Below are 57,253 nucleotides of genomic sequence, written 5' to 3' on the forward strand. Positions count from 1 at the left end.
GCGCAGGACGAGAAGGAGCGGCAGCGCCGGGAGGAGTTCATCACCCGGGTGAACGCCGCGTACGGCCGAGGGGACGAGGCCCTGCTGCGGGAGCTGTCGCAGGAGTGGGATGCCGGACCGGTGCCGCAGGCGCCCCGGCTCAGCGAGAGCGAGGAGCTCTACGCCCGCCTTGAGTGGCTGGCGCAGCGCAAGGAGCTGCTGACCGTGGTCGCCCGGGAGCTGGAGGAGAGTGCGATCGGCGCGATGCTGCGGATGGCGCCCGACGACCCGGACCGGCTGCTGGAGGAGATCGCCGAGCAGCTGCTGGCGCAGGTCGCGGAGCGTGAGGCCGAGCTCGCCGGACTGGTGCAGTAGGTTTCCAGGGAGGTTCGTCTCGCGCCTCGCGCGTGCGGGCGGGCACGAGACAGCCACGACAGGTACGAGAGAAGGCCAGACCCATGAATTTCGCCCCACTGCCCTCGGTGGACGTCGCCTCCGTGCCGGCCGACGGTCTGGTGCTCGACGTCCGGGAGGACGACGAGTGGGCGGCCGGTCATGTCGAGGGTGCGCTGCACGTCCCGATCAGCGACTTCGTCGCCCGCTTCGGTGAGGTCACGGAGGCCGTGGCCGAGGGTCGGCGCGCCTATGTGATGTGCCGGGTCGGCGGCCGGTCCGCCCAGGTCACCCAGTATCTGGTCCAGCAGGGCATCGACGCTGTGAACATCGACGGCGGGATGCAGGCCTGGGACGCAGCCGGACGCCCGATGATCACGGAGGACGGCAGCCCGGCGTTCGTCCTGTAGCTCCGGCCTCCTGAGCGAGGGCTCTGGGGCGGCCGGGGCCGTCAGCCCAGGGGATGGGCGGCGAGCAGGTCGCCCAAGGCCTCCTCGTGGGCCGCGGCGGGACCGAGTGAGAGCTCCAGCTGCTTGGCCCAGGCGTGGTACCGGTGCAGGGGGTAGTCGGTGTCCGCGCCGAATCCGCCGTGCAGATGCTGCGCGGTCTGGACGACCCGGCGTACGCCTTCGGACGCCCAGATCTTGGCCACCGCCACATCGCCGGCGACGGGCAGCCCGCTCCCCGTCGCCGTGCCCTGCTCCTGGGAGACGCTCAGCCGCCAGGCGGCCTGCCAGAGGGTGGCCTCCATGGCGCGCAGATCGATATAGCGGTCGGCGGCCTGTACGGCGACGGCCTGGAAGGTCGCGACGGGGAAGCCGAACTGCTCGCGCTTGCCGGTGTATTCACTCGTCATCGCCAGCACGCGTTCACCAAGGCCGAGGGCGAGAGCACAGGTGCCGGTGGCGAGCAGCTCCCGCAGCCACTCCCAGGCTCCCTCGGCGTCGATCAGCTCGGTGCCGTCGATGCGTACGGCGTCGAGCCGGACTTCCGCGAACAGTTCGCCGTTGGTGGAGATCTGCTCGGCGAGACTGACCCCGTCCAGGCCGCGGGGGACCAGGGCGAGCACGGCGCGGCCGTCCTCGGCGTGGGCGGGCACCGCGATACGGTCCGCGCTCTGTGCCCAGGGCACCCCGGTCTGGACTCCGTCGAGGGTCCAGGCGGTGCCGTCGCCGGGCTCGCGGCGGGCGGTGACGGCACGCTCGGCGGGGTCGTGGCCGGTGCGGCCGTTGGCGCCGACGGTCAGCACCAGTTCGCCGCGGCCGACCCGGGGGAGAATGTCGGCGCTCAGCTCCGCGCTGCCGTAGCGCTCCACGGCCATCGCGACCGCGCTGGTCTCCAGAAGCGGCACTCGGGCCAGCACCTTCGCCGATTCGCGCAGCACCAGGCAGAGCGCGATGGGGTCCAGGCCCGCCCCGCCGTGCTCCGGCGCGAGCACCAGGCTCAGCAGGTCGGCGTCCGTGAGCCTGGCCCACAGCGGCCGGTCGAAGTCCTCGGCCACCGCGCCCTGGGTGAGCGCGGGGCTCGGCACTCCGTCGGGCGCGACGCCCGAGAAGACCGCCTGAGCCGCCTCGACGGCCGCCTGCTGCTCCTCGGTGAAGGTGAAGTCCACAGCCCTGTCCTCCCACGCACCGACATCTGACGGGTCGTCAAGATAGAACAGGTTCTATCGGAAGGGAATGGTGCCGACGGCGCGGAGCGGAACAGTGCTGTCAGCGGTCGAAGTCCAGCTCCACCTCGGACGTCACCGGATGCGACTGGCAGGCCAGCACATAGCCCGCCTCCGTCTCCTCCTGCTCCAGGGCGAAGTTGCGGTCCATTCGCACGTCTCCCGAGACCAGGAATGCCCGGCAGGTCCCGCACACCCCTCCCTTGCAGGCGTACGGCGCGTCGGAGCGGGCCCGGAGGACCGTCTCCAGCAGCGACTCCCCTTCCTGCACCGGCCATTTGCCCGAGCGGCCGTCCAGCGTCGCCGTCAGTGTGCTGTGCGCGGGCGCGGCGACGGGGGCCGGAGCCGGTGCGCTGTCCACATGGAAGATCTCCTCGTGGATACGGCTCCGGTCGACGTCCAGCCCGCGCAGCGCCCGCTCGGCGCCCTGGACCAGACCGAACGGCCCGCAGAGGAACCAGCCGTCCACCTCCGGTACCGGAAGCAGTGCGGGCAGCAGACCCGTCAGCCGCTCCTGGTCTAGCCGGCCGGACGGCAGACCCGCCTGCTGCTCTTCCCGGGAGAGCACCGTGACCAGCTGAAAACGGTCCGGGTAGCGGTCCTTGAGGTCGGCCACATCGTCCAGGAACATCGTCGAGGCCGCGGTGCGGTCGCTGCGGATCAGACAGAACCTGGCCTCCGGCTCCCGCGCCAGCAGCGTGGCCGCGATCGACAGTACCGGCGTGATTCCGCTGCCGCCGACGATCGCCGCGAAGTGCCCGGCGCGCGGCTCCAGGACGAACCGGCCCATCGGCTGCATGACCTCGACCGTGTCCCCGACCGAGAGCTCCTTGAGCGCGTACGTCGAGAACTCGCCGCCGTCGACCAGCCGGATACCCACGCGCAGCACGGGATCCTCGCCGGCAGGGGCGGCCGGCGCGCAGATCGAGTACGTGCGCCGGATCTCCTCGCCGTTCGCCCCCGTCCGGCGGATGGCGATGTGCTGGCCGGGAGTATGGCGGAAGGCGTCGCACAGATCGGCGGGGACCGCGAGGGTGACGGCCACCGAATCGTCCGTCAGTCGCTCGACCTCGCTGACCCGGAGCGGATGGAACATCTACAACTCCTTGAAGTGGTCGAACGGCTCGCGGCAGGCCGTACAGCGGCGCAGTGCCTTGCACGCGGTGGAGGAGAACCGGCTCAGCAGCTCCGTGTCGGTGGAGCCGCAGTGCGGGCAGCGCACGGTGAGCGTGAGTGGGACCGGCCCGTCCGTGCCGCCCGGGCGGGGCGGGGCTATCCCGAACTCCGCGAGCTTGCGCCGTCCCTCCGCGCTGATGTCGTCCGTCGACCAGGCGGGGGAGAGTACTTTGACCACCGACACTTCCGGTATGCCGTGGTCGTGCAGCACCCGCTCGATGTCCGAGGACATGGCCTCGATGGCGGGGCAGCCGGTGTACGTAGGGGTGAGCTCGACCTCGACCCTGCCGGGTCCGAGTACCTGCACTCCGCGGAGCACGCCGAGCTCCTCCAGAGTCAGCACGGGCAGCTCCGGGTCGGGCACGGACCCGGCCAGCCTGCGCAGCTCGGCCTCCAGCAGTGTGTCGGTCACCATGACGCCCCCGGGTGGCTGCGGTGCAGATGCTGCATCTCGGCCAGCATCCGCCCGAACGGCTCCGTGTGCAGTCCCTGCCGGCCGGCGCCCGCCGACCAGGCTCCGGTGTCCGCCGTGTCCGGCACGGTCAGCGTGGCGCGCTCCAGCACGGCGGTGACCGATTCCAGCCAGCCTGTCCGCAGCGCCTGCCAGTCCACCTCCAGGCCCTCCACCGGCTGGAACATCTCGCCGGTGAACCGCCACAGTGCGTCACAGGCCCGCTGCATCCGCTCATGGCTCTCGGCCGTGCCGTCGCCCAGCCGCAGGGTCCACTGCTCGGCGTGGTCCTGGTGGTAGGCGACTTCCTTGACCGCCTTCGCCGCCAGACCCGCGAATTCGCTGTCGCCCGTCGCGAGCGAGCCGAACAGCAGCCGCTGGAAGGTGGAGAAGTAGAGCTGGCGGGCGATCGTGTGGGCGAAGTCGCCGTTCGGCTGCTCGACCAGCTGGAGGTTGCGGAAGGCCCGCTCCTCGCGGAGGTAGGCCAGCTCGTCCTCGTCACCGACGAGCGAGAGCAGCGTCCGTGCCTGTCCCAGCAGGTCAAGGGCGATGTTGGCGAGGGCGACCTCTTCCTCCAGGACCGGGGCGTGCCCGGCCCACTCCCCCAGCCGGTGCGAGAGCACCAGCGCGTCGTCGCCCAGCGCGAGTGCGGCGGTCACAGGTGCTTCACTCCTTCCGGGATGTCGTAGAAGGTGGGGTGCCGGTACGGCTTGTCGGCGGACGGCTCGAAGAACGGGTCCTTCTCGTCCGGGGACGAAGCGGTGATCGCCGCGGAGGGCACCACCCAGATGGAGATGCCTTCATTGCGCCGGGTGTAGAGGTCGCGGGCATTGCGCAGGGCCATCTCGGCGTCCGGCGCGTGCAGGCTGCCCGCGTGGGTGTGGGACAGTCCGCGGCGGGAGCGCACGAACACCTCCCACAGGGGCCAGTCGGTCGAGCTGCTCATGCCGTCGCCTCCACCTGCGCCTCGTCGCGCTTCTCGTTCGACACGGTCTTCGCGGCATAGGCCGCGGCCGCTTCACGCACCCAGGCGCCTTCCTCGTGGGCCCGGCGCCGCTGGGTGATCCGCTGTTCGTTGCACGGGCCGTTGCCCTTCAGGACCTGCCAGAACTCGTCCCAGTCGATCGCGCCGAAGTCGTAGTGACCGCGCTCCTCGTTCCACCGCAGATCCGGGTCCGGCAGGGTCAGTCCCAGGGCCTCCGCCTGCGGGACGCAGATGTCGACGAAGCGCTGGCGCAGCTCGTCGTTCGAATGCCGCTTGATCTTCCAGGCCATGGACTGCGCCGAGTGGGCCGATGCGTCGTCCGGTGGGCCGAACATCATCAGGGATGGCCACCACCACCGGTCCACCGCGTCCTGTGCCATCTCGTGCTGCGCGGGAGTGCCCTGCGAGAGGGCGAGCAGCAGCTCGTACCCCTGGCGCTGGTGGAAGGACTCCTCCTTGCAGATCCGGACCATCGCGCGGGCGTACGGACCGTAGGAGCAGCGGCAGAGCGGCACCTGGTTGGTGATCGCGGCGCCGTCGACCAGCCAGCCGATGGCGCCGACGTCGGCCCAGGTCAGCGTCGGGTAGTTGAAGATCGACGAGTACTTCTGGCGGCCGGAGTGGAGCTTGTCCAGCAGCTCGTCGCGGCCGGCTCCCAGCGTCTCCGTGGCGCTGTACAGATACAGGCCGTGGCCCGCCTCGTCCTGCACCTTGGCCATGAGGATGGCCTTACGGCGCAAGGAGGGCGCGCGCGTGATCCAGTTCGCCTCGGGCTGCATGCCGATGATCTCGGAATGCGCGTGCTGCGCCATCTGGCGGATCAGCGATGCGCGGTACTCGTCGGGCATCCAGTCGCGCGGCTCGATGCGCTCGTCGGCGGCCACGGCGGCATCGAACCGCGCCTGGTGCGTCATAGCCGCAGTCGTCTCTGCAGTCACTGCCGTCATCGGGCCCCCTACCGACCGATCGTTCGGTTGAATGACTTCAATGGTGAGTCGACGGCCCGTAAGGTGTCAACCCTGTGGATAACCGCGGTGGACCAATGGGGATCGGGGCGGGATGGACTCGTACGACGACGAGGGCGCCAAGCGCGTCGAGGCGGCTTCGGCTGCCGGGTCCGGAGAGATACCCGAAACGGGCGGGACCGGCGGGACCACCGGGGCGGACGAGGCACGCGCCAGAGCCGGAATAGAGAGCCTCTCCCTCCCCTACCAGGTGGTGGCCGCGGTCGCCCTCGCGCTCGTCGGAGTCCTCGCGTGCATCCACCTGGCCATGGTCTTTCTGCACGTCGCGCCCTCGAACACCGTGACCAAGCAGCACGGTAAATTCGTCGACGGCTGGATCTACCCCGAGTTCGAACAGAACTGGAAGCTCTTCGCCCCCAACCCGCTGCAGCAGAACATCGCCGTGCAGGTGCGCGCCGAGGTCGCCGGCGATGACGGCAGCCACAGGACCACCAGATGGATCGACCTCTCGGCCGAGGACGGCGAGGCGATCCGCGGCAATCTCCTCCCCAGCCATGTCAACCAGAACGAGCTGCGCCGCGGCTGGGACTTCTACGCCAACTCCCACACCGACGACAACAAGCCCAACGGTCTGCGTGGTCAGCTCTCCGAGCGATACATCCGCCGCATCGTGATGCTGCGCCTGGAGAACCATCGCCTCGGCGGCCGCGTCGAGCGCATCCAGCTCCGCTCCGCCACGCGCTCCGTGCACGCACCGGTGTGGAGCGAGGAGAAGACGGACACCCGGCCGTTCTACCGGGTGCTCCCCTGGTGGACGGTGACCTCCGCGGACCTGCCACTCGGCGCGCGGAACAGCACGGCGGCAGGCACCGGCAGTACGGAGGCGGGCAAGTGACCCAGACCCTCGACCGCAGGCTGGCAGGTGCCATCCAGCGCGTGACATCGACGGCCCTCGGCCCGTACCAGAGCGCCGTCGTACGCATCGGCTTCTCCGCCACCTGGGTGTTCTTCCTGCTGCGCGAGTTCCCCCACCGCCGGGAGCTCTACGGACCCGACGGCCCGTGGGGCTGGGACATGGCCCAGCAGCTGATCGCCGGCAACCACGCCTTCACCGCGCTGATGTGGTCCGACAGCGTGGTCTGGTTCGAGGCCGTGTACGCCCTCGCCGTGCTCTCCAGCGCGCTGCTGATGCTCGGCTGGCGCACCCGCGCCATGTCGGTCCTGTTCATGGTCGGTGTGCTTTCGCTGCAGAACCGGTCCATCTTCATGGGCGACGGCGGCGACAACGTGATCCATCTGATGGCGATCTACCTGGTCTTCACCCGCTGTGGTCAGGTGTGGTCCCTGGACTCCCGGCGCTCGGCGCGGGGTGCGGCACGGGACTGGGCCGGGCCGGTGCTGTGGTCGGGCCTCGGTGTACTTCTCGCCGTGGGGACGGTCCTGGACCGGATCGGCGGCGAGTGCTGGATTCCCCTCCTGCTCTGGGGGGTGTGGGTCTTCCACGGTGTCTGGTGGGCGGTCAGTCGTCACGCGCCGCAGAGCGAGCCGCGAAGGCTGCTCGACGTCCTCGCCAACCTCATCCACAATGCAGCGCTCGTGGTGATCATGGCCGAGGTCTGTCTGATCTACGCCACGGCTGGCTGGTACAAGATCCAGGGCTCGCGCTGGCAGGACGGCAGCGCCCTGTACTACCCGCTCAAGCTCGACTACTTCACGCCGTGGCCCGCACTCTCCGACATCCTGGGTGCCAGCGGTCTGATCGTCATGGTGCTGACGTACGGCACGGTCATCGTGCAGGTCGCCTTCCCGTTCACGCTGTTCAACCGGAAGGTCAAGAACGTCCTGCTGGTGGCGATGATGCTGGAGCACGCCGGAATCGCCCTGCTGCTCGGTCTGCCGTTCTTCTCGCTCGCCATGATCGCCGCCGACTCGGTCTTCCTGCCGACCTCCTTCCTGCGCCGGCTCGGGGGCTGGGTGGCACGGGGCCGGGACCGCGTGCTCTCCCGTCCGGTACACGTCCCCGGGCAGCGCGGCGCGCCGGAAGACCAGGACACCCGTACCCTCGTCGGGTGAGCAGCGTGACCCAGGAACCCGTTCAGTACGACGACGGCTACGGCCCCGAGATCGGCGTCGGCCCCCATCCGCGCCCCTGGCCGGAAGACGGCCACTACGACCCCGAGCTGCTCGCCGACGGGGACCGGCGCAATGTCGTCGACCGGTACCGGTACTGGACGCGGGAGGCGATCGTCGCCGATCTGGACACCCGGCGGCATGACTTCCATGTGGCCGTGGAGAACTGGGGCCACGACTTCAACATCGGCTCCGTCGTCCGGACGGCCAACGCCTTCCTGGCGAAGGAGATCCACATCGTGGGGCGGCGGCGCTGGAACCGGCGCGGTGCGATGGTCACCGACCGGTACCAGCACGTACGTCACCACCCGGACACGGAGTCGCTGACCGCCTGGGCGGAAGCCGAGCGGCTGCCGATCATCGGGATCGACAATCTGCCGGGTGCCGTACCGCTGGAGCGGACCGTGCTGCCCAGGCGGTGTCTGCTCCTCTTCGGACAGGAGGGCCCCGGTCTGACCGAAGAGGCGCGCGAGCACGCCTCGATGGTGTGCTCGATCGCCCAGTTCGGCTCGACCCGCTCGATCAACGCGGGGGCGGCCGCCGCGATCGCGATGCACGCATGGGTGCAGCGTTACGCGGACGTGCCGCCGGCGCTGTAGATCCTGCGGTACATCCTGCGGCGTCCGGGGCGGGGATTCTCTCCTTTGCCCCGAGCGCCCTCATGTCTGGGGACTTCGCCCCGGAACCCCGCGCTCCGGCGTCCCCTGTGCCCTGCGGGGTGCAGGGGACGCCCAGCGCAGCGGGCGCTCCCAGGCGCCGGCCGCGGTTCGCGGGGTCATGCCTGGCGGCGGACCTCCACCACACGGAAGCGGTTGGAGACGAAGGCGCCGTCGCACAGCGCCGCGTTCGACGCCGGGTTGCCGCCGGAACCGTGGAAGTCGGAGAAGGCCGCCGTCTGGTTCACATAGACCCCGCCCGTCAGGTTCAGCGAGAGCTGCGCGGACTCCTCCAGGCAGACCTCCTCGACCGCCCGCTCGGTCTCCGACGAGGTCGTGTAGGCGCCGACGGTCATCGCGCCCTTGTCGCGCACCGTGCGGCGCAGCAGCTCCACCGCGTCGGCCGTCGAGTCGACCGCGACCGCGAAGGACACCGGGCCGAAGCACTCCGACATGTACGACGCCTCGTCGTCGGGCTTGGCGCCGTCCAGCTTCACGATCACCGGCGTGCGCACCACGGCGTCCGGGAACTCGGGGTTGACGACCTCGCGTGAGGGCAGGGCCACCTCGCCCAGACCGGCCGCCTCTTCCAGCCGGGCCTTCACATCGGGGTTGACCAGGGCGCCCAGCAGCGCGTTCGCCCTGGCGTCGTCGCCGAGCAGGCCGCCCACCGAGGCGGCGAGGTCGGCGACCACCTCGTCGTACGACTTCCGGCCGTCGTCCGTGGCGATGCCGTCGCGCGGGATCAGCAGATTCTGCGGGGTGGTGCACATCTGGCCGCTGTACAAGGAGAGGGAGAAGGCCAGGTTGGCCAGCATTCCCTTGTAGTTGTCGGTGGAGTCGACCACCACCGTGTTGACACCGGCCTTCTCGGTGTAGACCTGCGCCTGGCGGGCGTTGGTCTCCAGCCAGTCTCCGAAGGCGGTGGAGCCCGTGTAGTCGATGATCTTGATCTCGGGGCGGACGGCGAGGGTCTTCGCGATGCCTTCACCCGGGCGCTCGGCGGCCAGTGCCACCAGGTTGGGATCGAAGCCCGCCTCGCCGAGCACGTCGCGCGCGACCCGCACGGTCAGTGCCAGGGGCAGGACCGCGCGAGGGTGCGGCTTGACCAGGACCGGGTTGCCGGTGGCCAGAGAGGCGAACAGGCCCGGATATCCGTTCCACGTCGGGAACGTGTTGCAGCCGATCAGGAGCGAGATGCCGCGCGGCGCGGCGGTGAAGACCTTCCGCAGCTCCAGGGGGTCGCGCTTGCCCTGGGGCTTGGACCAGTCGGCCGCCTGCGGGGTGCGCGTCTGCTCCTCGTAGGCGTACGCCACAGCCTCCAGACCACGGTCCTGGGCGTGCGGGCCGCCCGCCTGGAACGCCATCATGAAGGCCTGGCCGCTCGTGTGCATGACAGCATGCGCGAACTCGTGCGTGCGCGCGCTGATCCGCGACAGGATCTCCAGGCAGACCAGGGCGCGGGTCTCGGGGCCCGCCTCGCGCCAGGCCGCCATGCCCGCGCGCATCGCGGGCAGCAGGACGTCGATGTCCGGGTGCGGATACTCGATGCCGAGCTCCGGGCCGTACGGCGACACTTCGCCGCCGGTCCAGCCGTCGGTGCCGGGCTGGTCGAGCTCGAAACGGGTGCCGAGCAGGGCCTGGTACGCCGCGAGGCCGTCTGAGGCGCTCTGGGAGCCCGCCTCGCCGTACGCCTTCGGATGCTCAGGATGCGGCGACCAGTACGCCCGCGAGCGGATCGCTTCGAGGGCCTGGTCGAGCGTCGGCCGGTGGGTCTCGGTCAGCTGCATGGAAGACCAACTCCTCGGTGAGCTGGGCAGGGGAACGCGGACAGAGTTAGAGTAACCGAACGATCGGTCGGGACAAGGGGGGTCCGCGGAACCTGTGGACAAGTCGTAGGGGAGGATCACAGCCATGACCGTCACCGATGCCACCACTGGCACCAGCGGCACCAACGCCATCGCGCCGAGTCGTACCGTCGCCGTCGTCGGCGCCGGGACCATGGGCCAGGGCATCGCGCAGGTCGCGCTGCTGGCCGGCCATCGTGTGCGCCTCTACGACGTCGTCCCCGACCAGGTGGAAGCGGCCGCCGGCGCGATCCTCGCCCGACTGGAGCGGCTGGTCGCAAAGGGGCGCCTGGCCGATGACGCGCGCGGCGCGGCGGCGCTCCGGCTGGAGCGGACGACCGACCTCGCGCAGCTCGCCGACAGTGCGCTCGTCATCGAGGCGATCGTCGAGCAGCTCCCCGTCAAGCAGGAGCTCTTCGGCGCACTGGAGAACATCGTCGCCGACGACTGCATCCTCGCCACCAACACCTCCTCCCTCTCCGTCACGGCCATCGCGGGCGCCCTGCGCCGCCCCGGCCGATTCGTCGGACTGCACTTCTTCAATCCCGCCCCGCTGCTCCCCCTGGTCGAGGTCGTCAGTGGCTTCGCCACCGACGCGGACGTGGGCACGCGCGCGTACGCGACGGCGAAGGCCTGGGGGAAGACCCCGGTGCGCTGCACCGACACCCCGGGATTCATCGTCAACCGCATAGCCAGGCCCTTCTACGCGGAGGCCTTCGCCGTCTACGAGGAGCGCGGCGCGGATCCCGCCACCATCGATGCGGTCCTGCGCGAGTGCGGCGGCTTCAAGATGGGCGCGTTCGAGCTGACCGACCTGATCGGCCAGGACGTCAACGAGGCGGTCACCCGCTCCGTGTGGGAGTCGTTCTTCCAGAGCGCGAAGTTCACGCCCTCCCTGGCCCAGCGCCGCCTGGTGGAGTCGGGCCGCCTCGGCCGCAAGTCGGGCCGGGGCTGGTTCTCGTACGAGGACGGGGCCGAGCGTCCCGAGCCGCACACCGCTCCGGCGACCGAGCCGCCCTCGCACATCACCGTCGAGGGCGACCTGGGCCCGGCCGGGGAGCTGATCGCGATGTGCCGCGAGGCCGGCATCGCCGTGCGCGAGGAGGAGGAAGACCGGGGGACCCGCATCCTGCTGCCGAGCGGCGGGCAGCTGGCGCTCGCCGACGGTCAGACGTCCGCCGAGTTCCGCGATGTCGTCTACTTCGACCTGGCGCTCGACTACCGGGCGGCGACCCGGATCGCGCTGTCCGCGTCCGAGGTCACCGAGTGGGAGACGCTCCGGCAGTCGATCGGCCTGTTCCAGGCTCTCGGCAAGAGCGTCAGTGTCATCGGCGACGTACCGGGCATGATCGTCGCGCGTACGGTCGCGATGCTGGTGGACGTGGCGGCCGACGCCGTCGCCAAGGGTGTCGCGTCCGCCGAGGACATCGACACGGCGATGCGGCTCGGCGTCAACTACCCGATCGGCCCGGTCGAATGGGGCCGCAGGCTCGGCCGCGCCTGGGCGCACGAGCTGCTCGACGAACTCCACGCGCGCGTGCCCACCGGCCGCTATGCGCCGTCCCTGGGGCTCTACCGCCAGACGTACGTCGAGATGAAGGGCGAGTAGGTCCCATGACGACCGCCAAGCGCGACACGTACACCCCCGAGACGCTGCTGTCCGTCGCCGTCCAGGTCTTCAACGACCGCGGCTACGACGGCACCTCCATGGAGCACCTCTCCAAGGCCGCAGGGATCTCCAAGTCGTCGATATACCACCATGTGGCGGGCAAGGAGGAGCTGCTGCGGCGCGCGGTGAGCCGGGCGCTCGACGGGCTCTTCGGGATTCTCGACGAGCCGGGCGCGGTGCGTGGGCGGGCCATGGAGCGGGTCGAGTACGTGACCCGTCGCACCGTCGAGGTGCTGATGGCAGAGCTGCCCTACGTGACGCTGCTGCTGCGGGTACGGGGCAACACCCGGACCGAGCGCTGGGCCATGGAGCGGCGCCGCGAGTTCGACCACCGCGTCGCCGATCTGCTCAAGGCCGCCGCCGCGGAAGGCGATCTTCGCGCCGACATGGACATGCGGCTCGCGACCCGGCTGCTCTTCGGCATGGTCAACTCCCTGGTGGAGTGGTACCGGCCGCAGGCCGGCAGCGGATACGACCGGGACCAGGTCGCCGACGCGGTCGTACGGCTCGCCTTCGACGGGCTCCGCACCGCCCACTGAGACGGGCTCCGCGCCAGCCACTGAGACGGGCTGCGCACCGGCTCCTGACCCTGTGCCCTGTATCCGTACCCGGATCCGACCCGGACCCGGACCCGGATCCAACCCGCTCAGCGGGCCGGATCCGGGTCCAGGTCCGTCTCCTCGAAGACCAGCAGCGTGCGTGTGGAGAGCACCTCGGGGATCGACTGGAGCTTGGTCAGGACGAGTTCGCGCAGTGTGCGGTTGTCCGGCGTGTGGACCAGCAGCAGGACATCGAAATCGCCGCTGACCAGGGCGATGTGGGCGGCCCCAGGCAACGCCTGAAGCTGTTCGCGCACCGTCCGCCAGGAGTTCTGCACGATCTTGAGCGTGATGTACGCCGAGGCGCCGTGCCCGGCGCGCTCGTGATTCACGCGGGCGCTGAAGCCGCGGATCACTCTGTCCTCGATGAGCCGGTTGATCCGGGCGTACGCGTTGGCGCGCGAGACATGCACCCGTTCGGCCACGGAGCGTATCGAGGCGCGACCGTCGGTCTGAAGGATGCGGAGGATGTCGCGGTCGATCGCGTCCAGTGCCCGTGGCGGCGGGCCGTGCCCGGCCCCGGGCACGGCTTCGTACACGGTGCGGTCCCCGTCATCGGCCATTTGTTCAGCTGTCACGTCCCCCCGCCTCTCTGAGATGGACGACCTGTTCCTATCCCAGGCTGTGGAGAACCGTTTGTCCACAGGCTGAAGGTGCCTGTAGCCAAAATGCGCCCACGACCGAACAATCGGTAGGTGAGGCGCCTCACACTCCGCGCCCTTCATGGGTCCTTATGCCCGCTCCCACGAGGAGGTGCTCGCGTTGAAGAAGAGCAGCATGACGGTCCAGGAGCGGCCGGGTGCGGCCTACAGGCCCACCCCGCCCCCTGCCTGGAAGCCGCGCACCGACCCTGCGCCGCTGCTTCCCGACCCGGAGCCGTACCGGGTCCTCGGCACCGACGCCGCGGCCGGGGCCGACCCCGAGCTGCTTCTGCGGCTGTACGCGGAGCTGGTCCGCGGCCGCAGGTACAACGCGCAGGCGACCGCACTGACCAAGCAGGGCAGGCTCGCCGTCTACCCGTCGAGCACCGGCCAGGAGGCGTGCGAGGTCGCTGCCGCGCTCGCCCTGGAGGAGCGCGACTGGCTCTTCCCCAGCTACCGGGACACCCTCGCGGCCGTGGCCCGCGGCCTCGACCCCGTCCAGGCACTGACGCTGCTGCGCGGCGACTGGCACACCGGCTACGACCCGCGCGAGCACCGCATAGCGCCGCTCTGCACGCCGCTCGCCACCCAGCTGCCGCACGCCGTGGGCCTGGCGCACGCCGCGCGCCTCAAGGGCGACGACGTCGTCGCGCTCGCCATGGTCGGCGACGGCGGCACCAGCGAGGGCGACTTCCACGAGGCGCTCAATTTCGCCGCCGTATGGCAGGCCCCGGTCGTCTTCCTCGTACAGAACAACGGCTTCGCGATCTCTGTCCCGCTCGCCAAGCAGACCGCGGCGCCCTCGCTCGCGCACAAGGCGGTCGGCTACGGAATGCCCGGACGTCTCGTCGACGGGAACGACGCGGTGGCGGTGCACGAGGTGCTGACCGAGGCGGTCGCGCGGGCGCGGCAAGGCGGCGGCCCGACCCTCGTCGAGGCCATCACCTACCGCATCGACGCGCACACCAACGCCGATGACGCCACCCGGTACCGGGGCGACAGCGAGGTCGAGGCCTGGCGCGAGCACGACCCGATCCGGCTGCTGGAGCAGGACCTGACCGGGCGCGGGCTGCTCGACGAGGACACCGTACGGGCGGCCGGCGAGGCCGCCGAGACGATGGCCGCACAGCTGAGGGAGCGGATGAACGCGGATCCGGTGCTCGACCCGATGGACCTGTTCGCGCATGTCTACGCAGAGCAGACCACCCAACTGCGTGAGCAGGCGGCACAGTTGCGCGCCGAGCTGGACGCCGAGGGTGCCCACGGCGGCCACGGCGCGGAGGGTGACGCACGATGAGCACGGCAACCGTCAGGCCGTCCAAGCCCGCCACGATGGCGCAGGCCCTGCAGCGCGCGATGCGCGACGCGATGGCCGAGGACCCGTCCGTCCACGTCATGGGCGAGGACGTCGGCACGCTCGGCGGCGTTTTCCGGGTCACGGACGGTCTCGCCAAGGAGTTCGGCGAGGACCGCTGTACGGACACACCGCTGGCCGAGGCGGGGATCCTCGGGACGGCCATCGGTATGGCGATGTACGGGTTGCGCCCCGTCGTCGAGATGCAGTTCGACGCCTTCGCCTACCCCGCCTTCGAGCAGCTGATCAGCCATGTCGCCCGGATGCGGAACCGCACGCGCGGCGCGATGCCGCTGCCGATCACCGTGCGCGTGCCGTACGGCGGCGGGATCGGCGGAGTCGAGCACCACAGTGACTCGTCCGAGGCGTACTACATCGCGACTCCGGGGCTCCATGTCGTCGCGCCGGCCACGGTCGAGGACGCGTACGGGCTGCTGCGGGCCGCGATCGCCTCCGACGACCCCGTCATTTTCCTGGAGCCGAAGCGGCTGTACTGGTCGAAGGCCGACTGGTCGCCGGAAGCTCCGGCCGCCGTGGAGCCGATAGGGCGCGCGGTGGTGCGGCGCCCGGGGCACAGTGCCACGCTCATTACGTACGGGCCGTCCGTGCCGGTCTGTCTGGAGGCCGCCGAGGCCGCGCAGGCCGAGGGCTGGGATCTTGAAGTCGTCGATCTGCGCTCCCTCGTGCCCTTCGACGACGAGACGGTGTGCGCGTCGGTGCGGCGCACCGGCCGGGCGGTCGTCGTCCATGAGTCGACCGGGTTCGGCGGGCCGGGCGGGGAGATAGCTGCCCGGGTCACCGAGCGCTGCTTCCACCACCTGGAGGCGCCGGTGCTGAGAGTTGCCGGCTTCGACATCCCGTATCCGCCGCCGATGCTGGAACGTCACCATCTGCCGGGTGTGGACCGGGTACTGGACGCCGTGGCGCGGCTGCAGTGGGAGGCGGAGAGCTGATGGCCCAGGTGCTCGAATTCAAGCTGCCGGACCTCGGTGAAGGCCTCACCGAGGCGGAGATCGTGCGGTGGCTGGTCGCCGTGGGCGATGTCGTCGCGATCGACCAGCCGGTCGTCGAGGTCGAGACGGCCAAGGCGATGGTGGAGGTGCCCTGTCCCTACGCGGGCGTGGTGACCGCGCGCTTCGGTGAAGAGGGCACCGAGCTGCCCGTCGGGGCTCCCCTGCTCACCGTCGCGGTGGGTCCGGCGGACCCGGTGCCCGGGTCCTCCGGGACGACGCCGTCGGCGTCCGGGGCGACCGGGGCGGCCGGGGAAGAGTCGTCCGGCAATGTGCTCGTCGGGTACGGCACGGGTGCGCCGGCGGCGCGCCGCCGTCGGATCCGGCCGTCCGCCCTGTCGGGCGCCGCGCCCGGCGCCGCCGGCCCTGTGGGCGCGGCGAACGGGGCGACCGCACCGTCACCCGGCGCGGCCGGCGCGGACCCGCGGCCCGGGGCGACGTCGTCGGACACGGCAGCCTTCGCGGGCCATGAGCCCGCCTGGGACAGCGCTGTGGAGAGCCCGGCGCCGGATGCGCCGCGCGGTGGTGCGGTGTGGAGCGCTTCCGTCGCTCAGCCGACCGGGCGTGCCGCGGAAGGGCCCGTTGCGGTGATTTCGCCATTGGTGCGGCGGCTGGCCAGGGAGAACGGCGTCGATCTTCGAGAGCTGAAGGGGTCGGGCCCCGACGGACTGATCCTGCGCGCCGATGTGGAGCACGCGGTCCGGGCCCTTGCCTCCGCCGCCGGGCCGCAGCCGGTCGCGCCGCAGCCGGTCGCGCCGCGGCCGGTCGTGTCCGCCTCGGCGCCCGCCGCAGTGCCCGTGACGGCAGGCGCCGAGCGGATCCCGCTGCGCGGGGTGCGCGGGGCCGTCGCCGAGAAGCTGTCCCGCAGCCGGCGCGAGATACCGGACGCGACCTGCTGGGTGGACGCCGACGCGACCGAGCTCATGGCCGCGCGCCGGGCGATGAACGCCGCGGGCGGGCCGAAGATCTCGCTCCTCGCACTGCTGGCCCGGATCTGCACGGCCGCGCTCGCCCGCTATCCCGAGCTCAACTCCACGGTGGACCTGGACGCCAGGGAGATCGTGCGCCTGCCAGAGGTGCATCTCGGCTTCGCGGCCCAGACCGACCGCGGCCTGGTCGTTCCCGTGGTCCGGGACGCCCACGGCCGCACGGCCGAGTCGCTCACCGAGGAGTTCGCGCGGCTGACCGACAAGGCCCGGCAGGGCAGCCTCACACCCGCGGACCTCACCGGCGGCACGTTCACCCTGAACAACTACGGGGTGTTCGGCGTCGACGGGTCCACGCCGATCATCAACCACCCGGAGGCGGCGATGCTCGGGGTCGGCCGAATCGTGCCGAAGCCCTGGGTGCATGAGGGCGAGCTGGCGGTCCGGCAGGTCGTGCAGCTCTCGCTCACCTTCGACCACCGGGTGTGCGACGGCGGCACGGCGGGCGGTTTCCTCCGGTACGTGGCCGACTGCGTCGAGAGTCCCGCTGTGCTGTTGCGCACGCTGTAGCTCCTGCCGGTTCCCCACCGGTTCCGTACGGGTGATCGCGGCCCATACTTCTGGAGTGACTGCGGATGCGGAGTACGACGCGATCGTGCTCGCCGGAGGCGCTGCCAAGCGCCTCGGCGGGGCGGACAAGCCTGGGGTGAGCGTCGGCGGCCGGGCGCTGCTCGACCGGGTGCTCACGGTGTGCCGCGGCGCCGGCCGCACCGTTGTGGTCGGCGGTCGGCGGGCGACCGCGCGCCCGGTTCTCTGGGCGCGGGAGACCCCGTCCGGCGGTGGGCCGCTCGCCGCGCTCGACGCCGGGCTGCGGCAGACGTCGGCGCCCACCGTTCTCGTACTCTCCGCCGACCTTCCCTTCCTCGGGGAGGGGACGGTGCGGCAGCTGCTCGACGCGCTGGGCGCGGGCGGGCAGGAGGCGGCGCTGCTCACCGATGCCGAGGGCCGCGACCAGCCGCTCGTCGCGGCCTACCGGGCCGAGCCGCTGCGCCGGGAGATGGCCCTGATCGCCGCCGAGTACGGCAGCCTCGCGGGGCTGCCGCTGCGGCTGCTCACGCAGGAGCTCGACCTCGACCGGATCCCCGCGGAGCCGCCGGCCGTCTTCGACTGCGACACCTGGGAGGACATCGCCGCAGCCCGGGCGCGTATCAGGGAGCATGGAAACGTGCTGGACGAATGGATCACCGCAGTCAAGGACGAACTCGGCATCGAGCTCGACGTCGACACCGGCGTGCTGCTCGACCTGGCCCGGGACGCCGCCCATGGTGTCGCCCGGCCCGCCGCGCCGCTCACCACCTTCCTGGTCGGCTATGCGGCGGCCAAGGCGGGCGGCGACGCTGTCCAGGCCGTGGCCGAGGCGGCCCGCAAGGCCACGGCGCTCGCCGCGCGGTGGGCCGCAGAGGCCGCAGAGACCGACGAGACCGCAGGCGGCGGGCAGGGGAAGGCCGAAGGGCCCGCCGACCCGGGCCCGAACGACGAGGCCGACACCTGATGTCGACGTGGGACCGTGGACTCGACGCTCCGGGTGCTGCCGTGCGGGGCCACGGACCGGACGCTTCGGGTGCTGCCGGGCACGGCGACACACTCGACCGTTCGGGCGCTGCCGGGCACAGCGGCGGACTCGACGTGCCGGGCGGTGCCGCAGTGGCCGGTACGGGTCCGGCAGACAACGGTCGCGCAGTGGCCGGTACGGGTCCGGCAGACAACGGTCGCGCAGAGGCCGCGACGACGCCCTCAGCTGCCGCTGACGCTGACGACGGCGTCGAGGACGCGCTCGCCCTGGTGGGGCGGCAGCCGGGCCGGTCGTCGGGCCGCAGGGACGGCAGCCCGTCGACAGCCGGTCAGGGCCGCCCGCCCGCCGAAGGGCACCGTGCCGCGCCCTGGGGCGAGGCCCGTGCGCTCGCCGCGCGTGCCGGCCGCGCCACCGCGCTCCGTACCCGCCGCGATCCCCTCGACGGGGCACTCGGACGAGTGCTCGCCGCGCCGCTCGCCGCGCTCACCGATCTGCCGTCCTTCGACACCTCCGCCATGGACGGCTGGGCGGTCGCCGGACCCGGCCCCTGGACCGTGGAGAGCAGCGACAGCGGCATCCTCGCCGGACACGGCGAGCCGGAGCCGCTCGCCGACGGCACGGCCGTACGGATTGCCACCGGCGCCCGGATCCCGCCCGGCGCCACCGCCGTGATCCGCAGTGAGCACTCCCACACCGACAACAGCGGCCACCTCCACGCACAGCGCCAGGTGACCCACGGTCAGGACATCAGACCGCGCGGCCAGGAGTGCCGCTCCGGCGACCAACTCCTCCCCGCCGGAACGCTGGTGACCCCCGCCGTGCTCGGACTCGCCGCGGCCGCCGGCTACGACGCGTTGGACACGGTCGTGCGACCGAGCGTCGAAGTGCTCGTACTGGGCGATGAACTGCTCACGGAGGGACTGCCTCAAGACGGTCTGATCCGCGATGCCCTCGGGCCGATGATCGGTCCCTGGCTGAGGGCGCTCGGCGCCGACGTTGTCGCCACCCGACGGATCGGTGACGACGCCGACGCGCTGCACCGGGCCGTCACGAACTCCGAGGCCGACCTCGTCGTCACCACGGGCGGCACGGCCTCCGGGCCCGTCGACCATGTCCATCCGGTGCTCCGCAAGGCAGGCGCCGAGCTACTGGTCGACGGTGTCGCCGTGCGCCCCGGGCACCCGATGCTGCTGGCCAGGCTCGCGCCCGGCCGGCATCTGGTGGGACTGCCAGGGAATCCGCTCGCTGCCGTCTCGGGGTTGCTCACACTCGCCGAGCCGCTGCTGCGCGAGAGGTCCGGGCGGGCAACCCCGGCCCCGTACCGCGCGTCCCTACGGGACGAGGTGCATGGTCATCCGTATGACACCCGGCTGGTGCCCGTGGTGCGTCGTGGCGACAGGCTCGTACCGCTGCACTACAACGGTCCGGCCATGCTTCGGGGCATCGCGGCCGCGCACGCTCTCGCCGTCGTTCCACCTGGCGGAGCGCGCACCGGAGACGAGCTGGAGGTCCTCGATCTGCCCTGGTCGCCGACCATCGAAGGGTGTTTCACGTGAAACTTCCCGGTCATGACGTCATGGCCCGGAATGCCGACGAACAGTTGGCCGCTGCGCGCGTCAACATGCCGCGCCGCGTCGTCGGGCGTCCCCTGCGTCAGGTTGGCAAGCGCCTGCTGCTGGCGCTGTTCGTGCTGGTGCTCACGGTGTTCGTCGTCTGGCTCGACCGTGGCGGCTACCACGACAACGCCGATGGGCGAGTCGACTTCCTCGACTCCGTCTACTACGCGACCGTCACCCTCTCCACCACGGGTTACGGCGACATCGTCCCGCACAGCGACAGCGCCCGGCTGGCGAATGTGCTGCTGGTGACGCCGCTGCGCGTGCTGTTCCTGATCATCCTGGTCGGCACCACTCTTGAGGTCCTCACCGAGCGGACCCGGGAGGAGTGGCGGCTGAGCCGCTGGAGGGCCACTGTGCGTGACCACACCGTAGTCATCGGCTTCGGTACGAAGGGACGTTCCGCGCTTCAGACCCTGTGCGCGACGGGTCTGAAGAAGGAGCAGGTCGTCGTAGTGGATCCGAGTTCAAAGGTCATCGAGGCGGCCAACGCGGATGGGTTCGCGGGGGTCGTCGGCGATGCGACCCGCAGTGATGTGCTGATCCGTGCCGAGCTGCAGAAGGCGCGCCAGATCGTCATCGCCACTCAGCGCGATGACACGGCGGTCCTGGTCGCGCTGACCGCGCGGCAGCTCAACCGGGGAGCGAAGATCGTCGCAGCCGTGCGCGAGGAGGAGAACGCGCCTCTGCTGCGCCAGTCCGGTGCCGACGCCGTGATCACCAGCGCCAGCGCGGCGGGCCGGCTGCTCGGGCTGTCCGTGCTGAGCCCGTACGCGGGCACCGTGATGGAGGACCTGATCCAGCAGGGCAGCGGGCTCGATCTGGTCGAGCGGCCAGTGATAAAGAGCGAGGTCGGCAAGAGCGTCCGGGAGACGGACGACCTGGTGGTGAGCGTGCTACGGGGGCACCGGCTGCTGGGTTACGACGACCCCAAGGCCAGCCCGTTGCAGCTCACGGACCGCCTGATCACCATCGTGCGGGCGGAGAACAGCCATCCGGTGCCCGGCACGGACTGACAACGCGCCCTGCGCGGACCGAGTCGCGCCCTGCGCGGACCGAGTCGCGCCCTGCGCGGACCGAGTCGCGCCCCGAGCGGTCTTCGCGGGCGCGGCAAGATCACCCGGCGCGTGCAGGGCGGCCGGAGTAGCCTCGCGGCCATGTATGCGATCACGATTCCCGAACCAGGTGGTCCCGAGGCGCTGGTCTGGGCGGAGGTGCCCGACGCTGTGCCCGGCGAGGGGGAAGTCCTCGTCGACGTTGTCGCGAGCGCGGTCAACCGCGCGGATCTGTTGCAGCGACAAGGCTTCTACGAACCGCCGCCCGGCGCGTCCCCCTACCCCGGGCTGGAGTGCTCGGGCCGGATCGCGGCGCTCGGCCCCGGAGTCTCCGGGTGGCGTGTCGGCGACGAGGTGTGTGCGCTGCTGGCCGGCGGCGGGTACGCGGAGAAGGTGGCCGTTCCGGTGGGACAGCTGCTGCCGGTGCCGCAGGGCGTCGACCTGGTCACGGCGGCTGCGCTGCCGGAGGTGACCTGCACGGTCTGGTCCAACGTGTTCATGGTGGCGCATCTGCGGCCCGGTGAGACGCTGCTGGTGCACGGCGGAGCGAGCGGGATCGGCACGATGGCGATCCAGCTGGCGAAGGCGGTCGGGGCGCGGGTCGCGGTCACGGCGGGTGGCGCGGAGAAGCTGGCGCGGTGCGCGGAACTGGGCGCGGACATTCTGATCGACTACCGCGAGCAGGACTTCGTCGAGGAGCTGCGGAAGGCGACGGACGGGGCCGGGGCGGACGTCATTCTCGACATCATCGGCGCGAAGTATCTGGACCGGAACGTGCGGGCGCTGGCCGTCAACGGCCGTCTCGCCGTGATCGGGCTGCAGGGTGGCGTGAAGGCCGAGCTGAACCTCGGGGCGCTGCTGGGGAAGCGGGCGGCGGTGACGGCGACGTCGTTGCGAGGGCGGCCGCTGACCGAGAAGGCGGCGATCGTGGCGGCGGTGCGCGAGCATGTGTGGCCCCTGGTCGAGGCCGGGACGGTTCGGGCAGTGGTTGATCGCACCGTGCCGATGCCGGAGGCGTCCGAGGGGCACCGGGCGCTGGACTCGGGTGCCCACGTGGGCAAGGTGGTCCTGGTCGCGCCCACAGCTGAGGCGTGACCCCACAGCTGAGGGGTGACCCACGGCTGGGGATGTCCCATCGCTGAGCGCTGAGCGCTGGGCAGAGGGGGAACAGCCCCCTACAACGTCGCGGGCCCCGTTCCCCCTGAGGGGAGCGGGGCCCGGCCGTTTGCGTCGCTGGGGCGTCGCTGGAGGTACGTGCGTCGCTAGAGGTAGGGGCCCGAGCGGATCGCGCCGTGGGGGCTGTCGTCGTCGTGAGGGGCGCCCGGGGGGAGAGCACGGCGCATCTGTTCGAGCTGGGCGCGGGCCGCCATCTGCTGGGCGAACAGCGCCGTCTGGATACCGTGGAACAGGCCCTCCAGCCAGCCGACCAGCTGGGCCTGGGCGATGCGCAGTTCCGCCTCCGAGGGCACCGCCTCGTCGGTGAACGGGAGCGACAGGCGCTCCAGCTCCTCGACGAGCTCCGGAGCGAGGCCGTCCTCGAGCTCCTTCACCGAGCTCGCGTGGATCTCCTTGAGCCTGACGCGGCTCGCCTCGTCCAGAGGTGCCGCCCGCACTTCCTCCAGCAGCTGCTTGATCATGCTGCCGATGCGCATGACCTTCGCAGGCTGTTCGACCATCTCCGTCACCGGGACCTCGCGCGACTCGTCGTCACCGTCACTGCCGCCGAGTGCCATCCCGTCCTGTCCCACGATGAGGACATGGGGGCTCTCCTGCGACCGTTCATTCCTCGGCATCTCCATGCCGCCCATTCTCTCGCACAAGTGGTTCACCACACGGTGTGCCCCCGTACCGGGGTGATCCACCCTGGTACGGGGGCACAGGTCCGTCACGGATGGGCTCAGGTCGCGGCGCGGCGGGCCAGGGCCCCGCGCGAGCGGGTGACCAGGGCCGCAAGGACGGCCGCGCCGAGCGGGACGACGATCAGCAGGGCGGCGAGGGTCTCCCAGGGGAGGATGATCGGGACGTTCGGCGGGCCGTTGATCCCGCCGAAGCCCGAGTCGAGGGCCTCCTCGTACCACTTCATCTCCTGGCGGTGCTCGGTCAGTCGCAGTCCGACCGCCGGCAGCACACCCGCCGCCGAGCCGAGCACCACACCCATCGCCGCGACCACACCGCACTGGAAACCGCTCAGCGTGCGACGGACTCGCGGCGGGGCGCCGACGGCAGCCAGCGTCTTCAGGTCCGCCTCGGCGTCGGCCTGGGCGAGCCCGGTCGCGATACCGGCCGCACCGATGGTGATCAGCCCGGCGAAGACGGTGAGCGCCAGCAGCACGATGCTGCTGTCACTGGTGTAGCCCTCCTCGATGTGGAGGGCGACATCGGCGCCGGTCTTGTCGAGCTCACCGTCCAGCTTCTGCCGCTGCTCGCTGCTCGGCATCCGGTCGGTCGAGTAGTACGCCCCGAAGGGGACGGTGACGATGCCGGAAGCCTTGGCTGCGGCCGGCGGAAGGATCATCGACAGCCCGTACGCGTTCACGTCTCCGGCGACCTGGTGAGCGGGGAAGGTCTTGACCGGTCCCGGAGCCTCCTTGCCCTCCTCCATCGCCTTGTCGGCGGCTTCGATGTCGGTGATCAGACGGATGCCGATCGAGCCGCTCTTGTCGACGTTGCGCTTGTCGAAGGAGACGATCTTGCCGTCCGCCAGGGCCTTCGTGGCCGCGGGGTAGTCGATCGCGAGCACCTTCAGCAGCTTCGCGTCACCGACGACCACACCACCCGGCAGGGCGTTCATCCCCTGGTTCTCCTTGCAGCGCCAGTCCTTGGCGAGCGCGCGGCGCTGGGCCTTGGTGAACTTCTCGGCCGGATCCCCGGTCGAACTCCACAGCGGGCACTGGTGCGCCTTGGGTACGACGACCTCGTACTGGCCACAGCCGTTGGTACCGCCGCTGTACTGCCCGCAGTTGACGTTCCCGACGACGATGCGGTCCACGTCGGCCTGCACATCGACCGGCAGGTATTTCTGTACGGCCGCCCGGGCCTCCGGGACGTCCCGGCCGCCGGCCTCGTCGAGCCCCAGAAAGACCGCGCCGTGCGGCAGCTGCGCCTCGTAGTCGGCTTCGTTCTGGGCGTCGTTGCTCGCGGCGTACGTGGCCACGGCGACGGTTCCGGCCACCGCGGCCAGTACCGCGGCCACCGCCGGAGCCGTGCGGCCCCGGTTGCGTACGGCGTCGCGCAGCGCGAGCCGCGGCGAGAGCGGCAGCCAGCGGCCCGTCCGGCCGAAGAGGCCGACCAGCGCGGGGGTGAGGGCCACGATGCCCAGTTCGGCGAGCGCGCTTCCGCCGGCGACGACGACGAACTGGTCCGAGTAGACGGACCCGTACAGCGCGATCGCCGCTCCGAGCAGCGCCGCGACCAGGCCGATCACGGGAAGCACCCTGCTGCTGCGGCGGACGCCCCGACGCCCTGTGAGGGAGGCCAGAACGGTCTGCCGGGAGGCGGTGACCGCCGGGACGATCGCGGCCAGCAGACCGGTGATCACCGCGAGCAGCCCGATGCCGAGCAGCTCCAGCGGCCGGATGTCGAAGTCGCCGAAGCGCGCACCCATCTGATCCTCGAGCAGGGGGCGCAGCGCAAAGGTCAGGACAAGGCCGAGGACCGTGCCCACGACCGCCGCCGCGAAGCCGATCACCAGACCGCCGGCCAGGACGATGGCGCGGATGTGGTGGCGGTCGCCGCCATTGGCACCGACCAGTCCGAGCTGGCGGCGCGAGCGCCGGGCGCCCACGGCGAAGGCGGGGCCGGCCAGCAGACAGATCTCCAGCATGGCGAGGCCGACGACGGTGCCGACCGCGGCGAGCGCCGCCGCCTGCGCGGCCGTGCTCTCCTCATAGTCGCCGCCCCCGTCCTGCTGGTCGTAGAGCGGTACGTCCGAGTCGGCGGGCGGGGCGAGCTGAACGGCCCGCGACATCACCGTCGCACCCTTGGCGTTGGCCTCCTTGACCATGTTCCACGTGAAACTTCCCGGAACGCTCACCAGGTAGCTCGCGCTCTTCCCGGTGCCGGGCAGCTTGTCCGCCGCGAGCGCCTTGTCGAGCGGGTCGAGCAGGGCGCCCGGGACCGCATTGACCTGATCGGTCTTGAGAGAGTTGGGCAGCTCGTACGAGCCGACGATGGTGTACTCCCGGTCGAAGCCGCGCGCCGAGAGCTTCGAGCCCACGCTCAGCCCGCTGGACTCCAGGAAGTGGGTCGTCGCGGCGACCTCGTCCGTCCCCTTGGGGAACCGGCCGTTGACGAGCGTCATGATTCCCGCGGCCATCGGGTCCGCGGCCTTGAGCTCACGGATCTCGGTGTTCAGCAGGCCGTGCGCCGTGCGGAGCTTGCCGAAGCCGTTCGAGTCCTCCAGCCACTCGGTGCCTGCCGGGAAGGCCTTCTTGACATCGTGGTCGCCCGTCGGCCACGGCTTGTCCTCGAAGTCCCCCACCGGGGCGTAGCTGTTGCCCTCGGGGTCCTGGTAAATCGGTGCACCGCCCGTACCGGGGTCGGTGAAACTGGCGTCTGCGGCACCGAGCTTGCGCTCCATGGTCTGCTCGGTGGAGAGTTCGGCGCTGCGCAGCGTCAGATCGGCCGCGCTCACGCCGAGGATCGGCAGGGCGATCATCGACAGGACGAGGAAGCTGCGCCCTTTGGAACGGATGGCGTCGCGGCGGGCTATGCGGACCGCGGCACGCCAGGAGTGGTACCAGTTCTTCACCGTTCGGCCGCCTGCCCGGTCAGCAGGGAGTCCGCTTCGGTACGGACGGTCTGGTCGACGACCGCGCCGTCGCGGAGGAAGACGACCCGGTCGGCCCAGGCCGCGAAGCGCGGCTCATGGGTGACGAGGATGCCCGCGGCGCCCGCGTCGCAGCGGGCGCGCAGCAGGGCGAGGACGGATTCGCCGGTCTCGGAGTCCAGGGCTCCGGTCGGTTCGTCGGCGAGGACGAGGCGGCGGTCGCCGACGAGAGCACGGGCGATCGCCACCCGCTGCTGCTGGCCGCCGGACATCTCGTCCGGGAACCGGTCGGCGAGATGGCCGAGGTCCATCTCGGCGAGGGCGGCCACGGCTTCGGCGCGGGCCTTGCGGGCGGAGGTGCCGTCGAGTTCCCGCGGCAGGGCGACGTTCTCGGCGGCAGTGAGCGCCGGGATGAGGTTGTAGTCCTGGAAGACGTATCCGATGCTGCGGCGGCGCAGGGCGGCAAGGGTCTTGCGGTCGGCGGCGGTGATGTCGGTGTTCTCGACGATCACGCGGCCCGAGGTCGGGGCGTCGAGGCCGCCGGCGATCGTGAGGAGCGTGGACTTGCCGGAGCCGGACGGGCCCATGACGGCGACGAGTTCACCGGGGAACACATCGAGGTCGATACCGCGCAGAGCGTGTACTTCGGTGGCGCCGCTGCCGTGAACCCGGGTCAGGTTCTGCAGTTGCAGCACCGGCTGCCGGGACTTCTGGGAGTGGTCGGACATGGAGGGGTCCCCCCTTGGGCGTACGCGGAAGGCGCACGCGAGCGGATGTGCGGAGAGCGGACGAGCGCAGAGCGGATGTGCGGAGAGCGGATGGGAAGGCGGGACGGGGAGCCGGGGCTCAGCCCCGGCGCCCCCGGCGGTCGTGGGCCGGAGCCGGAGCCTGGGTGGGTGGGGGTGCAGGCTCCGGATTGCGGGCCGCCGCCGTGGAGAGCCGGATGAGCCGGGCCTCGCAGTGGTCGAGCCAGCGGGCCTCCGCCTCGGTCTGGAAGATCAGCTGTTCCAGTACGAGCAGCCAGGCGATCTCGTCCCGTCCTGAGGGGGCGGTCTCCAGCGCCTGAGCTTTGAGACGGGTGTAGTCCTGCATCGCCTTCACGGTGTGGCGGCGCTGGGACTGGATGACGTTGCGGATGTCGACCGTGGGTGCCCCGACCGCCATGGCGAGCTTGATCGCCAGCTCGTCGCGGGCCGGGCTGGTCCGGTCGACCGGCCGCTCGAACCAGGCGTTGAGTTCCTCGCGCCCGGCGTCCGTGATGACGTAGAGCGCGTGGCCGGCCTCGTCCTCGCCGTCCTGAACGACCATGCCGTCGCGCTCCAGCCGGCTGAGGGTCGTATAGACCTGGCCGACGTTGAGCGGCCAGGTGGCTCCTGTGCGGGACTCGAACTCCGTGCGGAGCTGGGACCCGTAGCGGGGGCCGCGTTCGAGGAGGGCGAGGAGGCCGTGGCGAATCGACATACTCAGTATGTATACCGGGTATGCCGGGGTCGGCAACCATCCTGAGGCGGACTTCGTGTGTAGGCCGTACGAGGGACAGGCGGGTCGGTGGATGGCCATGAGGCGGGTCGGCGGACGGCCATGAGAGGTGCGCCTGGTGTGGCCTACGGGGTCTCAGCTGCGGCGCAGCCGTAGTCCCATGTATCCGAGGCCGAGTCCCATGAGGGCGCATCCGGCACCCAGTGTCAGTACCGGGATCTGTCGCCCGAGCGGCTCGGCGGCAGCATGCACGCCGGCCCCCTGGCCGGCGGCGGGGGCGGTGACGGCCGTGGTGGGTGCCGGGGGCGGCGGGGCGGTGGGCGGCACGGCGGCGTCCATGTCGTCCGTGTGCTGCGCCGTCGGCTCCGCCTCGTCCTCGCGATCGTGCTCGTGATCGTCCTGATGCTCGTCGGGGTGTTCACGCTCATGCCGCCGATCGGGCGACCGGGTCGTGCTGTGGGAGGGGGCGGCCGTACGGCCGGGGCGCTTGCGGCCCTCCCCCGCCTGGCGCCCGGCGAGTGACGGTGAAGCGGACGCGGAGGCCTCCGGGGTCGGCTTCCCGGCGGGCCTCTTGGCGGGCTTGTCGGCGGGGTTCGGGGCGGCCTCGGGGGCGTCGCGGCCGGCCCCGGGCCGCCACTTTGTGCCGCTGTCCTGTGCCGAACCGGATTTGTCGTGCCTGTCGCCACTCTTCCCCGGGTGTGACGGGCGTGAGGTCTGCCTCGGCGCATGCCCTGCCGGGGCGGGTCCGGAATCGTCTCCGGGGTCGTGGCCCGTCGCGCGGGCGTCCCGGGAGTCCTCGGTCCAGGTCGCGGGGGTGCCGGCGTACGCGTACGTCGCGACGGGTACGGCCAGCGCGAACGCCGCGATGGTCGTCGCGCAGTGCATACGGAGCTTCGGAGCCACCGGATGACCCCCTCCGGAGCCAGGTCGCCGAGATGTCGGACTCAGCGTCACATGCAGGGGCATTTCTGGCATCTCGGGCAAAAGCCCCACTCGGCTCCAGTGAACCCGCCCGCCGGGCAACCCCGCCGGCGAACCCTCAGCGAACCTCCAGCCGGCGGCCCGGCAAGCGGACGGCCCGGCACACACACGTGTACCGGGCCGTCCGGAGAGAAACCGAAGTAGAGCCGAAGAGCGTGGCGAGCTACTGAGACTCGGCCGGGTCACCCGTGGAGACCTCCAGGGTGAACTCGACATCGTCCGCCGAGACCTCGGTGTCGGCCGGCGGGTACTGCGTGATGATCGCGCCCTCGCCGTACACGGCCTCGTTGACCGGGCGCTCCGACTTCACCGACCAGCCCGCGGCCTGGATGCACTCCTTGACCGAGGCGACGTTCTTGTACGTGAAGTCGGGCACGACGATCTTTTCGGGGTCCTGGCCCTCGTCGGGGGAGGTGCACGCCTCCTTGTCGATCGTCTTGCTCAGGTCGGGTCCCCTGTGCCCCGCCACCGCCGAGTCGCTCGGCGACGGGGTGCCACCGCCCCCGTCCCCGTTGCCACCCGTGATCACCTTGATCGCGATCAGGCTGGCGATGACCACAACCGCCACCACGACCGAGCCGAGGATCAGCGGCATCCGCGAGTTGCCCGAGCGGCGGGCCGAACCGACCGGCTGCTGGGGCGAGATGCTGTACGGCGCCGGGGAAGGAGTCGGGGTCCGGTACGCGGGGGCGGGCGCCGGGGTCGGCGCCTGCTGCGGGTAGCCGTAGGTCGGAGGAGGTGTCGAGGCCCCTTGAACCGGACCCGGACCCGGAACCGGACCCGGAGCCGTGGTCGGGGGGCCGTAGGGACCCGGCTGGTACGGCTGCTGCACGCTGTGCGGCGGCGGCGCCGGAGTCGACTGGTCCACCGGCGGGAACACCGCGGACCCCACACCCGCGCCGCTGTTCGTCGGCGCGCCCTGCACGATCACCGGCGCGCCCGTCTGGCCCGCGCTCGCGACCCGCATGCACTCGTCGCGCATCGCGGCAGCGCTCGGGAAACGCTCGTTCGGGTTCTTCTTCAGTGCCCGCCCGACCAGCGCGTCCATCGCCGGGGTCACCGAGCGGTTGATGGAGGACGGAGCGACCGGCTCCTCCTGCACATGCGCGTACGCGATCGCGAGCGGCGAGTCCGCGTCGAACGGCAGCCGGCCCGTCAGCAGCTGGAAGAGCATGATGCCGACCGAGTACAGGTCGGAGCGCGCGTCGACCCCGCGCCCCAGCGCCTGCTCCGGCGACAGATACTGCGGAGTACCGACGACCATGCCGGTCTGCGTCATCGATGTGACGCCCGACTGCATGGCGCGCGCGATGCCGAAGTCCATGACCTTGACGACGCCACGCTTCGTCACCATCACGTTGCCGGGCTTGATGTCCCGGTGGACCAGGCCGACCTCATGGCTGGTCTCCAGGGCCGCCAGCACATCCGCGGTCACCTTGAGCGCCTTGTCCGCGGGCATCGCGCCGTACTGCCGGATGTCGGCCTGCAGTACCGATCCGAGAGGCTGGCCCTCCACGTACTCCATGACGATGTAGGGCATCACACCGCCGTCGCCGTCGCCGGAGCCGCTGAATGTGACCGTGTCCTCACCGGTGTCGAAGACCGACACGATATTGGTGTGGGACAGCTTGGCGACGGCCTGCGCCTCGCGCCGGAACCGCTCACGGAAGGACTGTTCGCGGCCGAGTTCCGTGTGTAGCGTCTTGATGGCGACCTGCCGGTCCAGCGCGCTGTCGTACGCGAGATACACGGAGGCCATACCGCCTTCGCCGAGCAGGTCGCGAAGCTGGTAACGGCCGCCCGCTACCGAACCGCCCGCATAGCGGCCGCTCTGTGCGCCGTCCTGGCTCATGACTGTGCTTCCCCCTAGACGCGCACCGTCGAGCGGTGACAGCGGTGATCCGGATTACGGGCCAAGTCTGCCCGAGGGCACGGACACGTCAAGCCAGGTGCCCGTTCCGTGACCGTACGCACAAGAAGCGTCCCGTAAGCGTTACAGGAACCGCACGCGATTTGCATGGGTGTACCGGCAACGGGTTTTATGGCCGGTCCATCTCGAACCGGCATGTCACGAGAAGCCTGTAGCGTGACGTGGAAAAGCACCCGAGGGACGCTCGCGCAAGCGCAGCGCGGCAAGATACGACGGCGAGGACTGATGGCACCCGAACCCGAAGCAAGTGGCGGAGGAGTGTCGGATGCAGCGGACTCCTGGGGCGTCGGCGGACTGGTCGGCGACGGCCGCTACCGGCTGACCCACCGTCTGGGCCGAGGCGGCATGGCCGAGGTGTTCGCGGCCGAGGACGTACGGCTCGGCCGTACAGTCGCCGTGAAGCTGCTCCGGGCCGACCTCGCCGAGGACCCCGTCTCCAAGGCGCGCTTCACACGTGAGGCGCAGTCGGTCGCCGGCCTCAACCACCACGCCATCGTGGCCGTGTACGACTCCGGCGAGGACGTCGTGGGCGGCCAGTCCGTCCCCTACATCGTGATGGAGCTGGTCGAGGGCCGCACCATCCGCGATCTGCTCATCAGCGCCGACGCGCCGCCGCCCGAGCAGGCGCTCATCATCGTCTCCGGTGTGCTGGAAGCGCTCGCGTACTCGCATCAGCACGGCATCGTGCACCGCGACATCAAGCCCGCGAACGTCATCATCACCAACGGCGGTGCGGTGAAGGTGATGGACTTCGGCATCGCGCGCGCCCTGCACGGCGCGCAGTCCACGATGACCCAGACCGGCATGGTCATGGGCACGCCGCAGTACCTCTCCCCGGAGCAGGCGCTCGGCAAGGCCGTCGACCACCGCTCCGACCTGTACGCGACCGGCTGTCTGCTGTACGAACTGCTGGCGCTGCGTCCGCCGTTCACCGGCGAGACCCCACTCTCCGTCGTCTACCAGCACGTCCAGGACATGCCGGTGCCGCCGTCCGAGGTCTCGGACGTGGCCCCGCCGGAGCTGGACGGCCTGTCGATGCGCGCGCTCGCCAAGGACCCGGACGACCGGTTCCAGAGCGCCGAGGAGATGCGCGGACTGGTGCAGTACGGGCTGCAGATGCTCCAGCAGCAGGGCAGCCACACAGGCGCGTGGAACACCGGCCCGGTCGAGCTGCACGAGAGCGGCCACACCGCGGTGATCGGCATGGGGGCCACGACCGCGATGGGCCACCCCATGCACGGGGACACCTCCCAGGGCCCGCTGCTGCCGCCGCAGAACCCGGAGGACGGGGCGTTCCACGGCGGACACGGAGGCGGCAAGGGCGGTGGCCGCGGCAAGGTGTGGCTGTTCGTCGCGCTCGCGGTGATCGCGATCGTGGCGGGTGTGGCCTTCGCGCTGGACAAGGCGAACAACGCCGGGACCAAGGAGAAGGACGACACCAAGGTCTCCGACACCCCGTCCACGCCCAAGGTCACGCCGACGCCGTCGGACTCGGAGAGCGAGGAGAGCGAGGAGCCGGACTCGTCGACGGGCGGCAACGAGGAGCCCTGGACGCCGTCCAACCCCCCCACGGACAACCAGCCGTCCACGCCGGAGACCCCGGCCGACGGCGGCCCGTCCGGTACGCCGTCCACGACCGAGGGCACCGATTCCGGTACGAGCACGGGCACGGACGCGGGTACGACCGAGGGCACGGATTCCGGTACGAGCACCGGCACGGATTCCGGTACGAGCACCGGCACGGATTCCGGTACGAGCACCGGCACGGATTCCGGTACGAGCACGGGCACGGACGCGGGTACGACCACGGGCACGGACGCCGGCACGACCGTCGGCGCGGACGCCGGCACGACCGCCGGCTGACCGGGCCCCTGCCTTCGCCCTCACCCCGCGAAGGCCTCGCACACCGCCTCGTACTCCCGCGTCCACCACACCGCCAGGGCCGACACCGCAGGAAACTGCGGGTCGGCCCTTCGGTCGTGCAGCTGGTAGCGCCAGCGCAGTATCCAGAAGTCGTTGAGCCGCTCCCACCACACCCGGTGCACGGCGGCCGCCAGCTCCGCGCAGTCCGCCCCCGCCGCCCGCCGGTAGGCGCGTGCGTACGCCCGTACCTTCGCCAGCTCCAGCTCTCCCGCGGGCTGTACGAAGAAGATCGCCGCGGCCCGTACGGCCTCCTCGGCGCGCGGCTGCACCCCCAGCCGGTCCCAGTCGACGATCGCGGCGGGCTCGGCGCCCTGGTACAGCAGGTTCAGCGGGTGGAAGTCGCCGTGCACCCAGCCGCTGGCGGCGCCCGGCGGCGGCCGTCGGTGCGCGTGCCGCTCCAGCAGGGCGCGGCGCTCCAGCAGCCGGTGCTCGGCGAGCGCGTCGAAGGTGTCCCGGGGGCGGTGGCCGCGAGCCAGGTCCAGCAGTCGGTCGATGAGGGCGAAGGTCTCGTCGGGGTCGGCGCTGTCGTGCTCCCGGCTGTGGTCCCTGCTGTTGCTGTTGCTGTTGCTGTTGCTGTTGCCGTGGCTGTGGCTGTGGTTGTGGCTGGGGTCGTGACCGTGCTCCAGGGCGGGCGGGCCCCACTCCATCACCCGCTCCAAGCCGGTGTGCACCAGGCCCAGCAGCGCTCCGAGCCGACGCGATTCGAGGGTGGTGAGCTGGGCGCCGTCCCGGTGCCGGCCGTCGATCCAGGGGTGCAGGGCGTAGCAGCGGCCGCCGATGACCGCGACGGTGTCGCCGGCCGTGTCCGCGACGGGCGGGGCGACGGGGACGCCGAGCGACTGCAGCCGCTGGGTGGCGCGGTGCTGGCGGGCGATGGTGTCGCGGTCGGCGGTCGGCGCGTCGAGATGGTGCTTGAGGAAGTAGGCGCCGCGGGTGGTGGCGAGGCGGTAGCCGCGGTTCAGGAGGCCCTGGGTGACGGGCTCGCAGGAGAGGGGCTCGCCGGCATCCTCGTACCGGCGCAGGAGCGCGCCGAGCGGAGGCGGGGCAGTAGCAGATGAGCGCGGCACTCGCCAGATGTTAGATCACTCAGCGTGTCGATGATGTCGCCCCTCGAAATATCCATGCTGGTCGCCGGCCGGCTGTACGGCCGGTCCTGAACGCGTCAGCCGGTCTCGAACGCGTCACCCGGACGGATGCGGTCCGTCCGGGTGGTCCTTCCGCTGCCGCCCGCATTCAGCGCCGCAGGGACTTCAGCGCCGCTCCGCCTTCATCCTCGCCACGTATGCCGCGGCCTGCGAGCGCCGCTCCATGCCCAGCTTGGCGAGCAGGCTGGAGACGTAGTTCTTGATGGTCTTCTCGGCCAGGTTCAGCCGCTCGCCGATGGTCCGGTTGGTCAGACCCTCGCCGATCAGATCCAGGATCTTGCGCTCCTGGTCGGTGAGGCTCGCCAGCTTGTCCTCGGCCTTGGGGCTGTTGGCGTCGCGCAGCCGTTCGAGGACGCGCGCGGTGGCGACCGGGTCGAGGAGCGACTTGCCCGCCGCCACGTCCCGTACGGCGCTCAGCAGCTCGGCCCCGCGGATCGCCTTGAGAACGTATCCCGAGGCCCCGGCCATGATCGCGTCGAAAAGGGCTTCGTCGTCCGCGTACGAGGTGAGCATCAGGCATTTGATGTCGTCGTTCCGGGAACGGACCTCACGGCACACCTCGACCCCGCTGCCGTCCGGAAGGTGCACGTCGAGCACGGCCACATCGGGGCGGGTCGCGGGAATCCTGACCAGTGCGTCCGCGGCGGTACCGGCCTCGCCGACGACCTCGATGTCCTCTTCGCCGGACAGCAACTCGTAGACGCCGCGCCGCACGACCTCGTGGTCATCGACCAGAAATACGGTGATTTGTCCCTCTTCATGCACGAAAGCAGTCTCACATATTCACTCTTCCAATGTCCGGGGTGCCCGGGATAACGTGCCGGTGTTCCGGCAGCCTGCAGGGCTGTGACCAGTGGTTGTTCCCGCATTTCTCGATTTACTTGGAAATCCAAGCAAAATCGCAGGTCAAATGGGGTTTCGCAGTAATGCACCCCACTGGGTAACGTGCCTTTGGCAGGGCGCTCGCCGGGGCACCTGTCACGCCTGTTCCCGGCCGAGCCGCACCCACCCCGTGCACCGACGGGTACAGGCGAGCCGCACTGGACCCCGGCGGACCCCGGGGGCCGGACAGACGGAGGAGCACGCACGTGACCGTGGAGAGCACTGCCGCGCGCAAACCGCGCCGCAGCAGTAAGCGCGTCAGCGCAGCGAAGAAGCCAACGAGTTCCGAGCCCCAGCTCGTACAGCTGCTGACGCCCGAAGGTGAGCGGGTCGAGCACCCGGACTACGACATCGACCTCAGCCCCGAAGAGCTCCGCGGGCTCTATCGGGACATGGTCCTCACCCGACGCTTCGATGCCGAGGCGACCGCACTCCAGCGCCAGGGCGAGCTGGGCCTGTGGGCCTCGCTGCTCGGCCAGGAGGCCGCCCAGATCGGCTCCGGCCGTGCGCTGCGCGACGACGACTACGTCTTCCCGACCTACCGTGAGCACGGCGTCGCCTGGTGCCGCGGGGTCGACCCGACGAACCTGCTGGGGATGTTCCGTGGCGTGAACCACGGTGGCTGGGACCCGAACAGCAACAACTTCCACCTGTACACCATCGTGATCGGCTCGCAGACGCTGCACGCGACCGGCTACGCGATGGGAGTCGCCAAGGACGGCGCCGACTCCGCGGTGATCGCGTACTTCGGTGACGGTGCCTCCAGCCAGGGCGATGTCGCCGAGTCGTTCACCTTCTCCGCGGTCTACAACGCCCCGGTCGTGTTCTTCTGCCAGAACAACCAGTGGGCGATCTCCGAGCCCACCGAGCGCCAGACCCGCGTGCCGCTCTACCAGCGCGCGCAGGGCTTCGGCTTTCCCGGCGTCCGTGTCGACGGCAACGACGTGCTGGCCTGCCTCGCCGTGACCCGGTCCGCGCTGGAGCGCGCCCGCCGCGGTGAGGGCCCGACGCTGGTCGAGGCGTTCACGTACCGGATGGGTGCCCACACCACCTCCGACGACCCCACCAAGTACCGGCACGACGACGAGCGGCAGGCCTGGGAGGCCAAGGACCCGATCCTGCGTCTGCGCACGTACCTGGAGAACGAGGTCCTCGACAAGAGCGCGGCCGAGGCGTTCTTCACCGCCCTCGACGAGGAGAGCGACACGCTCGCCAAGCGCGTCCGCGAGGCCGTCCGCGCCATGCCCGACCCGGACCACATGGCGATCTTCGACAATGTCTACGCCGACGGGCACGCCCTCGTCGACGAGGAGCGCGCGCAGTTCGCCGCCTACCAGGCGTCGTTCGCGGACGCTCCGGCGCAGGAGGGCAAGTAAGCCATGGCCGTAGAGAAGATGTCCCTCGCGAAGGCGCTCAACGAGTCGTTGCGCAAGGCCCTCGACACCGACCCCAAGGTCCTCATCATGGGCGAGGACGTCGGCAAGCTCGGCGGAGTCTTCCGTATCACCGACGGGCTCCAGAAGGACTTCGGCGAGGAGCGGGTGATCGACACCCCGCTCGCCGAGTCCGGCATCGTCGGCACCGCGATCGGTCTCGCGCTGCGCGGCTACCGCCCGGTCGTCGAGATCCAGTTCGACGGTTTCGTCTTCCCCGCGTACGACCAGATCGTCACGCAGCTCGCGAAGATGCACGCCCGCGCGCTCGGCAAGATCAAGCTGCCGGTCGTCGTCCGTATCCCCTACGGCGGCGGCATCGGCGCGGTCGAGCACCACTCCGAGTCGCCCGAGGCGCTCTTCGCGCATGTCGCGGGCCTCAAGGTGATCTCCCCGTCGAACGCGTCGGACGGCTACTGGATGCTCCAGCAGGCCATCCAGAGCGACGACCCGGTGATCTTCTTCGAGCCGAAGCGGCGCTACTGGGACAAGGGCGAGGTCGACACCGAGGCCATCCCCGGCCCGCTGCACACCGCCCGTGTCGCCCGCCCCGGCACCGACCTCACGCTCGCCGCGTACGGGCCGATGGTGAAGGTCTGCCTGGAGGCCGCCGCGGCCGCCCAGGAGGAGGGCAAGTCGGTCGAGGTCCTGGACCTGCGCTCGATGTCCCCGATCGACTTCGACGCCGTCCAGAAGTCCGTCGAGAAGACCGGCCGGCTCGTCGTCGTCCACGAGGCCCCGGTCTTCTACGGCTCCGGCGCGGAGATCGCCGCCCGCATCACGGAGCGGTGCTTCTACCACCTGGAGGCGCCGGTGCTGCGGGTCGGCGGATTCCACGCTCCGTACCCGCCGGCCCGGCTGGAGGAGGAGTACCTTCCGGGTCTGGACCGGGTGCTCGACGCCGTCGACCGCTCGCTGGCGTACTGAGGAGAGGGTCGTGACGACGATGACTGAGAACGCGGCTCGCTTCCGTGAGTTCAAGATGCCCGACGTGGGCGAGGGACTCACCGAGGCCGAGATCCTCAAGTGGTACGTCCAGCCCGGCGACACCGTGACCGACGGACAGGTGGTGTGCGAGGTCGAGACGGCGAAGGCGGCTGTCGAGCTGCCGATTCCGTACGACGGCGTCGTGCACGAGCTGCGCTTCGACGAGGGCACCACGGTGGATGTCGGCACCGCGATCATCTCGGTGGACGTGGCGCCGGGGTCGGGCCCGGCCGAGGAGCCGCCGCCGGCGGCCACCGAGCCCACGCTCGCGGCCGCCGAACCGGAGGCCGAGGCCAAGCCCGCGGGCCGCCAGCCGGTGCTGGTCGGCTACGGCGTGGCCGAGTCCTCCACCAAGCGCCGCCCGCGCAAGGGCACCTCGGTGCCCGAGCAGGCGCAGGCCGCGCAGGTCCAGGCGGCCGTCCAGGCCGAGCTGAACGGACAGGGGACCGCCGCACCCGCCGCGGCGCGGCCGCTCGCCAAGCCGCCGGTCCGCAAGCTGGCCAAGGACCTCGGCGTGGACCTCGCCACGGTCGTACCGAGCGGGCCCGACGGGATCATCACCCGCGAGGACGTCCACGCGGCGGTGGCTCCCGCGGCTCCCGCCGCCGCCCCGGCGCCGGTGCAGCCGGTGCAGCCCGTCCAGGCGCCCGCCCCGGCCGCGGAGCCCGTTGCCGTGGCCGGCGCCCGCGAGACCCGTGTCCCCATCAAGGGCGTACGGAAGGCCACCGCGCAGGCGATGGTCGGGTCCGCCTTCACCGCGCCGCACGTCACCGAGTTCATCACGGTCGACGTCACGCGCACGATGAGGCTGGTCGAGGAGCTCAAGTCCGACAAGGACATGGCGGGGCTCCGCGTGAACCCGCTGCTGCTCATCGCCAAGGCGCTGCTGGTCGCGATCAAGCGCAACCCGGAGGTCAACGCCGCCTGGGACGAGGTGAACCAGGAGATCGTGCTCAAGCACTACGTCAACCTGGGCATCGCCGCGGCCACCCCGCGCGGTCTGATCGTGCCGAACATCAAGGACGCGCACGACAAGACCCTGCCGCAGCTGGCCGAGTCCCTGGGCGAGCTGGTGGCGACGGCCCGTGAGGGCAAGACGACCCCCGCGGCCATGCAGGGCGGCACGGTGACCATCACCAACGTCGGCGTCTTCGGTGTCGACACCGGTACGCCGATCCTCAACCCGGGCGAGTCCGCGATCCTCGCGGTCGGCGCGATCAAGCTCCAGCCCTGGGTCCACAAGGGCAAGGTGAAGCCCCGCCAGGTCACCACTCTGGCGCTCTCCTTCGACCACCGCCTGGTCGACGGCGAACTGGGCTCCAGGGTCCTGGCGGACGTCGCCGCGATCCTGGAACAGCCGAAGAGGCTCATCACCTGGGCCTGACCCGGTCATCACCCGGGCCCGACCGGCTCATGAAAGAGGTCCCGGGACGCGCGCCGCGTCCCGGGACCTCTTCCGTTCGTTCAGACGTGATCAGTCACGCTGCGCGCCGGCCGGGAGCGAGCGCAGCTCCATCGTCCGGGCGCTGGTGGAGGCGAAGCCGAAGTCGAGCAGCTTCGCGGCGTCCGTGAAGCGCGCGTCACCGGTCGTCGAGGCCAGGACGACCCCGGTGTAGGTCTTGCCGTTGCGGTACGCGGCGAAGACGAGGCAGGGGCCTGCGGCCGTGCCGGTGCCGGTCTTCACACCGATGGCGCCGCTGTACGAGCCCAGCAGCTTGTTGGTGTTGTACCAGGTGTACGTGCGGGTGCCGCCGGTGCTCGTCGTCGCGGTGGTCTTGTACGACGTCACCTTGACGACGTCACGGAAGGTGGCGCTGCTCATCGCGTGGCGGGCGAGCTTCGCCAGGTCCCACGGGGTCGTGTAGTTGTTCCCCGTGGTGGAGATGCCGTCGAACGAGTCGAACTTGGTGTTCACCAGACCGAGCTGGGTGGCCTTCGCGTTCATCTTGCCGATGAACGACTTGGTGCGGGCGGCGGTCGTCGTGCCCGTGCCGTAGGCGTCGGCAAGAGCGTACGCGGCGTCGCAGCCGGACGGCAGCATCAGTCCGGACAGCAGCTGGCGGACCGTCAGCTTGTCACCGGTGCGCAGGTCCGCGGTGCTCGCGCCGTTCCTGACGACGTAGTCCCGGTACTCCTGCTTGATGGTGACCTTCTTGTTGAGGTCCACGCCCGGAGTGGTGAGGACCGTTATGGCCGTCACCAGCTTCGTGGTGCTCGCCATCTGGCGGCGCGTGTTGTTGGCCTTCCCGTAGATGGCCTTGCCGTCCGCCTGGTCGAGGAGGAAGCCGCCCTTGGCGGTGATGGTCGGGATCGGCACCGCCGCCTGCGCGGGCGCGGCCAGGGGCGAGGCCGTCAGCAGCAGACCGCCCGCGAGAGCGACGGTGGCGGCGCGGCGCAGGCCCTTGTGGCTGAGTATCAAAGGAAACGCTCCGATTGTCGCGAATGCGTCGGAAGTCGCAACTTCCAAAGTCGATTTGGGACCCAGGAGAAAGGAGGGTCCCGATACGAGACTCGCGAGTGGGGCAGATGGATGTACGGATGTTGCGCAGATCTCGCGCGAACATCATCGGGGCTTCAGGCGCCGCCCCGTGTCACGGACACGCCCCGGCGCCCGGACGCGCCCCGGGACCGTCCCGCACACGTCCCGCAGGCGTTCTGGATGCGCCCCGGATGCGCCCTGGACGCGTCCTGCATGCTGGACAGGGACTCCTGTTGCACCCCTGTTGTATCTAAGCTGTGCACATGTCCGCCGCCTCCACCAGACAGCCCCCTGCCGCCGAGCGCGTCTACGCCCACATCAAGCAGGCCGTCCTCGACCGCCGCTACGAGGGCGGCACGCTGCTCACCGAGGGCGAGCTGGCCGAGGCCGTCGGAGTCTCCCGCACCCCCGTGCGCGAAGCGCTCCTCAAGCTGGAGATGGAAGGGCTGCTGAGGCTCTATCCGAAGAAGGGCGCCCTGGTTCTCGCCGTCTCCGCCCAGGAGATCGCCGATGTCGTCGAAACCCGGCTGCTGGTCGAGGAGTTCGCGGTCCGCAAGGCCGTACCTGCTCCGCCGCGGCTGATCGAGCGCCTCGAGGAGCTGCTGGAGGAGCAGAAGCAGCGCGCCGAGTCCGGCGACCTCGCCGAGGTCGCCGTCACCGACCGCTGCTTCCACGCGGAGATCGTCCGTCACGCCGGGAACGAGATCCTCTCCCGCCTCTACGACCAGCTCCGCGACCGCCAGCTGCGGATGGGTGTCGCCGTGATGCATTCGCACCCCGACCGGATCGCCAAGAACATCGCGGAGCACGCCGAGATGCTGGAGGCCATCAGGGCCGGCGACACCGAGCTGGCCGCGCACTGTGTGCGCCAGCACCTGAGCTGGGTCAAGGTGCTCGTCCGGGGTGAGGAGCGATGAGCTCGGCAGGACCGGGAGGCGCCGTCTCACTGCCCGGTGATCCGCCGGGCGGACGCCGGGCCCTCGTCGTCTGGGGCATCGGCGTCGCCGTCTACTTCGTCGCCGTCATCTTCCGTACGTCCCTCGGCGTCGCCGGACTCGACGCCGCCGACCGCTTCCACGTCAACGCCTCCGCGCTCTCGACCTTCTCCATACTGCAGCTCCTGGTCTACGCCGGCATGCAGATACCCGTCGGCCTGATGGTCGACCGGCTCGGTACCAAGAAGGTGCTGACCCTCGGCGTCGTCCTCTTCACCGCGGGACAGCTCGGCTTCGCGCTCTCCCCCTCGTACGGCACGGCCCTCGCCTCGCGCGCGCTGCTCGGCTGCGGCGACGCGATGACCTTCATCAGCGTGCTGCGGCTCGGCTCACGTTGGTTCCCGGCCCGGCGCGGACCGCTCATCGCGCAGATCGCCGCGCTGTTCGGCATGGCCGGCAATCTCGTCTCGACCATCTTCATCTCCCGGCTGCTGCACGGCCTCGGCTGGACCGCGACGTTCGCCGGCAGCGCGGCGGCCGGAGTGCTCGTCATGGTGCTGCTCCTGCTCTTCCTCAAGGACCATCCCGAGGGATACGAACCGGCCCCTGCCGAGCACGCCGGAGCCGCCTTCGTCCGCAAGCAGATCGCCCTGTCCTGGCGTGAGCCCGGCACCCGCCTCGGTATGTGGGTGCACTTCACCACCCAGTTCCCCGCCATGGTGTTCCTGCTGCTGTGGGGGCTGCCCTTCCTCGTCGAGGCGCAGGGGCTGTCCCGGGAGACCGCGGGCGAACTGCTCACCCTGGTGGTGGTCTCCAACATGGTGGTGGGTCTGGTGTACGGGCAGATCATTGCCCGGCACCATGCCGCGAGGGCGCCGCTCGCGCTCGGCACGGTCGCGGTGACGGCCGCGGTATGGGGCGCCACCATCGCCTACCCGGGCGACCGGGCCCCGATATGGCTGCTGCTCACACTCTGCACGGTCCTCGGCGCCTGCGGCCCCGCGTCGATGATCGGCTTCGATTTCGCCCGCCCCGCGAACCCGCCGGAGCGCCAGGGCACGGCCTCCGGCATCGTCAACATGGGCGGGTTCGTCGCGTCCATGACCACACTGCTGGCGGTGGGCGTGCTGCTGGACGCGACCGGCGACAACTACCGGATCGCGTTCTCGTCGGTGTTCGTCCTGGAGGCCCTGGGCGTGCTCCAGATCCTGCGGCTACGGGCACGCACGGTGCGGCTGGAGCGGGAACGGCTGGTGGCGAGCCGGGTGGAGGCGGTCCACGTCCCGGCGTGACGCGCGGGCGCGGGGACGCCGCGTACGGCCCCGGCCGGGCGCACGGCGCCCGGCTGCCCGCAGGCGGCGGGGCGAGTACGCCCCGCCGCGCTACGGCGTCACCGCGAACGAGTCCAGGATCGCCGCCGCCAGGTCCGCGTCGCCCTCGACCTTGATCCGGTCGCTGACCGCCGCGGGCCTGACCCGGCCGGCGGCGAGCCGTACGTACGTCTCCCAGTCCAGCGCCAGCGTCGCCGCAGGCCCCAGCGACGGCGCGCCGTCGATCGTGCCGCGGCCCTCCGCGTCCACGCGGACGGTGCGCAGGAACTCCACGGGCCCGCTCACGTCGAAGACGACCGCCGAGTTCGGCGGGGCGCCCGCGTCCTTGGCGACGACCTTCGGCAGGACGGCCAGGAACGTGTCCCGTGCGACCAGGGCGCCGGGGGAGTCGAGGTTGCCCGGCTTGCCCAGCGCGGTGCGGAGATCCTGCTCGTGCAGCCAGACGTCGAACGCCCGCATCCGGTAGGCCAGTTCCAGGGTCTGCTCGGCCCCGAGAGGGGCACGGACCATCGTGTCGGGCGCGCGGTTCTCGTTCCGCAGCTGCCTGTTCCGCCGGATGATCGTGTACTCCAGCTCGGAGGTCATCTCGGGTGCCGTGTGGTGCCGGCGCACATCGACCTGCATCTCCATGTAGCGCGAGAACTCACTGCGTACGTGGTAGAGATCGCGCGGCAGGGTGTGGATCGGCCGGGGGTCACCGAGCATCTCGCACTCCATGCCGATGACATGGGACACGATGTCGCGCACCGACCACGAGGGGCACGGCGTCGGGCGGTTCCACTCCCCTTCGACAAGGGGCTGCACCAGCTCGGATATCGCTTCGATGGAGTGGGTCCAGGCGTCGGCGTAGGTCTGGAGACTGGGATGGACGGTCACGGAACCCCTCGGCGGTTGTGCGCGGGCTGGGTGCTGTGGTGGACAAGTTACGCTGCCCTCGGGCACCCCGGCAGTGCTTTCGTGTGACGATCGTAGGCCCGTGTTGACGGCTCGAATGCCAGGACGGTGGTAGTGTGCGCGCCTCACTCATCCAGATCGCAGTAGACCCGGACGAACCCGTAGATTCCCGCAGGCAGCGAGCCGCGGCTCTGGTACGTGAGCAGGCAGGTGCCGATCTTGTCGTCCTGCCCGAGCTGTGGCCGGTCGGAGCCTTCGCCTACGAGCTCTTCGAGACGGAAGCGGAGCCCCTCGAAGGTCCCTCGTACGAGGTGATGGCGAAGGCGGCGAGTGACGCGGGCGTCTGGCTGCACGCGGGCTCCATCGTCGAGCGGGCCCTGTCCGGCAGTGGCTCCGCCGCGGGTTCCGGCCCCCTCTACAACACGTCCCTGGTCTTCTCCCCCACCGGGGAGCTCGCCCGGGTCTACCGCAAGATCCACCGCTTCGGCTTCGACACGGGCGAGGCGGTGATGATGGCCGCGGGCGACGAGCTCGCCACCGTACGGCTCCCCGAGGCCACCCTCGGCCTCGCCACCTGCTACGACCTCCGCTTCCCCGAACTCTTCCGCGGCCTCGTCGACGCCGGCGCGGACCTCCTCGTCATCGCCGCCGGCTGGCCCGAACGCCGCCGCGCCCACTGGACCCTGCTCGCCCAGGCCCGCGCCGTCGAGAACCAGTCGTACGTCCTCGCCGTCGGCAGCGCCGGCACCCACGCGGGCGTCGAGCAGGCGGGCCACAGCATCGTCGTCGACCCCTGGGGCGAGGTCCTCGCCGAGGCGGGCGCGGCGGAGGAGATCCTCACCGTCGATCTCGACCCGGCGAAGGTGGCGCAGACCCGGGAGCAGTTCCCGGCGCTCAAGGACCGCGTCCTGGGGCTGACGCCGCCGCGGTGACTGTGCCGCGGTGACGGTGGCGCGGTGACGGTGCCGCGGTGACGTGCCGCGGTGACGTGCCGCGGTGACGGTGTCGCGCGGGCCGGACGGCCGGGGCGCCGCCGTGCCCCGGGGTACGCACCGTGCCCCGGAGGTCCGTACTGCGCCCTGGGCCTCCACCCAGCCCGGCACGGTCAGTTCCGGGTGCCGAAGTTCTGCACCCACCACGGCCCGTTGGCGCTCAGGTTCACACCGACGCCGAAGTCCGTGAATCCGCAGTCCAGGATGTTGTCCCGGTGGCCGGGGCTGTTCATCCAGTCGATCATCGCCGTCGCCGGGTCGTCCGGCCCCCGGTGGATGTTCTCGCCCCACTTGCCGGCCGGATAGCCCGCGGCGCGCATCCGGTCGTCGGCGTGCCGGCCCTCCGGGCTCGCGTGCTCGTAGTAGTCGCGGGCCGCCATGTCGTCGGCGTGCGCCTGGGCCGCGGCCTGCACCTGGGCGCTCACCCGGAGCGGGGCGCAGCCGGCCTTCGCCCGCTCGACGTTGACCAGTTCGGCGATCTGCTCGGCGAACCGGGCCGCCTGGCCCGTCGCCTTGCCGCCTCCTTCGTCCTTCGTCCGTTCCGGGGCCGGCTGCGCGGTGCGCTCCTGGTGCCGGGAGGTGGGGGTGGACGCGGCGGCCGCGCTGTTCCGGGTGCCGGTGGGCGCGCCGTCCGTCGTCCCGGGGGACGCCGAAGGTGTCGCCGACGGGGAGGCCGAGGGCGACGCCGGGGCTATGAAGCCGGAGAGCTCGCCGCCCGGGGCCAGCGCGACGCCCGGGTCCCCGGGCACCTCCCGCACGGACGCGGCCACGGCCTCTTCGTTCGCAGCGTCCCCGTCCGAACCGCTCAGCGCGAAGATCCCGCCCGCGAGGACGGCAGCCGCGGCCACCCCCACGACCACCGGCCCCGGCACGTCCGGCCGGAACCCCGGCCGCGGCCGGCGGCTGTGCCGGCCCTTCCCCGCGGCCCGCCGGCGCCCGCCGCGTACGTCTGGCGCAATCCGCACCGTCGGGGTCGTCACGGTCTCGGGAAACGTCGTCACGGTCTCGGGAAACCAGGTCGGCCTCTTCATGTGCTGCATCGGGGCCCCGCTCTCTCGGAAGGCCGGTCCGTCCGGCACAGAGGAGAGGGGCGTGCGGCATACGGGATAACAGTTTTTCGCCTCGCGGCCGGAACTCTCCCCTACTCGGTGCGACAGCACTGAGCCCCGGCCCAGCCCTGCTGCTTCCTGGGGCCCGGACGGGGCCACCGCGCGTGCATCACGCCGCGGTGATTGAGGCTTCAAGCGGAGGTGGCACCCTTGGGACCATGACTGCTGCTTCCCCCGCGCCCCGCCGACGTGCCCGTGTCCGTGCCCCCGAGCTGATCGGCAAGGGCGGCTGGATCAATACCGGTGGGAAGGACCTGAAGCTCGCCGACTTCCGAGGTCGCACATTGATCTTGGATTTTTGGACGTTCTGCTGCATCAACTGCCTGCATGTCCTGGACGAGTTGCGCGAGCTGGAGGAGAAGCACCGGGACACCCTGGTGATCATCGGTGTGCACTCGCCGAAGTTCGTGCACGAGGCCGAGCACCAGGCCGTCGTCGACGCCGTCGAGCGGTACGAGGTGCACCACCCCGTCCTCGACGACCCGGAGCTCGCGACGTGGAAGCAGTACGCCGTGCGGGCGTGGCCGACGCTCGTCGTGATCGACCCCGAGGGGTACGTCGTCGCGCAGCACGCCGGTGAAGGGCATGCCCATGCCATCGGGCGGCTGGTGGAGGAGCTGGAGGCCGAGCACGGCGCGAAGGGGACGCTGCGGCGCGGGGACGGGCCGTACGTACCGCCGGAGCCCGTGGCGAGTGATCTGCGGTTTCCCGGGAAGGCCGTGCTGCTGCCGTCCGGGAACTTCCTGGTGTCCGACTCGACCCGGCACCAACTGGTCGAGCTGGAGCCGGACGGCGAGACGGTCGTCCGGCGCATCGGCGACGGGGACTTCCGGGAGCCGCAGGGGCTCGCGCTGCTGCCGGACGGGCGCGTCGTCGTCGCCGACACCGTGAACCACGCGCTGCGGACGTACGACCCCGCGAGCGGCGCGATCGAGCGCGTCGCCGGAACCGGGCAGCAGTGGTGGCAGGGGTCGCCGACGTCCGGGCCGGCCCGTGAGGTGGATCTGTCGTCACCGTGGGACGTGGCCTGGTGGCAGGGCAAGGTGTGGATCGCCATGGCCGGCGTCCACCAGCTGTGGACGTACGACCCGGCCACGGACACCGTCGAGGCCGCCGCCGGCACGACCAACGAGGGCCTGGTCGACGGGCCGGCGCGGGAGGCCTGGTTCGCGCAGCCGTCCGGTCTCGCCGCCACCGAGGACCGGCTGTGGATCGCCGACTCGGAGACCTCCGCGCTGCGCTGGATCGACACCGACGGCGTCGTCCACACCGCCGTCGGCACCGGCCTCTTCGACTTCGGGCACCGCGACGGGGATGCCGGACAGGCGCTGCTCCAGCACCCGTTGGGCGTCACCGCGCTGCCCGACGGTTCGGTCGCCGTGTCCGACACGTACAACCACGCGCTGCGCCGCTACGATCCGGCGTCCGGTGAGGTGACGACCCTCGCCACCGATCTGCGGGAGCCGTCCGCCGCCGTCCTCGTGGGCGACGACATCGTCGTCGTGGAGTCGGCCCGGCACCGGCTGACCCGGCTGCGGCTGCCCGAGGAGGCCGTACGGGTCGAGGCCGTCGCGCACCGTACGCAGCGGGCCGCGACCGAGGTCGCTCCGGGCACGCTGCGGCTGGACGTCGTGTTCCAGGCCCCGGCCGGCCAGAAGCTCGACAACCGCTACGGTCCTTCGACCCGGCTCCTTGTCTCCTCCACCCCGCCGGAGCTGCTCGCGGGCGGCGAGGGCGCGGGCACGGACCTGTTCCGCGAGCTGGAGCTCAACCCGGAGGTGACGGAGGGCGTGCTGCACGTCTCGGCGATGGCCGCGTCCTGCGACGACGACCCCCACAACGAGTACCCGGCCTGCCATGTGCACCAGCAGGACTGGGGCGTTCCGGTCCGGGTGACGCAGGACGGTGCGGTGCGTCTCCCGCTGGTGCTGGCGGGTATGGACGCCTAGCTCCTGTCCGGGCCCGACATGATCGCCGGGACAGGGCCCAGGGCCGCACCGGCCTCAGTGGAACAGGCCCTGCTTGCCGGAGACGCGTCCCGCCGCGCCGTCGAGGCAACCGGCTACCCACAACCCGGGGTTGTGGGTGGCCCTGCGGTGGCAAGCGTGGCGACCAGTACGACGGCCGCGGCGAGCACGATGATCAACTTCCGTGGCGACGGGCCCCGGTGACGCACCAGGCTCGTCCGCTGTCCCAGCAGAACCATGCGAAGCACCGTGTCAGGCAGGGTGTTTCGCAGATGTCAGCCAGCCGGCGGGGGATCAGACGTCGCGGGGATCAGGCGTCACCTGACGTCGACGTTGCCCGACACCCTCGGGTTCACCAGGTGCCTGGCGTCCACGTTCTGGTGCAGGGCGAAAATCGTGCCGTCGCCCCGCTCCTTGAAGCTCTTCGTGAACGAGCCGTTGGCAGCGGTCCTCACCGTCCCCAGCAGGTACGACTCCTTCGGCCTGCCCTTCGGCGAGAAGTAGACGCGCACCTCCCTGGCGCCGTACCCCTTCCAGGTCGGAGCCAGATGCTGCAGCGCGCCGGTCACCGTGATGGAGGCGCCCTTCCGTACCGTCGGCGTCACCTTGTAGCCCGTGATGCGGGTCGGTACGAGGCTCGCGTGCAGGACGGGGCTCACGGCCGTCGGGACGTCCGTGGTGCCGAACCAGACCGCCCGGTAGGAGCCGGTCGCCGGGGCGGCGACCGATCCCAGGAAGAAGCCACTGGAGGTGCCTGTCAGCGTGCCGAGTTTGGCCCAGCTGGTCCTGCCGTCCTTGGACACCTGGATGTCGACCTTGGTGTGCGGCCGCGGGGCGCCTTCGACGTTCACCGAGCCGGAGGCGGTCAGCCGGGAGTCGGAGCCGAGTGCGACGTGGAACTGGCTGATGCTGGTGATGGCGGTGGTGCGGAAGGTGAGCGGGACGGTGGGCTTGTCGGAGAACCAGTCGCCGTTGCTGACGATCAGCTGCCGCTTGTCGCCCGCGAACGGGACGTTCGTCTCGGCACTGAACCGGCCGTCGGCGTCCGTGACGGCACTGCCCTTGAACAGCCCCTTGGCGTCCACGATCTCGACGTCGGCCCACTTCGCGGTCCGCCAGGCGCCGTTGAGCTCGTACTCGACCTTGCCCGTGACCGTGACCGGCGCGTTGTACTTGCCGCTGAAGTCGGCCTTGTCGAGCGTGACCCGGGCCGGCAGGCCCTTGGGGGTCACCGTCACGGTCCGGGTCCTGACGTTCCCGTTGTACGCGAACACGGGCAGCGGCCCGTCCTCGGCGATGAACCACTCGGTGAACCGGCCGTCGGCGTCCGTCGTCAGCCAGTCGACGTCGGTGGGGTCCGAGGAGCTGTGCAGGCGGATGCTCGCTCCGGCGACGGGCTTGCGCTCGTGCGTGACCGGCTGCCAGTCGACGAGCCTGCCGCTCGCGGTGACTTTCAGGTCGTCGAAGGTCGGCTGGGGCCGGTCGACACCGAACTCCTCGAAGTACCGCTTCGCGGTGTAGTCGTACGTGCCGGCGTTCTCGAGGAACGTCTCGTCCCCGTCCGCTTCCCGGACGATCAGATTGACCGCGTACGTGCCCGCGAGTTCGAGCCTGACCTCGCCGGTGGTGATCCAGTCGCCCGTCTTCTTGTCGCCCGAGGCGAGCGTGAAGTCGTGGACGGTCTCGACGGCCACGTTCTCGCCCGGCCGGTGGATGACGGCGGCGATGCCGGTCACCTCGCTGTCGGCCTTGAGGTCGTCGACGAAGAGATGGCCGGGCTTCTGGGCGAGGCCCGAGACGCCGACGGTGGTCGGCCCCGCCGCGGCGGAAGCGGTGCCGGGCACCGCGAGTACGCCCAGTACCACGGACGTGGACAGGGCAAGGGAAAAGCTGCGCTTCACGTGTGACGTCCCCCCGGACGAATCAGAAGGGGGCGCGACAGATGTCCAACGAACCGGTCGATGAGAGGCGCCCCGCTGCCAGGATCCTAAGCGGCAGCGGGGCGCGTCGTACACCGCGTTCCGGTCCGGGTGACGCAGGACGGTGCGGTGCGTCTCCCGCTGGTGCCGGCGGGTATGGACGCCTAGCTCCTGTCCGGGCCCGACATGATCGCCGGGACAGGGCCCAGGGCCGCACCGGCCTCAGTGGAACAGGCCCTGCTTGCCGGAGACGCGTCCCGCCGCGCCGTCGAGGCAACCGGCCACCCACAACCCGGGGTTGTGGGTGGCCCTGCGGCCGCCGAGTCCCTCGGACTCCATCCGCGCGCAGCCCCCGCTCAGCAGCTCCTGCGTCAGCTTGCCCGACGCATCGGCCTTCCTGATGCGCGTGGCCTGCACGTACCCGGCCTCGTACGCGATGTCGTCGCCCCACGGCGGGCGGTCGTTGTACTCGTGGATGAGTACGGCGGCGAGCGCGGCGACCAGTACGACGGCCGCGGCGAGCACGGTGATCAACTTCCGTGGCGACGGGCCCCGGTGACGCACCAGGCTCGTCCGCTGTCCCAGCAGAACCATGTGAAACACCGTGTCAGGCAGGGTGTTTCGCGGATGTTGCGGTCCGTGGTGGTCAGCGGCGGCGTCCGGGGGTGCCCTCCTCGTCCACGTACGTCGGCGCGACCGGCGGGACGACCGCGCGCCGCCGCCTCGCGATACTCGTGAAGGTGGCGACGCCGATGATGCCCACCGCCATCAGAATCAGCCCGACCAGATCGAGGTTGACGCTCTCGGTCTGCCAGTCGGTCGCGAAGGTGAGGATGGCCCCCGCCCCGATCAGCAGAATGCAGCCTCCAAGGCCCATGATGTCCGCCTCCTGAAAGCAGTGTGCTGTTCCGGGTACCCGCTTCCGGAACAGCCATGCCGTGACGGCGGGTTCACCCCGGGGGCGCACCTCGCACGTTCACCCTTCCAGGAACGCCACCAGGGCGTTGGCCAGCAGATACGGGTCCTCCGCGCCGCACAGTTCGCGTGCGCTGTGCATGGACAGGATCGCCACACCGATGTCGACGGTCCTGATCCCGTGCCGGGCGGCGGTGATCGGGCCGATCGTCGTGCCGCACGGCATGGCGTTGTTGGAGACGAACGTCTGCCACGGCACCCCGGCGCGCTCGCATGCCGCGGCGAACACGGCCCGTCCGCTGCCGTCCGTCGCGTACCGCTGGTTGACGTTGACCTTGAGGATGGGGCCGCCGTTCGCGCGCGGGTGGTGCGTCGGGTCGTGCCGCTCCGCGTAGTTGGGGTGCACGGCGTGCCCGGTGTCGGACGAGAGGCAGACCGTACCGGCGAAGGCGCGCGCCTTGTCCTCGTACGTACCGCCGCGCGCGAACACCGAGCGTTCCAGCACCGATCCGAGCAGCGGCCCGTCCGCGCCGGTGTCCGCCTGGGAGCCGTTCTCCTCGTGGTCGAAGGCGGCGAGCACCGGGATGTACGTCAGGTCGTCGCGCGCGGAGACCGCGGCCAGCGCCGCCGTCCCGGCGTGCACGGAAAGCAGGTTGTCCATCCGCGGACCGGCCAGCAGCTCCTGGTCCCGGCCGAGGTACGCGGGCGCCTCCAGTGCGTGCGTCATCAGGTCCCAGCCGGTGACCTCCCCGGCGGCGAGCCCGGTCTCCGCCTCCAGGAAGGAGATCAGGTCGCCCTCGCCGACGGAGTCGCCCAGACCCCAGATGGGCTGCATGTGCTTCTGCTTGTCGAGCTGCAGACCCTTCTCGTAGATCGAGCGGTCCATGTGGATGGCGAGCTGCGGCACGCGCAGCAGCGGCCGGTCGATGTTCACCAGCCGAGTCGTCCCGTCCCGCAGGGAGAGCCGGCCGGCCAGGCCCAGGTCGCGGTCGAGCCAGGAGTTGAGCAGCGGGCCGCCGTAGATCTCGACGGCGATCTGCCGCCAGCCGTGCGCGCCCATGTCGGGCCGCGGCTTCACCCGCAGGTTCGGCGAGTCGGTGTGCGCGCCGACGATCCGGAAGGGCGTGTGGGCCCCCGCCCCCTCCGGCACGTACCAGGCGACGATCGCCCCGCCCCGCAGCACGTACTTCCCGCCGGTCCCCGCGGCGGAAGCCGCTGATGTCACAGCGTCCCAGGCGTCGGTCTCCTCGACCTGCCGGAAACCGGCCTTCTCCAGCCGCTCGGCGGCATTCGCCACGGCGTGGTACGGCGACGGGCTCGCCGCGAGGAAGGACATCAGGTCATCGGTGTGTCCGCGGTCGAAGCGGGCCGGTGCGTCGCTGCTGCTCATGGTGTTCACCTTAACGAGGTACGGGGGCCCGCTCCCGGAAAGGGAAGCGGGCCCCCGTCGACGAGGTCGGCCGGGCCGGACTAGAACGCGGCCTCGTCCAGCTCCATCAGCTCGTTGTCGACGCCCTCGGCGATCTCGCGGGCGAGCGAGACACCCGGCAGGACGTTGGCGGCGAAGAACTTCGCGGCCGCGATCTTGCCCTGGTAGAAGGCCTTGTCCTTGGCGGAGGCGGTCTCCAGGGCCTCGGCGGCGACGGCCGCGCCGCGCAGCAGCAGGTAGCCGACGACGACGTCGCCGGAGGCCAGCAGCAGGCGGGTGGTGTTGAGGCCGACCTTGTAGATGTTCTTGACGTCCTCGCCGGTGGCGGTGAGGTCGGTCAGCATGCGGCCGACGATCGCCTCCAGGTCGACGGCGGCCTTGGCGAGCGCGTCACGGGCGCCGGCCAGCTCGTCGCCGCCGGTGCCGACCGCGAGGAACTTCTTGATCTCCTCGGCCAGCAGGTTCAGCGAGGCGCCCTGGTCGCGGACGATCTTCCGGAAGAAGAAGTCCTGACCCTGGATCGCGGTGGTGCCCTCGTAGAGGGTGTCGATCTTGGCGTCGCGGATGTACTGCTCGATCGGGTACTCCTGCAGGTACCCGGAACCGCCGAAGATCTGCAGCGACTGGGCGAGCTGCTCGTACGCCTTCTCGGAGCCGTAGCCCTTCACGATCGGCAGCAGCAGGTCGTTGAGGCCGTGCAGCGACTTGACGTCCTCGCCGGCGGCCTCCTTGAAGGCGATCTCGTCCTGGACGGAGGCGGTGTAGAGGACGAGGGAGCGCATGCCCTCCGCGTACGCCTTCTGCGTCATCAGCGAGCGGCGCACGTCCGGGTGGTTCGTGATGGTGACCTTGGGCGCGGTCTTGTCCATGAACTGCGACAGGTCGGAGCCCTGGACGCGCTCCTTGGCGTACTCCAGCGCGTTCAGGTAGCCCGTCGACAGGGTCGAGATCGCCTTCGTGCCGACCATCATGCGGGCGAACTCGATGATCATGAACATCTGGCGGATGCCGTCGTGCTTGTCGCCGATCAGCCAGCCCTTGGCCGGGTGCTGGTCGCCGAACGTCATCTCGCAGGTGTTGGAGGCCTTGAGGCCCATCTTGTGCTCGACGTTCGTCGCGTACACGCCGTTGCGCTCGCCCAGCTCGCCGGTCTCCCAGTCGAAGTGGAACTTCGGCACGAGGAAGAGGGACAGGCCCTTGGTGCCGGGGCCGTGGCCCTCGGGGCGCGCCAGCACGTAGTGGAGGATGTTCTCCTCCATGTCGTGCTCACCGGAGGTGATGAAGCGCTTCACGCCCTCGATGTGCCAGGAGCCGTCCTCCTGCTGGATGGCCTTGGTGCGGCCGGCACCGACGTCCGAGCCGGCGTCCGGCTCGGTGAGGACCATCGTGGAGCCCCACTGCTTCTCGACCGCGATCTGGGCGACCTTCTTCTGCGCCTCGTTGCCCTCCTCGAAGAGGATCCCGGCGAAGGCCGGACCCGAGGAGTACATCCATATCGCGGGGTTCGATCCCAGGAGCAGCTCGGCGTAGGACCAGACCAGGGAGCGCGGCGCGGTCGTCCCGCCGATCTCCTCCGGCAGGCCGAGCCGCCAGTACTCGGAGTCCATGAAGGCCTTGTAGCTCTTCTTGAACGACGCCGGGACCGGCGCGGTGTTGGTCGCCGGGTCGAAGACCGGCGGGTTGCGGTCGGCGTCCTCGAAGGACTCGGCGAGGTCGTTCTCCGCGAGGCGGGCGATCTCATCGAGGATGCTCTTGGCGGTCTCGACGTCCATCTCCGCGAACGGGCCGGTGCCGTACAGCTTGTCGCGCCCGAGGACCTCGAAGAGGTTGAACTCGATGTCGCGGAGATTCGACTTGTAGTGCCCCATGGCGACGGCTCCGTAAGGATCGGGGAGGAGGCAGGGTTCCTCGTACATCTACCAGCAAGTAGCTACGATGATGCTACCCGCCGGTAATAACGTGCAACCCCTATCGGTCATCTGTGACACGGCTCGCTGCCGCGGACCGGTTCCCCTCGGCCGCCCCGAGTGCCGGACGCGGGGCGGCCGTCGGTCGGTACGCTTGCGGGCATGTACGGCTACGACCAGAACCCCGGCGCTCAGCAGCACTACGCCGCCCCGCCGCAGCAGCCGATGTCCGGTGCCGGTATGCCCGGTGCCGGCATGCACGGCGCTGGTGCCGGGTACGGCGAGCAGCCGCTGTATCCCGAGCCGTCGCCGCCGTCGCTCGCGGACGCGGTGCGGGCGTTCACGACCGGGTCGCTGTCCGCGGAGGACTTCCAGCAGATCTTCGCGACGTCGAAGGTGTACTGCCCGCGCGGCGACAACCCCGGCTTCCTCGCGCTGCACAACACCCAGCAGCCGGTGATCCCGATGTTCACGTCGCTCAAGGAGCTGCGGCGGTACGCGGGCAAGGAGTCGAAGTACTTCGTGATCACGGGCGCGGAGGTGATCGACCTGCTGCCGACCGGGTACGGGTTCGTCCTCGACATGGAGGGGGACCACCGGATGGTGTTCGACGCGAAGGCCGTGGAGCAGATGGTCGACTTCGCGATGCGCCGTATGTACGGATGAGCCGGTGCGGCCGATCGTGGCCGTCGTGATGTGCGCCCGGGAATTGATCCCGGGCGTTTTCGCGTTCAGGGTGGCAAGAAGTTCAGCGTTCAACTAAAGTCGGACGCACAAGGAGGTCCCGCCATGCCTGCAGTGACTGTCGAGAATCCGCTCACCCTGCCGCGCGTCGTCGCGCCCGCCGATGCCCAGGCGCGTCCCGTGCTCGCCGTGACCACGGCGCCCAGCGGATTCGAGGGGGAGGGCTTCCCGGTGCGACGTGCGTTCGCCGGGATCAACTACAAGTACCTCGACCCGTTCATCATGATGGACCAGATGGGCGAGGTGGAGTACGCGCCGGGCGAGCCCAAAGGCACCCCGTGGCACCCCCACCGCGGCTTCGAGACCGTCACGTACATCATCGACGGCGTCTTCGACCACCAGGACTCCAACGGCGGTGGCGGCACCATCACCAACGGGGACACCCAGTGGATGACCGCGGGCGCGGGCCTCCTGCACATCGAGGCGCCGCCGGAGTCGCTCGTCATGTCCGGCGGTCTCTTCCACGGTCTGCAGCTGTGGGTGAACCTGCCGGCGAAGGACAAGATGATGCCCCCGCGCTACCAGGACATCCGCGGCGGCCAGGTCCAGCTGCTGACCAGCCCCGACGGCGGCGCGCTGCTCCGGGTCATCGCCGGTGAGCTGGACGGCCACGAGGGACCCGGCATCACGCACACGCCGATCACCATGGTCCACGCGACCCTGCGCCCCGGCGCCGAGATCGACCTGCCGTGGCGCGAGGACTTCAACGGTCTGGTGTACGTCCTCGCCGGCCGTGGCAGCGTCGGCACGGACCGCCGTCCAATCCAAAGCGGCCAGACCGCCGTCTTCGGCGCGGGCTCCTCGCTGACCGTCCGTGCGGACGAGAAGCAGGACTCGAACACGCCGGACCTGGAGGTCGTGCTGCTCGGTGGGCAGCCGATCCGCGAGCCCATGGCGCACTACGGGCCGTTCGTGATGAACACCCGCGAGGAGCTGCAGCAGGCCTTCGACGACTTCCAGAAGGGCCGGCTGGGCACCATCCCCGCCGTGCACGGGATGTAAGCCCGCGCAAGGCTGCGACTCGACGACCCGATGCCGCGCTCGACGCACGGTCGATGCCGCGCCCGGCCGCACTGCCGGGCGCGGCAACTCACCTGATGGGGCGTCACCCGTCCGGCCCGGACGGGCGCGCCGGGGCGAACCGCGCATGATCGACTGGGGGTCGTGCCCCCGTCGCAGCCCACACCCACGCGCCCACCGCTCCTCCCCGAACCCGTGAAGCGGGTCGCGGCCTGGTGTGTCGTCGCGCTCCTCGTGGCCGGCGTCGCCGCGGTCGGCGTATGGCTGATCATCGTCTTCAAGACCGCCGTCACGCCCGTACTGCTCGCCCTGCTCGGTACGGCCCTGCTCCGGCCGCTGTACCGGCGGCTCGTCAAGATGAAGGTGCGGCGGTCCCTGGCCGCCGGGCTGACCTGCGTGGCCGTGGTCGCCGTCGTCGGCGGCGCCGTGTACATCGTGGTCAGCGCGCTGATCGAGAGCGGTGACCAGATCATCGCCTCGCTCCGACAGGCCGCCCGGGACATCACGAAGCACTTCGGCGCGGCCGGGACCTCGCTGGACGATCTGGCGGCGAACTCCAAGGACCTGCTCACCAAGTTCGGCGGGACGGCCGCCACGGGGGTGATCTCAGGGCTCAGCGTTGTCGCCGAGTTGATCGCGATCGCCGTCCTCGCCCTGCTGCTGATCTTCTTCTTCCTCCGGGACTCCGACCGCGCGGTCGGCACCCTGCGCTCCCTCGTGCCCCGTTCCACCGGCGACATCGTGGAGGCGATGGCACGCCGGGCCTTCGAGGCCGTCGAGGGCTTTATGCGCGGGACCACCTTCATCGCGCTGATCGACGCCATCTGCATCACCATCGGACTGCTGATCCTGAGCGTGCCCGGAGCGGTCGGGCTCGGGGCGCTCGTCTTCGTCGGCGCGTACATCCCGTATCTCGGGGCCTTCGTCTCCGGCGCGGTCGCCATCCTCGTTGCGCTCGCCGACCGGGGGGCCGCCATCGCGCTCTGGGTTCTGGTGGTGGTCGTCGCCGTACAGCAGTTGGAGGGTCACGTCCTGCAGCCCATGATCCAGAGCCGAATGGTCCGGATGCACCCGGCGGTCGTGCTACTGGCGATCACGGCAGGCGCCGGGATCGCCGGGATCCTCGGGATGCTGCTGGCCGTGCCCCTGACCGCCGCCGCGTTCGGCGTGATCGGCGTGTTGCGCAAGCGCTACGAACCGGTCGGGGAGCCCACGGAGGGGCCGGCCGAAGGCCCGGCGGGCGGTGGCGGCTCGCCGGGGGCGCCCTCCGCGGCACCCGGCTCGTAGAGCTCGAACCAGATCGACTTGCCCTCGCCCCGCGGATCCACCCCCCACACGTCCGCGAGCATCTCCATCAGCACCAGCCCCCGCCCGGACGACGCCCATTCGCCGGGCCGCCGCTTGTGCGGCAGCTCGTCGCTCGCGTCGGAGACCTCCACCCGGAGGCGCCGGCCGCCGTGCTCGCCCGCCGCCTCCGCCACCATCAGCGCGTCGCCGTCGGTGTGGATGAGCACGTTGGTGACCATCTCGGAGACCATCAGCACCGCCGAGTCGACCTGCTCCCCGTCCGTCCAGTCGTGCAGCAGGTCGCGCATCTGCTGCCGGGCGATCGCGAGCCGCTCCGGCTCCGCCTGGGCGACGGTGAGGACGGTACGGCGCGGGGCCCGGCGGGGCGGCCTGCCGTGCCGGGACAGCAGCAGCACCGCGATGTCGTCCTCGCGCCGGTCGGCGAGCGGCCCGGTCGTGTAGTGCGAGGCCGGGCCGTGAACGGCCTGGACGAGGGCGTCGGCGAGCTTCTCCAGCTCCAGCGAGTCGCCCTCGCCGCGGTGCTCCTCCAGCACGGCCCGGATCCGCTCCCAGCCGCTCTGCAGGTCGTGACCGCCGGTCTCCAGCAGCCCGTCCGTGCAGACCATGATCGTCTCGCCGGGTTCGAGCGAGATCCGTGTGGTCGGATAGTCCGAGTCCGGGTCGATGCCGAGCGGCAGCCCACCGGCGGTGGGCCGCAGGATGACCGTGCCGTCGGCCATCCGGATCGCCGGGTCCGGGTGCCCGGCGCGCGCGATGTCGAGCGTGCCGGTCGCCGGGTCGCACTCCAGATAGAGGCAGGTCGCGAAGCGCGGTCCGCTGTACGGCCCGATGCGTCCGACCACGTCGCCGTCGTCGTACGCCTCGCTCTCCGCGTAGTCGTGCAGCCCGACCAGGAAGCGCGATGCCCGCGAGAGCACGGCGTCGGGGCGGTGCCCCTCGGAGGCGTACGCCCGCAGGGCGATCCGCAGCTGCCCCATCAGCCCGGCCGCCCGTACGTCATGGCCCTGTACGTCACCGATGATCAGCGCGATACGCCCGGTCGGCAGCGGGATCAGGTCGTACCAGTCGCCGCCCACCTGGAGGCCGCCGCCGGTCGGGACGTACCGCGCGGCCACCGACATCCCCGGGATGCCCGGCCCCAGGTTCGGCATCATCGAGCGCTGCAGACCGCGCGACAGCTCCCGCTCGCTCTCGGCGGCCCCGGCCCGGGCGAGGGCCTGCGCCAGCATCCGCGCGACCGTGGTGAGCACGGACCGCTCGTCGGGTGTGAAGGTCACCGGATGACGGAAGGCCGCCATCCAGGCGCCCATGGTGCGGCCCGCGACGATCAGCGGGAGGAAGGCCCAGGAGTGGCGGCCGAAGCGCTTGATGACCGGCCAGACGACGGGGTAGCGGCTGCGGTAATCCTCGGGGGACGGGATGTAGAGGGCCCGGCCGGTACGGATGACCTCGGCGGCCGGATACTCGGTGTCCAGCGGCATGTCGGCGAACGGGCCGCCGGCGGCCGGGTCGTACCCGTGCTGGCCGAGGACCTTCAGCCGGCCGCCCTCGGCCCCGAAGACGACGAGTCCGTCCGGCGAGAAGCCGGGCATCGACAGGGAGGCCGCGACCCGCAGCACCTCCGCCGTGGACCGGGCCTCGGCCAGCGCCCGCCCGGCGTCCAGCAGGAACGCCTCGCGGGAACGGCGCCAGTCGCCGGTGATGGGGGTGCGGGCGCTGGTGCCGGGCTGCGGCTCCACGACCTCCTGGAGCGTGCCGATCAAGTAGTAGTCGTCGCCCTCGCCGACGGGCCTGGAGCGGCTGCGTACGGTACGCAGCACCCGGCCTTCCTCGTCGACGATCCGCATCCGGGCCTCGGCGAGGGTCCCCTCGGCGACGGCGAGCGGGACGATGCCGCTGACCTCGTTCCAGTCGACAGGGTGGAAGCGGGCGCGCACGGCGGACTCGCTGAAGGCGCCGGGTCCGGCGGGCAGCCCGAGCAGCCGGGCGGCTTCCGCGTCGAGGGTGACGGTCCCGGATGCGTTGTCCCAGCGCCACAGGCCGGTCGCGATCGCGGCCAGGACGTCCTCGGTGCGCATTTTC

50 protein-coding genes (1 of these 50 running past the window's edge) are annotated in these 57,253 nt (G+C 70.9%); 25 read left to right on the top strand and 25 right to left on the bottom strand.

Going from position 1 to position 57,253, the window contains the following annotated elements; all coding sequences use genetic code 11:
* A protein-coding gene (locus tag AC0699_RS12240; protein WP_478658894.1) for a J domain-containing protein crosses the window boundary here: on the top strand, positions 1-354 show its 3' end. It extends 558 nt beyond the left edge of the window; only the last 354 of its 912 coding nucleotides appear in the window; the start codon falls outside the window, past its left edge; its stop codon occupies positions 352-354.
* Positions 355-437: 83 nt separating this feature from the next.
* On the top strand, positions 438-782 hold the full coding sequence (locus AC0699_RS12245; protein ID WP_469768194.1) for a rhodanese-like domain-containing protein: 345 nt from the start codon (positions 438-440) through the stop codon (positions 780-782).
* Between the two features lie 41 nt (positions 783-823).
* On the opposite strand, the gene AC0699_RS12250 is transcribed toward AC0699_RS12245, so the two are convergent.
* From AC0699_RS12250 to paaA, 6 genes are all read right to left on the bottom strand, one after another.
* Positions 824-1,984 (bottom strand): acyl-CoA dehydrogenase family protein, encoded by a 1,161-nt coding sequence (locus AC0699_RS12250; RefSeq protein ID WP_478658897.1) that lies wholly within the window; start codon positions 1,982-1,984, stop codon positions 824-826.
* 100 nt (positions 1,985-2,084) lie between these two features.
* The gene (locus AC0699_RS12255; RefSeq protein ID WP_478658899.1) at positions 2,085-3,137 is read right to left on the bottom strand and encodes a 2Fe-2S iron-sulfur cluster-binding protein; all 1,053 of its coding nucleotides are present in this window, start codon (positions 3,135-3,137) and stop codon (positions 2,085-2,087) included.
* Entirely contained in the window at positions 3,138-3,632 is a 495-nt protein-coding gene (paaD, locus tag AC0699_RS12260) for a 1,2-phenylacetyl-CoA epoxidase subunit PaaD (RefSeq protein ID WP_478658901.1), read from the bottom strand.
* Positions 3,626-4,327 (bottom strand): 1,2-phenylacetyl-CoA epoxidase subunit PaaC, encoded by a 702-nt coding sequence (paaC, locus tag AC0699_RS12265; protein WP_478658903.1) that lies wholly within the window; start codon positions 4,325-4,327, stop codon positions 3,626-3,628. Before paaC ends, paaD begins: the two co-directional genes overlap by 7 nt.
* Positions 4,324-4,614, bottom strand: a complete 291-nt coding sequence (paaB, locus tag AC0699_RS12270) for a 1,2-phenylacetyl-CoA epoxidase subunit PaaB (protein ID WP_453658568.1) — start codon at positions 4,612-4,614, stop codon at positions 4,324-4,326. Before paaB ends, paaC begins: the two co-directional genes overlap by 4 nt.
* A complete protein-coding gene (gene paaA, locus AC0699_RS12275) occupies positions 4,611-5,600 on the bottom strand; it encodes a 1,2-phenylacetyl-CoA epoxidase subunit PaaA (protein WP_478658906.1) in 990 nt (329 codons plus the stop codon). Before paaA ends, paaB begins: the two co-directional genes overlap by 4 nt.
* A 112-nt stretch (positions 5,601-5,712) precedes the next feature.
* Here paaA and AC0699_RS12280 point away from each other — a divergent pair, with 112 nt between their 5' ends.
* Genes AC0699_RS12280 through AC0699_RS12290 form a run of 3 tightly spaced genes read left to right on the top strand, consistent with a single transcriptional unit; the run spans position 5,713 to position 8,347 of the window.
* Complete coding sequence (locus AC0699_RS12280) at positions 5,713-6,513, top strand: DUF5819 family protein (RefSeq protein WP_478658909.1); 801 nt, start codon at positions 5,713-5,715, stop codon at positions 6,511-6,513.
* A complete protein-coding gene (locus AC0699_RS12285; protein WP_478658912.1) occupies positions 6,510-7,691 on the top strand; it encodes an HTTM domain-containing protein in 1,182 nt (393 codons plus the stop codon). Before AC0699_RS12280 ends, AC0699_RS12285 begins: the two co-directional genes overlap by 4 nt.
* Positions 7,688-8,347: a TrmH family RNA methyltransferase gene (locus AC0699_RS12290; RefSeq protein WP_478658915.1), complete on the top strand. Its 660-nt coding sequence runs from the start codon at positions 7,688-7,690 to the stop codon at positions 8,345-8,347. The genes AC0699_RS12285 and AC0699_RS12290 overlap by 4 nt, the downstream gene beginning before the upstream one ends.
* 176 nt (positions 8,348-8,523) lie before the next feature.
* Here the strand turns inward: AC0699_RS12290 and paaN are convergent, their stop codons facing one another.
* Positions 8,524-10,194 carry a phenylacetic acid degradation protein PaaN gene (gene paaN, locus AC0699_RS12295; protein ID WP_478658918.1) on the bottom strand — a complete coding sequence of 557 codons (1,671 nt, stop codon included), beginning with the start codon at positions 10,192-10,194 and terminating at the stop codon, positions 8,524-8,526.
* Between the two features lie 124 nt (positions 10,195-10,318).
* On the opposite strand from paaN, the gene AC0699_RS12300 reads away from it, so the two are divergent.
* A complete protein-coding gene (locus tag AC0699_RS12300) occupies positions 10,319-11,860 on the top strand; it encodes a 3-hydroxyacyl-CoA dehydrogenase (protein ID WP_478658921.1) in 1,542 nt (513 codons plus the stop codon).
* Positions 11,861-11,865: 5 nt separating this feature from the next.
* Entirely contained in the window at positions 11,866-12,459 is a 594-nt protein-coding gene (locus tag AC0699_RS12305; RefSeq protein ID WP_469768205.1) for a TetR/AcrR family transcriptional regulator, read from the top strand.
* A gap of 107 nt (positions 12,460-12,566) precedes the next feature.
* On the opposite strand, the gene AC0699_RS12310 is transcribed toward AC0699_RS12305, so the two are convergent.
* Positions 12,567-13,082: an Lrp/AsnC family transcriptional regulator gene (locus tag AC0699_RS12310; RefSeq protein WP_478659101.1), complete on the bottom strand. Its 516-nt coding sequence runs from the start codon at positions 13,080-13,082 to the stop codon at positions 12,567-12,569.
* A 214-nt stretch (positions 13,083-13,296) separates the two neighbouring features.
* On the opposite strand from AC0699_RS12310, the gene pdhA (AC0699_RS12315) reads away from it, so the two are divergent.
* The 7 genes from pdhA (AC0699_RS12315) to AC0699_RS12345 all read left to right on the top strand — a co-directional run bounded on the left by pdhA (AC0699_RS12315) (position 13,297) and on the right by AC0699_RS12345 (position 21,789).
* Positions 13,297-14,457 carry a pyruvate dehydrogenase (acetyl-transferring) E1 component subunit alpha gene (gene pdhA / locus AC0699_RS12315; RefSeq protein ID WP_478659103.1) on the top strand — a complete coding sequence of 387 codons (1,161 nt, stop codon included), beginning with the start codon at positions 13,297-13,299 and terminating at the stop codon, positions 14,455-14,457.
* On the top strand, positions 14,454-15,467 hold the full coding sequence (locus tag AC0699_RS12320) for an alpha-ketoacid dehydrogenase subunit beta (RefSeq protein WP_478658924.1): 1,014 nt from the start codon (positions 14,454-14,456) through the stop codon (positions 15,465-15,467). The genes pdhA (AC0699_RS12315) and AC0699_RS12320 overlap by 4 nt, the downstream gene beginning before the upstream one ends.
* Entirely contained in the window at positions 15,467-17,020 is a 1,554-nt protein-coding gene (locus AC0699_RS12325; RefSeq protein WP_478658927.1) for a dihydrolipoamide acetyltransferase family protein, read from the top strand. The genes AC0699_RS12320 and AC0699_RS12325 overlap by 1 nt, the downstream gene beginning before the upstream one ends.
* Positions 17,021-17,075: 55 nt before the next feature.
* Positions 17,076-18,002, top strand: a complete 927-nt coding sequence (locus AC0699_RS12330) for an NTP transferase domain-containing protein (RefSeq protein WP_478658929.1) — start codon at positions 17,076-17,078, stop codon at positions 18,000-18,002.
* Positions 18,002-19,579 (top strand): molybdopterin molybdotransferase MoeA, encoded by a 1,578-nt coding sequence (locus tag AC0699_RS12335; protein WP_478658932.1) that lies wholly within the window; start codon positions 18,002-18,004, stop codon positions 19,577-19,579. The genes AC0699_RS12330 and AC0699_RS12335 overlap by 1 nt, the downstream gene beginning before the upstream one ends.
* A 20-nt stretch (positions 19,580-19,599) precedes the next feature.
* A complete protein-coding gene (locus AC0699_RS12340) occupies positions 19,600-20,655 on the top strand; it encodes a potassium channel family protein (RefSeq protein WP_478659105.1) in 1,056 nt (351 codons plus the stop codon).
* A gap of 141 nt (positions 20,656-20,796) precedes the next feature.
* Positions 20,797-21,789, top strand: a complete 993-nt coding sequence (locus AC0699_RS12345; protein WP_478658934.1) for an NAD(P)H-quinone oxidoreductase — start codon at positions 20,797-20,799, stop codon at positions 21,787-21,789.
* Positions 21,790-21,956: 167 nt separating this feature from the next.
* On the opposite strand, the gene AC0699_RS12350 is transcribed toward AC0699_RS12345, so the two are convergent.
* From AC0699_RS12350 to AC0699_RS12375, 6 genes are all read right to left on the bottom strand, one after another.
* Positions 21,957-22,493: a bacterial proteasome activator family protein gene (locus AC0699_RS12350; RefSeq protein WP_478658936.1), complete on the bottom strand. Its 537-nt coding sequence runs from the start codon at positions 22,491-22,493 to the stop codon at positions 21,957-21,959.
* Between the two features lie 98 nt (positions 22,494-22,591).
* The gene (locus AC0699_RS12355) at positions 22,592-25,444 is read right to left on the bottom strand and encodes an ABC transporter permease (protein ID WP_478658938.1); all 2,853 of its coding nucleotides are present in this window, start codon (positions 25,442-25,444) and stop codon (positions 22,592-22,594) included.
* A complete protein-coding gene (locus AC0699_RS12360; RefSeq protein WP_478658941.1) occupies positions 25,441-26,190 on the bottom strand; it encodes an ABC transporter ATP-binding protein in 750 nt (249 codons plus the stop codon). Before AC0699_RS12360 ends, AC0699_RS12355 begins: the two co-directional genes overlap by 4 nt.
* Before the next feature lie 118 nt (positions 26,191-26,308).
* A complete protein-coding gene (locus AC0699_RS12365) occupies positions 26,309-26,923 on the bottom strand; it encodes a PadR family transcriptional regulator (RefSeq protein ID WP_478658943.1) in 615 nt (204 codons plus the stop codon).
* A 153-nt stretch (positions 26,924-27,076) separates the two neighbouring features.
* Positions 27,077-27,844 (bottom strand): hypothetical protein, encoded by a 768-nt coding sequence (locus tag AC0699_RS12370; RefSeq protein ID WP_478658946.1) that lies wholly within the window; start codon positions 27,842-27,844, stop codon positions 27,077-27,079.
* Positions 27,845-28,085: 241 nt separating this feature from the next.
* Positions 28,086-29,774 (bottom strand): protein kinase domain-containing protein, encoded by a 1,689-nt coding sequence (locus AC0699_RS12375; protein ID WP_478658949.1) that lies wholly within the window; start codon positions 29,772-29,774, stop codon positions 28,086-28,088.
* A 303-nt stretch (positions 29,775-30,077) separates the two neighbouring features.
* Between AC0699_RS12375 and AC0699_RS12380 the strand changes: the two genes are divergently transcribed.
* Entirely contained in the window at positions 30,078-31,715 is a 1,638-nt protein-coding gene (locus AC0699_RS12380; RefSeq protein ID WP_478658952.1) for a protein kinase domain-containing protein, read from the top strand.
* Positions 31,716-31,735: 20 nt separating this feature from the next.
* Here AC0699_RS12380 and AC0699_RS12385 read toward each other — a convergent pair whose 3' ends face one another.
* Together AC0699_RS12385 and AC0699_RS12390 are read right to left on the bottom strand one after the other, a co-directional pair.
* On the bottom strand, positions 31,736-32,842 hold the full coding sequence (locus tag AC0699_RS12385) for a phosphotransferase (protein WP_478658954.1): 1,107 nt from the start codon (positions 32,840-32,842) through the stop codon (positions 31,736-31,738).
* 183 nt (positions 32,843-33,025) lie between these two features.
* Positions 33,026-33,685: a response regulator gene (locus tag AC0699_RS12390; RefSeq protein WP_478658957.1), complete on the bottom strand. Its 660-nt coding sequence runs from the start codon at positions 33,683-33,685 to the stop codon at positions 33,026-33,028.
* Positions 33,686-34,008: 323 nt separating this feature from the next.
* On the opposite strand from AC0699_RS12390, the gene pdhA (AC0699_RS12395) reads away from it, so the two are divergent.
* The 3 genes from pdhA (AC0699_RS12395) to AC0699_RS12405 are packed head-to-tail and all read left to right on the top strand — an operon-like array spanning position 34,009 to position 37,606.
* Positions 34,009-35,178 (top strand): pyruvate dehydrogenase (acetyl-transferring) E1 component subunit alpha, encoded by a 1,170-nt coding sequence (gene pdhA / locus AC0699_RS12395; RefSeq protein ID WP_478658959.1) that lies wholly within the window; start codon positions 34,009-34,011, stop codon positions 35,176-35,178.
* Positions 35,179-35,181: 3 nt separating this feature from the next.
* Positions 35,182-36,162 carry an alpha-ketoacid dehydrogenase subunit beta gene (locus AC0699_RS12400; protein ID WP_478658961.1) on the top strand — a complete coding sequence of 327 codons (981 nt, stop codon included), beginning with the start codon at positions 35,182-35,184 and terminating at the stop codon, positions 36,160-36,162.
* Between the two features lie 10 nt (positions 36,163-36,172).
* Entirely contained in the window at positions 36,173-37,606 is a 1,434-nt protein-coding gene (locus AC0699_RS12405) for a dihydrolipoamide acetyltransferase family protein (RefSeq protein ID WP_478658964.1), read from the top strand.
* A gap of 90 nt (positions 37,607-37,696) precedes the next feature.
* Here AC0699_RS12405 and AC0699_RS12410 read toward each other — a convergent pair whose 3' ends face one another.
* On the bottom strand, positions 37,697-38,641 hold the full coding sequence (locus tag AC0699_RS12410) for a D-alanyl-D-alanine carboxypeptidase family protein (RefSeq protein WP_478658966.1): 945 nt from the start codon (positions 38,639-38,641) through the stop codon (positions 37,697-37,699).
* A 323-nt stretch (positions 38,642-38,964) separates the two neighbouring features.
* Here AC0699_RS12410 and AC0699_RS12415 point away from each other — a divergent pair, with 323 nt between their 5' ends.
* Positions 38,965-39,618: a GntR family transcriptional regulator gene (locus tag AC0699_RS12415; protein ID WP_478658968.1), complete on the top strand. Its 654-nt coding sequence runs from the start codon at positions 38,965-38,967 to the stop codon at positions 39,616-39,618.
* Entirely contained in the window at positions 39,615-40,928 is a 1,314-nt protein-coding gene (locus tag AC0699_RS12420; RefSeq protein WP_478658971.1) for an MFS transporter, read from the top strand. The genes AC0699_RS12415 and AC0699_RS12420 overlap by 4 nt, the downstream gene beginning before the upstream one ends.
* 90 nt (positions 40,929-41,018) lie before the next feature.
* Here the strand turns inward: AC0699_RS12420 and AC0699_RS12425 are convergent, their stop codons facing one another.
* Positions 41,019-41,843: a maleylpyruvate isomerase family mycothiol-dependent enzyme gene (locus AC0699_RS12425; RefSeq protein ID WP_478658974.1), complete on the bottom strand. Its 825-nt coding sequence runs from the start codon at positions 41,841-41,843 to the stop codon at positions 41,019-41,021.
* A 134-nt stretch (positions 41,844-41,977) separates the two neighbouring features.
* On the opposite strand from AC0699_RS12425, the gene AC0699_RS12430 reads away from it, so the two are divergent.
* Positions 41,978-42,793: a carbon-nitrogen family hydrolase gene (locus AC0699_RS12430; RefSeq protein ID WP_478658977.1), complete on the top strand. Its 816-nt coding sequence runs from the start codon at positions 41,978-41,980 to the stop codon at positions 42,791-42,793.
* Positions 42,794-42,966: 173 nt separating this feature from the next.
* Here the strand turns inward: AC0699_RS12430 and AC0699_RS12435 are convergent, their stop codons facing one another.
* Positions 42,967-43,884 (bottom strand): CAP domain-containing protein, encoded by a 918-nt coding sequence (locus AC0699_RS12435; RefSeq protein ID WP_478658979.1) that lies wholly within the window; start codon positions 43,882-43,884, stop codon positions 42,967-42,969.
* A gap of 236 nt (positions 43,885-44,120) precedes the next feature.
* Between AC0699_RS12435 and AC0699_RS12440 the strand changes: the two genes are divergently transcribed.
* Positions 44,121-45,911 carry an NHL domain-containing thioredoxin family protein gene (locus tag AC0699_RS12440; protein ID WP_478658982.1) on the top strand — a complete coding sequence of 597 codons (1,791 nt, stop codon included), beginning with the start codon at positions 44,121-44,123 and terminating at the stop codon, positions 45,909-45,911.
* 335 nt (positions 45,912-46,246) lie between these two features.
* On the opposite strand, the gene AC0699_RS12445 is transcribed toward AC0699_RS12440, so the two are convergent.
* The 5 genes from AC0699_RS12445 to AC0699_RS12465 form a co-directional block, all read right to left on the bottom strand.
* Positions 46,247-47,830 (bottom strand): hypothetical protein, encoded by a 1,584-nt coding sequence (locus tag AC0699_RS12445; RefSeq protein WP_478658985.1) that lies wholly within the window; start codon positions 47,828-47,830, stop codon positions 46,247-46,249.
* Between the two features lie 240 nt (positions 47,831-48,070).
* Positions 48,071-48,442, bottom strand: coding sequence for a hypothetical protein (locus tag AC0699_RS12450; RefSeq protein WP_478658987.1), 372 nt, complete (start codon positions 48,440-48,442; stop codon positions 48,071-48,073).
* Between the two features lie 52 nt (positions 48,443-48,494).
* Complete coding sequence (locus AC0699_RS12455; RefSeq protein WP_478658990.1) at positions 48,495-48,725, bottom strand: DUF6458 family protein; 231 nt, start codon at positions 48,723-48,725, stop codon at positions 48,495-48,497.
* A gap of 99 nt (positions 48,726-48,824) precedes the next feature.
* The gene (locus tag AC0699_RS12460; protein ID WP_478658993.1) at positions 48,825-50,153 is read right to left on the bottom strand and encodes a M18 family aminopeptidase; all 1,329 of its coding nucleotides are present in this window, start codon (positions 50,151-50,153) and stop codon (positions 48,825-48,827) included.
* Positions 50,154-50,233: 80 nt separating this feature from the next.
* Positions 50,234-52,060 (bottom strand): acyl-CoA dehydrogenase, encoded by a 1,827-nt coding sequence (locus AC0699_RS12465; RefSeq protein ID WP_478658995.1) that lies wholly within the window; start codon positions 52,058-52,060, stop codon positions 50,234-50,236.
* A gap of 201 nt (positions 52,061-52,261) precedes the next feature.
* Between AC0699_RS12465 and AC0699_RS12470 the strand changes: the two genes are divergently transcribed.
* The 3 genes from AC0699_RS12470 (at position 52,262) to AC0699_RS12480 (ending at position 55,150) form a co-directional block, all read left to right on the top strand.
* Positions 52,262-52,765: an SseB family protein gene (locus tag AC0699_RS12470; protein WP_478658997.1), complete on the top strand. Its 504-nt coding sequence runs from the start codon at positions 52,262-52,264 to the stop codon at positions 52,763-52,765.
* Between the two features lie 123 nt (positions 52,766-52,888).
* On the top strand, positions 52,889-53,845 hold the full coding sequence (locus AC0699_RS12475) for a pirin family protein (protein ID WP_478659000.1): 957 nt from the start codon (positions 52,889-52,891) through the stop codon (positions 53,843-53,845).
* A gap of 162 nt (positions 53,846-54,007) precedes the next feature.
* On the top strand, positions 54,008-55,150 hold the full coding sequence (locus AC0699_RS12480) for an AI-2E family transporter (protein WP_478659003.1): 1,143 nt from the start codon (positions 54,008-54,010) through the stop codon (positions 55,148-55,150).
* Here AC0699_RS12480 and AC0699_RS12485 read toward each other — a convergent pair.
* Positions 55,054-57,249, bottom strand: a complete 2,196-nt coding sequence (locus AC0699_RS12485; RefSeq protein WP_478659006.1) for an ATP-binding SpoIIE family protein phosphatase — start codon at positions 57,247-57,249, stop codon at positions 55,054-55,056. The two genes, AC0699_RS12480 and AC0699_RS12485, sit on opposite strands and share 97 nt — an antisense overlap.
* Positions 57,250-57,253 lie beyond the last annotated feature (4 nt).

This window comes from Streptomyces sp. NPDC043870 (genome assembly GCF_056435785.1).

Bases quoted from the DNA above. Each gene is read 5' to 3' on its own strand.
- AC0699_RS12245 (WP_469768194.1), top strand. From the start codon at position 438: ATGAATTTCGCCCCACTGCCCTCGGTGGACGTCGCCTCCGTGCCGGCC.
- AC0699_RS12255 (WP_478658899.1), bottom strand. From the start codon at position 3,137: ATGTTCCATCCGCTCCGGGTCAGCGAGGTCGAGCGACTGACGGACGAT.
- paaD (WP_478658901.1), bottom strand. From the start codon at position 3,632: ATGGTGACCGACACACTGCTGGAGGCCGAGCTGCGCAGGCTGGCCGGG.
- paaB (WP_453658568.1), bottom strand. From the start codon at position 4,614: ATGAGCAGCTCGACCGACTGGCCCCTGTGGGAGGTGTTCGTGCGCTCC.
- paaA (WP_478658906.1), bottom strand. From the start codon at position 5,600: ATGACGGCAGTGACTGCAGAGACGACTGCGGCTATGACGCACCAGGCG.
- AC0699_RS12280 (WP_478658909.1), top strand. From the start codon at position 5,713: ATGGACTCGTACGACGACGAGGGCGCCAAGCGCGTCGAGGCGGCTTCG.
- paaN (WP_478658918.1), bottom strand. From the start codon at position 10,194: ATGCAGCTGACCGAGACCCACCGGCCGACGCTCGACCAGGCCCTCGAA.
- AC0699_RS12300 (WP_478658921.1), top strand. From the start codon at position 10,319: ATGACCGTCACCGATGCCACCACTGGCACCAGCGGCACCAACGCCATC.
- AC0699_RS12305 (WP_469768205.1), top strand. From the start codon at position 11,866: ATGACGACCGCCAAGCGCGACACGTACACCCCCGAGACGCTGCTGTCC.
- AC0699_RS12310 (WP_478659101.1), bottom strand. From the start codon at position 13,082: ATGGCCGATGACGGGGACCGCACCGTGTACGAAGCCGTGCCCGGGGCC.
- pdhA (WP_478659103.1), top strand. From the start codon at position 13,297: ATGACGGTCCAGGAGCGGCCGGGTGCGGCCTACAGGCCCACCCCGCCC.
- AC0699_RS12320 (WP_478658924.1), top strand. From the start codon at position 14,454: ATGAGCACGGCAACCGTCAGGCCGTCCAAGCCCGCCACGATGGCGCAG.
- AC0699_RS12325 (WP_478658927.1), top strand. From the start codon at position 15,467: ATGGCCCAGGTGCTCGAATTCAAGCTGCCGGACCTCGGTGAAGGCCTC.
- AC0699_RS12335 (WP_478658932.1), top strand. From the start codon at position 18,002: ATGTCGACGTGGGACCGTGGACTCGACGCTCCGGGTGCTGCCGTGCGG.
- AC0699_RS12340 (WP_478659105.1), top strand. From the start codon at position 19,600: ATGGCCCGGAATGCCGACGAACAGTTGGCCGCTGCGCGCGTCAACATG.
- AC0699_RS12345 (WP_478658934.1), top strand. From the start codon at position 20,797: ATGTATGCGATCACGATTCCCGAACCAGGTGGTCCCGAGGCGCTGGTC.
- AC0699_RS12350 (WP_478658936.1), bottom strand. From the start codon at position 22,493: ATGGAGATGCCGAGGAATGAACGGTCGCAGGAGAGCCCCCATGTCCTC.
- AC0699_RS12360 (WP_478658941.1), bottom strand. From the start codon at position 26,190: ATGTCCGACCACTCCCAGAAGTCCCGGCAGCCGGTGCTGCAACTGCAG.
- AC0699_RS12365 (WP_478658943.1), bottom strand. From the start codon at position 26,923: ATGTCGATTCGCCACGGCCTCCTCGCCCTCCTCGAACGCGGCCCCCGC.
- AC0699_RS12375 (WP_478658949.1), bottom strand. From the start codon at position 29,774: ATGAGCCAGGACGGCGCACAGAGCGGCCGCTATGCGGGCGGTTCGGTA.
- AC0699_RS12380 (WP_478658952.1), top strand. From the start codon at position 30,078: ATGGCACCCGAACCCGAAGCAAGTGGCGGAGGAGTGTCGGATGCAGCG.
- AC0699_RS12400 (WP_478658961.1), top strand. From the start codon at position 35,182: ATGGCCGTAGAGAAGATGTCCCTCGCGAAGGCGCTCAACGAGTCGTTG.
- AC0699_RS12415 (WP_478658968.1), top strand. From the start codon at position 38,965: ATGTCCGCCGCCTCCACCAGACAGCCCCCTGCCGCCGAGCGCGTCTAC.
- AC0699_RS12420 (WP_478658971.1), top strand. From the start codon at position 39,615: ATGAGCTCGGCAGGACCGGGAGGCGCCGTCTCACTGCCCGGTGATCCG.
- AC0699_RS12435 (WP_478658979.1), bottom strand. From the start codon at position 43,884: ATGAAGAGGCCGACCTGGTTTCCCGAGACCGTGACGACGTTTCCCGAG.
- AC0699_RS12440 (WP_478658982.1), top strand. From the start codon at position 44,121: ATGACTGCTGCTTCCCCCGCGCCCCGCCGACGTGCCCGTGTCCGTGCC.
- AC0699_RS12450 (WP_478658987.1), bottom strand. From the start codon at position 48,442: ATGGTTCTGCTGGGACAGCGGACGAGCCTGGTGCGTCACCGGGGCCCG.
- AC0699_RS12455 (WP_478658990.1), bottom strand. From the start codon at position 48,725: ATGGGCCTTGGAGGCTGCATTCTGCTGATCGGGGCGGGGGCCATCCTC.
- AC0699_RS12460 (WP_478658993.1), bottom strand. From the start codon at position 50,153: ATGAGCAGCAGCGACGCACCGGCCCGCTTCGACCGCGGACACACCGAT.
- AC0699_RS12465 (WP_478658995.1), bottom strand. From the start codon at position 52,060: ATGGGGCACTACAAGTCGAATCTCCGCGACATCGAGTTCAACCTCTTC.
- AC0699_RS12470 (WP_478658997.1), top strand. From the start codon at position 52,262: ATGTACGGCTACGACCAGAACCCCGGCGCTCAGCAGCACTACGCCGCC.
- AC0699_RS12475 (WP_478659000.1), top strand. From the start codon at position 52,889: ATGCCTGCAGTGACTGTCGAGAATCCGCTCACCCTGCCGCGCGTCGTC.
- AC0699_RS12485 (WP_478659006.1), bottom strand. From the start codon at position 57,249: ATGCGCACCGAGGACGTCCTGGCCGCGATCGCGACCGGCCTGTGGCGC.